The organism is Paenibacillus sp. JZ16 (assembly GCF_015326965.1).
GTDB lineage: Bacteria > Bacillota > Bacilli > Paenibacillales > Paenibacillaceae > Paenibacillus_AQ.
Genome location: NZ_CP017659.1, coordinates 230,687 through 288,357, shown reverse-complemented (window position 1 = coordinate 288,357; position 57,671 = coordinate 230,687). Strand labels below are relative to the sequence as shown.

The 57,671-nt window shown below is 49.3% G+C and carries 43 protein-coding genes and 3 pseudogenes (2 of these 46 running past the window's edge); 10 read left to right on the top strand and 36 right to left on the bottom strand.

Features of this window, described 5'->3' with window-relative positions:
• Together BJP58_RS01255 and BJP58_RS01250 are read right to left on the bottom strand one after the other, a co-directional pair.
• Positions 1–1,371, bottom strand: the 5' portion of a protein-coding gene (locus BJP58_RS01255) for a glycoside hydrolase family 43 protein (protein ID WP_194542451.1). The gene continues 216 nt to the left of window position 1, outside the view; 1,371 of the gene's 1,587 nt are visible here — the first part of the coding sequence; the start codon lies at positions 1,369–1,371; the stop codon falls past the left edge of the window.
• A 16-nt stretch (positions 1,372–1,387) separates the two neighbouring features.
• Entirely contained in the window at positions 1,388–2,500 is a 1,113-nt protein-coding gene (locus BJP58_RS01250; protein ID WP_194542450.1) for a glycoside hydrolase family 88/105 protein, read from the bottom strand.
• A 286-nt stretch (positions 2,501–2,786) separates the two neighbouring features.
• On the opposite strand from BJP58_RS01250, the gene BJP58_RS01245 reads away from it, so the two are divergent.
• The gene (locus tag BJP58_RS01245; RefSeq protein ID WP_194542449.1) at positions 2,787–3,713 is read left to right on the top strand and encodes a pectinesterase family protein; all 927 of its coding nucleotides are present in this window, start codon (positions 2,787–2,789) and stop codon (positions 3,711–3,713) included.
• Positions 3,713–5,146, top strand: a complete 1,434-nt coding sequence (locus tag BJP58_RS01240; RefSeq protein ID WP_194542448.1) for a serine hydrolase domain-containing protein — start codon at positions 3,713–3,715, stop codon at positions 5,144–5,146. Before BJP58_RS01245 ends, BJP58_RS01240 begins: the two co-directional genes overlap by 1 nt.
• Before the next feature lie 189 nt (positions 5,147–5,335).
• Here the strand turns inward: BJP58_RS01240 and BJP58_RS01235 are convergent, their stop codons facing one another.
• The 6 genes from BJP58_RS01235 to BJP58_RS01210 all read right to left on the bottom strand — a co-directional run bounded on the left by BJP58_RS01235 (position 5,336) and on the right by BJP58_RS01210 (position 14,383).
• The gene (locus BJP58_RS01235; RefSeq protein WP_194542447.1) at positions 5,336–6,829 is read right to left on the bottom strand and encodes an extracellular solute-binding protein; all 1,494 of its coding nucleotides are present in this window, start codon (positions 6,827–6,829) and stop codon (positions 5,336–5,338) included.
• Positions 6,830–6,897: 68 nt separating this feature from the next.
• A complete protein-coding gene (locus BJP58_RS01230; RefSeq protein ID WP_194542446.1) occupies positions 6,898–7,770 on the bottom strand; it encodes a carbohydrate ABC transporter permease in 873 nt (290 codons plus the stop codon).
• A gap of 46 nt (positions 7,771–7,816) precedes the next feature.
• A complete protein-coding gene (locus tag BJP58_RS01225; protein WP_194542445.1) occupies positions 7,817–8,788 on the bottom strand; it encodes an ABC transporter permease in 972 nt (323 codons plus the stop codon).
• A 576-nt stretch (positions 8,789–9,364) separates the two neighbouring features.
• A complete protein-coding gene (locus BJP58_RS01220; protein ID WP_194542444.1) occupies positions 9,365–11,683 on the bottom strand; it encodes an AraC family transcriptional regulator in 2,319 nt (772 codons plus the stop codon).
• A gap of 323 nt (positions 11,684–12,006) precedes the next feature.
• Positions 12,007–13,698, bottom strand: coding sequence for a dihydroxy-acid dehydratase (gene ilvD / locus BJP58_RS01215; RefSeq protein WP_194542443.1), 1,692 nt, complete (start codon positions 13,696–13,698; stop codon positions 12,007–12,009).
• A gap of 19 nt (positions 13,699–13,717) precedes the next feature.
• Positions 13,718–14,383, bottom strand: coding sequence for a GntR family transcriptional regulator (locus tag BJP58_RS01210; RefSeq protein WP_194542442.1), 666 nt, complete (start codon positions 14,381–14,383; stop codon positions 13,718–13,720).
• 172 nt (positions 14,384–14,555) lie between these two features.
• Here BJP58_RS01210 and BJP58_RS01205 point away from each other — a divergent pair, with 172 nt between their 5' ends.
• From BJP58_RS01205 to BJP58_RS01190, 4 genes and pseudogenes are all read left to right on the top strand, one after another.
• Positions 14,556–16,184: a spore germination protein gene (locus tag BJP58_RS01205; protein ID WP_194542441.1), complete on the top strand. Its 1,629-nt coding sequence runs from the start codon at positions 14,556–14,558 to the stop codon at positions 16,182–16,184.
• A gap of 2 nt (positions 16,185–16,186) precedes the next feature.
• Positions 16,187–17,281 (top strand): GerAB/ArcD/ProY family transporter, encoded by a 1,095-nt coding sequence (locus tag BJP58_RS01200; RefSeq protein WP_194542440.1) that lies wholly within the window; start codon positions 16,187–16,189, stop codon positions 17,279–17,281.
• Positions 17,278–17,487, top strand: a complete 210-nt coding sequence (locus tag BJP58_RS01195; RefSeq protein WP_194542439.1) for a CLC_0170 family protein — start codon at positions 17,278–17,280, stop codon at positions 17,485–17,487. The genes BJP58_RS01200 and BJP58_RS01195 overlap by 4 nt, the downstream gene beginning before the upstream one ends.
• A 6-nt stretch (positions 17,488–17,493) precedes the next feature.
• Positions 17,494–18,752: pseudogene (locus BJP58_RS01190) on the top strand (Ger(x)C family spore germination protein).
• 10 nt (positions 18,753–18,762) lie between these two features.
• On the opposite strand, the gene BJP58_RS01185 reads toward BJP58_RS01190, so the two are convergent.
• The 18 genes from BJP58_RS01185 to BJP58_RS01100 all read right to left on the bottom strand — a co-directional run bounded on the left by BJP58_RS01185 (position 18,763) and on the right by BJP58_RS01100 (position 42,105).
• Complete coding sequence (locus BJP58_RS01185; RefSeq protein ID WP_194542438.1) at positions 18,763–19,581, bottom strand: endonuclease/exonuclease/phosphatase family protein; 819 nt, start codon at positions 19,579–19,581, stop codon at positions 18,763–18,765.
• An 83-nt stretch (positions 19,582–19,664) separates the two neighbouring features.
• Positions 19,665–20,630: a phage baseplate protein gene (locus tag BJP58_RS01180; protein WP_442953944.1), complete on the bottom strand. Its 966-nt coding sequence runs from the start codon at positions 20,628–20,630 to the stop codon at positions 19,665–19,667.
• A 374-nt stretch (positions 20,631–21,004) separates the two neighbouring features.
• Entirely contained in the window at positions 21,005–21,400 is a 396-nt protein-coding gene (locus BJP58_RS01175; RefSeq protein WP_194542436.1) for a YvaD family protein, read from the bottom strand.
• 37 nt (positions 21,401–21,437) lie between these two features.
• Positions 21,438–21,998, bottom strand: coding sequence for a TetR/AcrR family transcriptional regulator (locus BJP58_RS01170; RefSeq protein WP_194542435.1), 561 nt, complete (start codon positions 21,996–21,998; stop codon positions 21,438–21,440).
• 192 nt (positions 21,999–22,190) lie between these two features.
• Entirely contained in the window at positions 22,191–24,515 is a 2,325-nt protein-coding gene (locus tag BJP58_RS01165) for a glycoside hydrolase family 3 N-terminal domain-containing protein (protein WP_194542434.1), read from the bottom strand.
• 33 nt (positions 24,516–24,548) lie between these two features.
• Positions 24,549–26,126: a response regulator gene (locus BJP58_RS01160; RefSeq protein ID WP_233354856.1), complete on the bottom strand. Its 1,578-nt coding sequence runs from the start codon at positions 26,124–26,126 to the stop codon at positions 24,549–24,551.
• Positions 26,110–27,936 carry a cache domain-containing sensor histidine kinase gene (locus tag BJP58_RS01155; RefSeq protein WP_233354855.1) on the bottom strand — a complete coding sequence of 609 codons (1,827 nt, stop codon included), beginning with the start codon at positions 27,934–27,936 and terminating at the stop codon, positions 26,110–26,112. The genes BJP58_RS01160 and BJP58_RS01155 overlap by 17 nt, the downstream gene beginning before the upstream one ends.
• A gap of 20 nt (positions 27,937–27,956) precedes the next feature.
• Positions 27,957–28,787: a carbohydrate ABC transporter permease gene (locus tag BJP58_RS01150; protein ID WP_009592052.1), complete on the bottom strand. Its 831-nt coding sequence runs from the start codon at positions 28,785–28,787 to the stop codon at positions 27,957–27,959.
• A gap of 16 nt (positions 28,788–28,803) precedes the next feature.
• On the bottom strand, positions 28,804–29,676 hold the full coding sequence (locus tag BJP58_RS01145; protein ID WP_194542433.1) for a carbohydrate ABC transporter permease: 873 nt from the start codon (positions 29,674–29,676) through the stop codon (positions 28,804–28,806).
• Positions 29,677–29,769: 93 nt separating this feature from the next.
• The gene (locus BJP58_RS01140) at positions 29,770–31,065 is read right to left on the bottom strand and encodes an extracellular solute-binding protein (RefSeq protein ID WP_194542432.1); all 1,296 of its coding nucleotides are present in this window, start codon (positions 31,063–31,065) and stop codon (positions 29,770–29,772) included.
• Positions 31,066–31,362: 297 nt separating this feature from the next.
• Positions 31,363–32,379 carry a glycoside hydrolase family 130 protein gene (locus BJP58_RS01135; RefSeq protein ID WP_194542431.1) on the bottom strand — a complete coding sequence of 339 codons (1,017 nt, stop codon included), beginning with the start codon at positions 32,377–32,379 and terminating at the stop codon, positions 31,363–31,365.
• A gap of 279 nt (positions 32,380–32,658) precedes the next feature.
• On the bottom strand, positions 32,659–34,158 hold the full coding sequence (locus tag BJP58_RS01130; RefSeq protein ID WP_194542430.1) for a malate:quinone oxidoreductase: 1,500 nt from the start codon (positions 34,156–34,158) through the stop codon (positions 32,659–32,661).
• Between the two features lie 430 nt (positions 34,159–34,588).
• Positions 34,589–35,548: an ABC transporter substrate-binding protein gene (locus tag BJP58_RS01125; protein ID WP_194542429.1), complete on the bottom strand. Its 960-nt coding sequence runs from the start codon at positions 35,546–35,548 to the stop codon at positions 34,589–34,591.
• Positions 35,549–35,617: 69 nt separating this feature from the next.
• Entirely contained in the window at positions 35,618–37,240 is a 1,623-nt protein-coding gene (locus tag BJP58_RS01120; protein ID WP_194542428.1) for a helix-turn-helix domain-containing protein, read from the bottom strand.
• Between the two features lie 162 nt (positions 37,241–37,402).
• A complete protein-coding gene (locus BJP58_RS01115) occupies positions 37,403–38,029 on the bottom strand; it encodes a spore coat protein (RefSeq protein WP_194542427.1) in 627 nt (208 codons plus the stop codon).
• A 167-nt stretch (positions 38,030–38,196) separates the two neighbouring features.
• Positions 38,197–39,291, bottom strand: a complete 1,095-nt coding sequence (locus BJP58_RS01110) for a GerAB/ArcD/ProY family transporter (RefSeq protein ID WP_194542426.1) — start codon at positions 39,289–39,291, stop codon at positions 38,197–38,199.
• The gene (locus BJP58_RS01105) at positions 39,239–40,564 is read right to left on the bottom strand and encodes a Ger(x)C family spore germination protein (protein ID WP_194542425.1); all 1,326 of its coding nucleotides are present in this window, start codon (positions 40,562–40,564) and stop codon (positions 39,239–39,241) included. Before BJP58_RS01105 ends, BJP58_RS01110 begins: the two co-directional genes overlap by 53 nt.
• A gap of 23 nt (positions 40,565–40,587) precedes the next feature.
• Positions 40,588–42,105: a spore germination protein gene (locus tag BJP58_RS01100; protein WP_233354853.1), complete on the bottom strand. Its 1,518-nt coding sequence runs from the start codon at positions 42,103–42,105 to the stop codon at positions 40,588–40,590.
• A gap of 193 nt (positions 42,106–42,298) precedes the next feature.
• Between BJP58_RS01100 and BJP58_RS01095 the strand changes: the two genes are divergently transcribed.
• Positions 42,299–43,684 carry an amino acid permease gene (locus BJP58_RS01095; RefSeq protein ID WP_194542423.1) on the top strand — a complete coding sequence of 462 codons (1,386 nt, stop codon included), beginning with the start codon at positions 42,299–42,301 and terminating at the stop codon, positions 43,682–43,684.
• A 44-nt stretch (positions 43,685–43,728) separates the two neighbouring features.
• Here the strand turns inward: BJP58_RS01095 and asnA are convergent, their stop codons facing one another.
• The 4 genes and pseudogenes from asnA to BJP58_RS33420 form a co-directional block, all read right to left on the bottom strand.
• On the bottom strand, positions 43,729–44,691 hold the full coding sequence (gene asnA, locus BJP58_RS01090) for an aspartate--ammonia ligase (RefSeq protein ID WP_199341207.1): 963 nt from the start codon (positions 44,689–44,691) through the stop codon (positions 43,729–43,731).
• Between the two features lie 174 nt (positions 44,692–44,865).
• Positions 44,866–45,501, bottom strand: a complete 636-nt coding sequence (locus BJP58_RS01085; protein WP_194542421.1) for a LysE family transporter — start codon at positions 45,499–45,501, stop codon at positions 44,866–44,868.
• A gap of 117 nt (positions 45,502–45,618) precedes the next feature.
• A pseudogene (locus BJP58_RS33425) lies at positions 45,619–46,278 on the bottom strand (DUF6138 family protein).
• A 40-nt stretch (positions 46,279–46,318) separates the two neighbouring features.
• Positions 46,319–46,828, bottom strand: coding sequence for a DUF6138 family protein (locus tag BJP58_RS33420; RefSeq protein ID WP_233354852.1), 510 nt, complete (start codon positions 46,826–46,828; stop codon positions 46,319–46,321).
• Here BJP58_RS33420 and BJP58_RS01075 point away from each other — a divergent pair.
• A complete protein-coding gene (locus BJP58_RS01075) occupies positions 46,760–47,278 on the top strand; it encodes a cytochrome P450 (RefSeq protein ID WP_233354851.1) in 519 nt (172 codons plus the stop codon). The genes BJP58_RS33420 and BJP58_RS01075 overlap by 69 nt on opposite strands.
• A gap of 213 nt (positions 47,279–47,491) precedes the next feature.
• Here BJP58_RS01075 and BJP58_RS33415 read toward each other — a convergent pair.
• Positions 47,492–47,654, bottom strand: a pseudogene (locus tag BJP58_RS33415) (glycoside hydrolase family 88 protein); the annotation flags it as partial.
• Positions 47,655–47,712: 58 nt separating this feature from the next.
• Positions 47,713–48,621: a helix-turn-helix transcriptional regulator gene (locus BJP58_RS01070; RefSeq protein WP_194542420.1), complete on the bottom strand. Its 909-nt coding sequence runs from the start codon at positions 48,619–48,621 to the stop codon at positions 47,713–47,715.
• A gap of 135 nt (positions 48,622–48,756) precedes the next feature.
• Between BJP58_RS01070 and BJP58_RS01065 the strand changes: the two genes are divergently transcribed.
• On the top strand, positions 48,757–50,742 hold the full coding sequence (locus BJP58_RS01065) for an alpha-amylase family protein (protein WP_194542419.1): 1,986 nt from the start codon (positions 48,757–48,759) through the stop codon (positions 50,740–50,742).
• Between the two features lie 334 nt (positions 50,743–51,076).
• On the opposite strand, the gene BJP58_RS01060 is transcribed toward BJP58_RS01065, so the two are convergent.
• The 4 genes from BJP58_RS01060 to BJP58_RS01045 all read right to left on the bottom strand — a co-directional run bounded on the left by BJP58_RS01060 (position 51,077) and on the right by BJP58_RS01045 (position 56,315).
• Positions 51,077–53,275 (bottom strand): heavy metal translocating P-type ATPase, encoded by a 2,199-nt coding sequence (locus BJP58_RS01060; RefSeq protein WP_194542418.1) that lies wholly within the window; start codon positions 53,273–53,275, stop codon positions 51,077–51,079.
• 237 nt (positions 53,276–53,512) lie between these two features.
• Positions 53,513–54,535: a serine hydrolase domain-containing protein gene (locus BJP58_RS01055; RefSeq protein ID WP_194542417.1), complete on the bottom strand. Its 1,023-nt coding sequence runs from the start codon at positions 54,533–54,535 to the stop codon at positions 53,513–53,515.
• A gap of 53 nt (positions 54,536–54,588) precedes the next feature.
• Complete coding sequence (locus BJP58_RS01050; RefSeq protein ID WP_194542416.1) at positions 54,589–55,413, bottom strand: MerR family transcriptional regulator; 825 nt, start codon at positions 55,411–55,413, stop codon at positions 54,589–54,591.
• A gap of 113 nt (positions 55,414–55,526) precedes the next feature.
• Positions 55,527–56,315: an alpha/beta fold hydrolase gene (locus tag BJP58_RS01045; protein WP_233354850.1), complete on the bottom strand. Its 789-nt coding sequence runs from the start codon at positions 56,313–56,315 to the stop codon at positions 55,527–55,529.
• 275 nt (positions 56,316–56,590) lie between these two features.
• Here BJP58_RS01045 and BJP58_RS01040 point away from each other — a divergent pair, with 275 nt between their 5' ends.
• Positions 56,591–57,671: the 5' portion of a serine hydrolase domain-containing protein gene (locus tag BJP58_RS01040; protein WP_194542415.1), read on the top strand. Its footprint extends 965 nt past the window's final position; the window shows 1,081 of its 2,046 coding nt (coding positions 1–1,081); it begins with the start codon at positions 56,591–56,593; its stop codon lies off the right edge, out of view.

Genomic DNA, 57,671 nt, shown 5'->3' with positions numbered 1-57,671 from the left:
TACCTTCCCTTCATCCAATCCGTCGGACCACACCACATTCTCCTCCGAGCCGTTCCCTTGGGCCTGGATGATTTCCATGCCGGAGCCGTCCGCCTTCATCTGAATGGCCGCATAAGCGAATGTTCGTCCGAATACGATCAAGCCCGCCCGTTCACCAGGCTTTAGCGCCGTTCCATCCAGTTTGGCTTCCGCATGAAATACTTCCGCCGGGAATTTCTGCATCAGCAAGTGAGGAGCATCGTAGATCGTGCGCGAAGGCTGGTTCTCCGGCACCGGGAAGGCGAATAATCGCAAATGGCTTTCCTCCTCGAATGCATACCAGGCCGGATTCGGATTAGCCTGCCACTGCCACTGAAGGCCAAGCTGAGCGTCTTCGAACTCGTCTGAATCGTCCGGTGCCTCAATCCTGTGTTCCCCGCCGACGTTTGGCTTCGGATAACGCAGAACCGGTTCGCCGATCCCGTCTCCATTCGTATCGGCACCCATTTCCGGCCAATCATCCACCCAGCATATCGGCTGCAGATGAACAATTCTTCCGTAGGCCCCTTTGTCTTGAAAATGCATAAACCAGGATTCTCCCGAATCCAGCTCTACCCAACCGCCCTGATGCGGGCCGTTAATCGGGCTATCGCCTTGATGCAGTACGATTTTGTCTTCATAAGGGCCAAAGACCGAGGTTGACCGAAGCACGGTCTGCCACCCCGTTGATACTCCCCCAGCAGGCGCAAAAATATAGTAATAACCATTTCGTTTATACATCTTCGGCCCTTCCATCGTCGGATGACGTTCGGTCCCGTCGAAGACAATCTGACCTTCATCCAAGAGGCGCTTTCCGTCCGGGGACATCCGGCACATTCTTAACAGATGCTTGATGCCGCATCTACTTTTGGCAAACGCGTGAACCAGGTAGGCCTGGCCGTCATCGTCCCAGAACGGACACGGGTCGATCAAGCCTTTCCCCTCTTGAACCAGATGCAGAGGCGTCCAGCTGCCTGCCGGGTCCGCAGCTGTGCTCATCATGATGCCGACATCCGGATCCCCGTAGAACACCCAGTACTTGCCGTCATGGAACCGAAGGGCCGGAGCCCAGACGCCGTTCCCATGTTGAGGGACGTCATAGCCCGGCAGCTCCATCCGGGGCAGCACATGATTAATAATCCTCCAGTTAATCAAATCCTTCGAGTGCAGAATCGGCAGTCCCGGCAGATGACCGAAACTGGAGGCCGTCATATAGAAATCTTCCCCGACCCGGATCACATCCGGATCCGAATAATCCGCATGAAGCACCGGGTTCACGAACGTCCCGTCTCCCTGATCCGACAACCATGATTTGTTCTGTAATGCTTGCAGCGATGACGATGAGTGCATCATTTAGTTCCTCCTCCTATCACGAATCTGCTAACCGCTCCATTTCCAGACTGGCAAGGATGAAAGGCGCTACGCCAATCTGGGCGTCGGACACCACTTGTTCACTGATGTAATATTCATACGAGCCGTTGCGGTCATCGCTGAGCCCCGCTCCATGACATATGGAATGAAGATGCACGCCGGTTTTGCCAGCCTCAACAAACCGCTGGATCAAACCTTCGTAAGCCCGCTCCGCAACAGGTCTTGAAGGCTGTTCCAGATACTGGAGCCGAACGCCCTTGGCCAAAGCGTAAATAAACATGGAGGAGCCGGAGGTTTCAAGATAATTGCCTTCCCGGAAGCCCTGATCGAGCACCTGGAACCACAGCCCGCTCTCTTTCTCCTGATAACGTGCCAGCGCTCGGCTTAGGCGTTCGAATATGCCAATCATCGTACCTCGCTTCGGATGATCTACCGGAAAAAATTCAAGACTGTCCACTAGCGCCATCGCATACCAGCCCAAGGCCCGGCTCCAAAAATGCGGGGACCGCCCGCTTTCCGGATCGGCCCATACCTGTTCCTTCGCTTCATCCCATCCGTGATAGAGCAGGCCCGTCTTGGAATCCCGGGTTCTACGCTCCACCAGCAGAAGCTGGTGAGCTACCTCGTCGAACAGTTCAGGCTGGTTATAAGTTTTGGCATACTGGGCCAGAAACGGCGATGACATATAGAGCCCATCCAGCCACATCTGAAACGGGTATACTTTTTTGTGCCAAAAACCGCCGTCCGTCGTTCTGGGCTGGCTGATCAGCTGGGCGGCTAGCGTATGGGAAGCCTTTTCATAACGGGAGTCATGAAATCTGGCACTTAGCGCAAATAAATTATTCCCCTGGTTGATCTGGTCCAGATTATATTCTTCGATTCTGTACCCCCGAATGTCCCCATCAGCCTGAACAAACAGATCCATATGCCGCTTCATGAAATCAAAATAATCGTCCTTGTTATAAAAGTCCCCTGTGCGGGCGACCGCCATGAGCATCATCCCGGGAACATACGCCCACCGGCGGGCAATTTCCGGGTGAAGTCCCTCGCTGTCCGCTTGACGGAGAATGGTTTCCGCCGTCCGGACGGACCAATTGTTCTCTTGCTTCAATACCGCCTCACCTCAATATCCTTGGAAGATTTAATCTCAAGCCTCATTATAAAGAAACATAAACGATAAAAATTCCGGATTTGATGCTGAATCAATCGCGTTTTTTGCATTTTATGCTCTGTTTCTCTGTTTACTTTCCCTCTAGAAAACAAGTCTAAGAAGCTGTTTTTTTTCAAATCCGGCAAAAAAGGCAAAGAATGACTCGATTTAAACATCGGAGATGTTTTTATTGGAATCTCCAATTCGATAACATAGATATAAAATCCATAGAGGAGCGTGTTCATCGATGAAAATCACAGTAGATCCCAGCGGACAAGGCGACTTCGTGACGGTGCAATCTGCAATCGACTCGATTCCCGAACAGTCCGATTGTCTTGTCATCATCGAAATTAAAAAAGGTGTTTACCGTGAGAAAATCAACATTCCTTCATCGAAACCAGCCATCCGTATGATCGGTGAAGGACCTGAAGAAACGATTCTTACATATTCGGATAACGCCCACACCTTAGATGAAGATGGACAACCCCTCGGGACCTTTCGCAGCGGAAGCTTCTATATCTGCGCAAATGATTTCAGCGCCGAACAATTGACCATCCGCAATGATTCCGGTCCTGGGACGGGTCAGGCAGTCGCTGCCTTTATCGATGCCGACCGGGTGTCCTTTCAGTATGTAAAACTTGAAGGTGATCAAGATACGCTCTATGTGTCCGGCGGACGTCATTTCTTTGCCGAATGTTATATCGAGGGCGATGTCGATTTTATATTTGGGCCGGCAACGGCCGTATTCGACCGGTGCACCATCCACTGCAAGCGGTCCGGTGGTTACCTGACCGCAGCCAATACGCCGGAGGAAGCGGAGTTTGGCTATGTCTTTATCGATTGCAAAATCTCGGGAGCACCCGGTGTTGAGAACGTATACCTTGGCCGGCCTTGGCGTGCTTATGCCAATGTGGTGTTCATCCGATCCGAGATGGACGGCTCCGTTCATCCACAGGGCTGGCATAACTGGAACCAACCGGACCGTGAAGAAACATCGCGTTATGCCGAATTCGGCAGCCGCGGCCCCGGAGCATCCCCCTCCTTGCGGGTTGCGTGGTCCAGGCAGCTCACTGAGACCGAGGCTAAACGGTTTACCATCGAACATGTGCTCAGTGGCCAAGACCGTTGGTATCCGCCCTACACTCCTGGTACATCCAATCAGACGAGAGGTTGATGATGATGACTGCACTGGCTCGAGTCCGTCCGGAGGACGTCGGTATTCCTCCTTCCGCCATTCTCCGCTTTATGGAGGATATGACGGAAAGGAATATGAACCTGCACAGCTTTATGCTGCTTCGGCATGGCAAAGTAGCTGCCGAAGGTTATTACTCCCCTTTTCACAAGGATTTAAGGCATCCGATCTTCTCCGTCAGCAAGAGCTTGACATCGGCAGCCGTCGGCATTGCCATCGGTGAAGGACGGATCTCCCTGGAGGACAAGGTCATTCATTTTTTTCCGGATAAGCAGCCGGAGACCGTACACCCGTACACAGCCGATATGACCATCCGGCATCTGCTGAGTATGCAAACCGTCCACCGAAAATCAACCAATAAAGAGGCCCGGGATATCGTGTTCGAGTATCTTCATACGCCACCGAGTCATCCCCCGGGGACCGTCTTTGCCTACGATACGACAGGTACGCATACGCTCTGCGCCATACTCCAACGGGTTACGGGGACAACCGTGCATGACTATCTCGATGACCGCTTGTTTCAGCCCCTCGGGATGCAGGATATCGAGTGGGAGACCTGCCCGCTCGGAATTAACCAGGGCGGCAGCGGAGCCTATTGCACCACGGAGGATCTGGCCAAATTCGGTCAGCTCTATCTGCAGGACGGGCTGTGGAACGGAATCCGGATCCTGCCGGAGGGCTGGGTAGAGTTAAGCACGTCCAAGGTCGTTGATAACTCCAGCGCCGGAATTCTGCTGGAAGGACGAAGCGGGTACGGATACCAGTTCTGGCGAGCCAGGCGTCAAGCCTACTGCGCTTTCGGCGCAGGCGGGCAATTCGTCCTTGTCATCCCAGACCATGACGCCGTTTTTGTCTCGACGGCCAACACCATGCTGAACCGGGATGAACACCAAGGAATCCTCGATTGCGTTTGGACCCATCTGGTTTCTTCCATGCAGGAGCCCTGCCCTTTCGATGATGCCGGTTATGACCGGATGCAGAAGCGTCTGAGCGCCTTGAAGCTCCATCTGCCGGATGGAAGCTTGATCTCCAGTACAGCCGTGCAGGTCTCGGGGCAGCAATATCGCCTAGCTGCTAATGAGCCGGGATGGACAGGTTGTCATTTTACGTTCAGTGAGCAAGCATGCGAGCTCACCTTCATTCATGAAACCGGTCGTCCCCGTGTTGTATGCTCCATGAATGATTGGCATATCGGTCCTGACCCTTTTTTCGGCCTTCCCTCCGCCTGTGGTGCCGTATGGGCAGACCCGTCGACCTGCTTGATCCACATTCAGCTGCTGGAACAACAGCAGATGTTTATCCTTACCTGCCGTTTTGACCGCGATGGTCTTGTGCTGCAAATCAAGCCGGCTGGCGCGCTTAGAACGAATCATCTTGATCTCGTGCTAATTGGAACGAAAATGGACAGCCCATGAACCGAGTGCTCCTAATTTGCCTCATTTATATAAGTTGAATGTGTGGCCTATAAGGCAGCCGTGTGAAATGTTCTTTCGATCATTAATACAGATATATTAGTAGTGAGAGACAAAGCAGCCAAGGACACCAAAGGCACTTCCTTTTACTTGCCAGCTTTGTCTCTCGTTTACATTGCTCCTCAATGACCGCTATTTTTGATTCGTGTTAGATTCTTTATATTCTGCAGCCATTTGATCTCCGCCGCTCTTTCTCCATTTCTCCACTTCCGCCTTCCAGCCGGCCTCGTCAATCTGCCCCATAATGAACTTGGTTTGCGCATCGGTGATGATCTGCTCCAGCTCTCCGCCGCGTTCATTGTAAGTCGTCGATTTCAGGGTAAGCGCCGGATTCGGTACAATGTAATTCTCGTTCTCATACACGATTTGTTTGTTCTTGTTGAACAGCTCCGTTCCTTTCGGTTTCTTCTCCATGTTGTACAAATCGCCCCGTTGTGGAAACGTATCGCGATAAGGCTTGACTTCTTGAGCGTCCTTATCCGCATCGATCGTTACGGTATAATCTCCTTCGACTTTGTAATGCACGCCTTCGATGCCTTTATTAATAACATTGACCATCTCGGGATCCAGCAGCTTGTCAACGAAGGTCAGCACTTTAGCCAGTTCTTCTTCAGACTTGACCGTCGATCTCGGGATTGCCAGGAAGCCGGTATTTCCGCTTTCCCCCGGAACGCGAATGCCTTCTGGACCTTGCAGCGGAGATACGTCGACAACCGCTTCCGGAACAACCTTCTCCAGCTTGGTTTGCAGCGATTGACCGTTACCGCCGGAGATCCGGATATTCGCGCGGCCCGATTCATACACCTTATTGAGCTCGGAGGAATCAACCACGGCGAAATCCTGATTAATCAGCTTCTCTTCATATAATCTTCTAAACAGCTTCATGACATCGAAGAACTGCTCGGATACAAACTCCGGATAGAAATTGCCTTGCTCGTCGATGCCCCATTTATTAGGTGCGCCTTGGGAAACGGCAAGCCGGGTCAAGGTCGATGCCGTACCCTGGTTATAGCCTTTGTCGAGCATCATTCCGTAGGTGTCCCTTTTTCCGTTGCCATCCGGATCCTCCTCCGTGCTGAATCGGATAATTTCATACCAATCATCCAGGGTGACAGGCTCCTTCAAGCCGGCAGCATCGAGCCAGTCCTTGCGGTAGCTGACGATCGCCCGGCCCATGTCCCGGAACAGGGGGATGCCGTACACTTTTCCGTTCACGCTGATGTTGTCGTAATAGGCCTGCGGCTGCGCGGCCAAATTCGGGTAATTTTTCAATTGCTCGGTGATGTCCCAGAACAGATCCGCTTCGAGCGAGCTGATCGTCGTTGGCGTATAGTTCAGCTTGATGAGCTTCGGAAGCTCATTGGAAGCGACCATGACGTTAACCTTCTCGTCGTATGCGGAGTAGGGAATCCACTGAATCCGCAGATCCGTATTTGTGTATTCGCGTATTTTTTCCTCCATCTGATTTTTCGGGTCGGGTATTTCCCCAACCTGATTAACCACCAGCGTAAGCGGATAAGGTCCGTCGCCATTGACCCCGCTCCCGCCGCTTTTGTCTCCGCAAGCCGTTACAACCATCATCCCCGCCAGCATTGCCATAACGGTTGTCATCCATCTTTTCTTCATCTTTAGCCCTCCATCATATTCATTTCTATTGAAACCCCTCTTACTGGGAAGAAGGCGCATCCAACCGGTTATCCTTTCACTGAGCCCAGCATGACGCCTTTTGCAAAATGCTTCTGCAGAAAAGGATACACGAGCAGAATGGGCACGGTGGCAAAAACGATGACCGCCATACGAATCGTTAACGGCTGCACGTCCATTTCGTCGAAGCTGGAATCCCCTACCCGGCTCTGTGCCAAAATCACGATTTCCCTAAGCAGAACCTGAATCGGCCATTTCTCGTTATCATTGATGTATAGAATGGCATTAAAAAACGTGTTCCAATGAGCAACCGCGTAAAACAAACCGAACGTGGCCATCGCTGGCAGCGACAATGGAAGCACAATTCGAATCAGAACTCCCAAGTCATTGCAGCCATCGATTTTAGCCGAATCCTCCAGCCCGTCGGGAATTTGCTGGAAGAAGTTCTTCAGCACGATCAGGTTAAACGCACTGATGGCACTTGGTATCATCAAGGACCACAGCGTATTGGTCAAATTCAACCCGTTCACGACGAAGTATGTTGGGATCATCCCCCCGCTAAACAGCATCGTGATCAATACGCCGAGCAGGATGGGATTTCTGCCCCGGAGATGAGGCTTGGACAACGGATAAGCCATCAGCGATGTAAACGCCAGGTTGATCAGTGTTCCTACTACCGTAATATAGATCGAAACGAGCAAGCTTCGCGGCAGTGTGTCGGACGAGAAAATATATTGGTACGATACGAGCGACCATTCTTTGGGCCATAGAATCAACCCACCCTTGGCGACTTCAGCCGGACTGGCAAACGAAACCGCCAGCACATACACGAATGGAAGAACACACACGATCGCAACGATGAATAAAATCGAATGGTTAATGATATCAAACAGGCGATTGCCCCAGGTTTGATCTTGACGCACGTTTATTCCCTCCTGTCATTTCAAAAAATGCATCCTCGGCATCCTCCTAGTACACCCCTTCTTCCCCGAATCGCTTGGCCATCCAGTTTGAACCGAGAACCAGAATCAATCCGACAAAGGATTTAAACAAACCGACGGCTGCGCTGTAACTGTACTGTGCCTGCGTCATCCCTTTGGTGTATACATACGTATCGAATACTTCACTCACTTCCCGGTTTGTCGGCGTGATCATCAGGAAGATTTGCTCGAAGCCCGAGTCCAGGAAGTTGCCTAAACGAAGAATAAGCAAAATGATGATCGTGCTGCGGATGGCTGGCAGCGTGATATGCCACAGCTGACGCCAGCGTCCGGCTCCGTCGATCCGTGCGGCTTCATACTGCTGCAGGTCTACGCCAGCAAGGGCGGCAAGAAAGATCACGGTGCCCCAGCCTACTTCCTTCCAGATCGACTGGGACACAATCATCGTCCGGAACCAGTCCTTCTCAAGCAGGAATGCGATTTTCTCTCCCGTTATCTGATAAATGATTTCATTCAGAATGCCGTTCTCGGTCGTAAACAAGATATAGAAAATACCGACAACGACAACCCAGGATACAAAATGCGGAATGTAGATCAAGGTTTGTACAAACCTTTTGAAGCGCTCCCGCCTTAGCTCATTCAGCATGAGCGCCAATATAATCGGCAGCGGAAAGAAAAAGATCAGATTATATAAAGCTAAAATGATGGTGTTTCGAAAAAGCATCCAAAACTGCGGTTCGCTGAAAAAGCGCTCGAAATGCTTGAACCCGACCCACGGGCTGCCGAAGAACCCGGTATGCGGCTTGTAATCCTGAAAAGCCATCGTCACCCCGTACATCGGCACGTATTTAAATACGATAAAATACAGCACGCCTGGCAGCAGCATCAGATACATCCACCTGTCCCTGACCAGATCCCTTAGTAAGAGCTTTCGTTTCTCCAGGCGCAGTTCCCTCTTTACTTGCGGGCCGACTGTTGCCGGAGCTTGATTTGTTTTCATAGCACCTCTCCTCAAAGTTTTGTAAGCGTTACTTCTTGAATGAGATTCGAACAAAACTCACTTCGGAAGCATGCCCTTAGTTTTGTGAGCGTTACTTCCTGAATCAGTTTCGAACAAAACTCGCTTCGGAAGCATGGGCATTGCCTGTCTGAACATCGTTTTTGTTGGTTGTATGCGTTTTCATGGATTAATTATCCGTCACCATCCTCGTGTCCGGCTATACTCCGTTCATGACTTCACGCACCAGCCCTCGGTCAATGCCTTTCCAGCAAGGGTTACAGGATTTCACCAATTCCCCTGCATATGCCGTATTCCACCTTCTATATGCCGCATATGACATGCAGATAAGAACAGGATCTTTGCCGTCTACATTAGCCATGGAATAAATGGTCCCGAATCTATATTTATAATGGCACCGTACGGGCGTTCTTTTTCGTGCAAAAAAGCTGCTCCACCGCAGAACATTCTACGGATGGAACAGCTCCATTAAGTTCTTGTTATGGTGGCTTACTCAAAATTGAGCCATCATGCAGCCGGGTATGTCTTCATCTTCGGATCGAGCTGCTCATTCTCAAGCTAGCCTTCTTCACTATGCTGCTCCCGGTACTGGCCGGGAGTTACCCCATATGTCCGACGGAACGTACGAATGAAGGCGCTGATATTTGTGTAGCTCACTTTCTGGCCGATTTCCGAGACCTTCATCTCGGTCGTGGCCAGCAGATTTTTGGCTATATTCATTCGGTACTCGCTTAAGTATTCACTGAAGGACACACCCATCTCTTTCTTAAATACCCGGCTGATATAAGCCGGATTAAAATTCATGACCGCCGCGCAGTATTCGAGTGAAATGTCTTTATCATACTGCTCTTGCACGATCTCCACGATTCGGCGGGTAATGCTTACGAATTGCTTATCTGCCATGTCCTCCAGAATCCCGATCACAGGTTTAAACAATTTGGAGTGGAACCAGCTCGCAATTTCGCTTCGTGTCTGCAGCCTGAACAGAAGCTTCAACTCCTCTTCGCCATTCCATAATTGCTGCATCGACAGTCCCTGCTCCTGGGCTATGCTTACGGTCCTGGACGCGAGCTGCAGCAGCAATAAATGATGCTCTTGATAAAGCCCGTCCTTGCACAGCAATTCATCCAAATAACGCTGAAACTGCTGCTCCACCTTCTCAAGCTGCCGTTCTTCAAGGGCAAGCATCATCTGTTCTTCAATCAGTCTTAATTTCGTGTATACTGTCTTCTCTGCACTTCCTTGATCCACAATATCGGCATAGCGTACGATGATGTTCGATCCGAGAATAAATCGTAATTTGAGTGCCTGGCTGCTTTCTTTATACGCGCGCTTCGCATTGGACAACCGCTTGAACGGAAGGCTGATGCCGATGCTGCATTCGAGCCCGAGGTATTCCTGAACCTTGGTTTTGATGTGCTGAGCGGTCTCATAGAACAAAGCTTGCCCGGCTTCGGCATCCTCTTCTTTACAGGTCAGCAGCGTCACCTGGGAATGATTCAGCACGATCGGACTGAAGCGGGCCTCTTCCGGCAGGGTTTCCGAGACGATATTGCTTACCGCAAACAGAAGAAGCTCCCGGTCCTGTTCCTGGAACCGCGACTGCTGAAGGTTATCCAGCTCAAGCTGCAGCACCCCGAGGCTTCCCCAGCCCGTTGGAAACCCGTAGCGTTCGGAAGCGTACTTGTCATCGGCTCCGGACATTTGCTCAGTAAACAGCTTCAGGACATAGAACTCTCGCAGATGGACCGTTTGGGATTTCATCTGTTTGTCCAGCTCGTTTCTGGAAACGGCAAGGGAGGTCAGGCTCTCCCGAATGAACTCAAACTCATCTTTGCGGTTGTCATCGGCCTGCTGCGGCTGAACGTTCGTCGCGAACTCATGGAGTCTGCGGATTGGAGAATACATCCTCCGGCTGCCAAACCAAGAAGCAATCAGCACGGTCACAATAATCCCGAAACAGGCGGCGGCGGTAATCAGCGCAATGTTTCCTGTCTGGTCCGTTACTTTATCCAGGGATACGACGGATACATAGGTCCACCCGTTATATTCCGATTTGGCATACAGCACGCTCACCTTTTTACCTTCGCCCTCGGCATGGAATGCACCTTGGAGCTGATCGGACTGCTGAATCCTTGCCGAAATCTCTCCGTTGATCGAACGGTAAGCCTCACGATCCTGAACTGGCGACAGGAATGCATCTCCCTGCTCGTTTAGGATATACTGGGCGGCCCGCAAATTGACGGGCTCCAGCATGCTCCGGATATCTTTGGCGGTGATTTGCAGAATCAGAATACCCGTCGGCGACGCGTTCTTCGACAGCAGCGGTATTTTATGCACCAGCCGAAGGGTTGTTGCCGTTTGTTCGGCGCTGTTCCAATGATCCGTCTCCACCGGATTCGCGGTTTGCGAGATTTCTCCCGAGCCCGCTGCCCAGAATATGCTATCATTGGTATCCAGATACCGCTCGAACTCGGTTTTGTTCAATCCCTCCAGAGGTTTGAGGGAATTTAAATCCACGACCCATTCATGCTTCAGATTAACGACATACACCTGATTTAATATAGTCTGCGTCTGCAGGTTAAACATTTCTTTCATCAGTTCCCGGACCTTAATAAAGTCCTGTCCACTTAACTTGCTGTCCATCACAGACTTCAGCAGCGAAGAGTTCTCAAACTGCAGGGCGGTTCTTTGCATGGAATCGAGCACTTGCTCGACCCTCATCCGGGTCTGGTTCAACAGATGCATATTTCCCTCGTTTACCTTCTCCTCCACATCTTTGGCGGCTATAAAATAAGAGAAAAATCCGATAAGAATCGTCGGGAAGGATCCCAGCAGTAAACTATAAATGAGTATTTTGGATTTGAATGTTCCCAATATCGTCTGCTCCTTCTTGGTATTGGATGTAAAGAACAGGACCAACAGGACATTATAAATCGATATGTAGTCTTCTTATGATAACGCTTGCAAAAATAATGATTTAAAAATCATACCATACCCTAGCCATAATTCTTAGTCTCCCCATGCTTTTTTTGCCAGCATTTTGATCTATTTATGTCAAAAGCACTTCCCTCTGTTTATTCAATATAGAGAATCCAAAAGTTGCGAATATGGCCCTGGTCCATTCATATGCCAACAAGCTCTTGCGAATTGGCAAGAGCTTGTTGGCAATAGCCCATCATTCAGGCTGGAACATGATCTTATTCTGCTGAGTCGGTGACCGCACCTTTAGATGCTGAGGACACTAATCGTGCATATTTGTATAATACGCCTGTGGAAACCTTGAGTGGAGGCTGCTGCCATGCTTGTGCCCGTGCAGCGAAATCTGCATCCGATACGTCGAAGTTCATTTCTTGCGTTTCACTGTCGATGGTGATCATATCTCCATTCCTCAGCAGCGCGATCGGCCCTCCTACCTGTGCTTCTGGCGATACGTGGCCAACTACGAACCCATGGGATCCTCCCGAGAACCTGCCGTCCGTAATCAACGCAACCTCCCCACCGAGACCTTTGCCTACAATGAGAGCCGTTACCGACAGCATCTCCGGCATACCCGGTCCGCCTTTTGGACCGCAATAACGAATAACTAACACATCACCCTTGCGGATTTCATCTTTCAAGATCGCTTCGGTTGCATCTTTCTCGCTGTCATACACCTTGGCCGGTCCGACAAAACGCAGCTTCTTCATACCCGACATTTTGGCAACCGCACCTTCAGGTGCGAGGTTACCTCTTAGCACAACCAATGGCCCATCTGGCTTCAACGGCTTATCGATAGGGTGAATGATTTCCTGGCTGTCCATTAACGGTGCAACCTCCGCCAGATTCTCTGCCAAGGTTTTGCCTGTAACCGTCAGGCAATCCCCATGCAGAAGCCCCTCCGCGAGCAACAATTTCATGACGCCCGGTATGCCGCCCACTTCGTTTAAGTCCTGCATGGCATGTCGTCCGCTTGGCTTGAGGTCTGCGAGGTGGGGAACGCGCAAACGGATTCGCTCGAAATCGTCTAATGTCAAATCTACGCCAACCGAATGAGCGATGGCGAGCAGATGCAGGAACGCGTTAGTTGAACCGCCTAAAGCCATGACAACCGTTATCGCATTCTCAAATGCCTTTTTGGTCATGATGTCCCTGGGATAGATTTCATGCTCCAGCAGGGATATGACCTGCCTTCCAGCGGCAGCACATTCCGCTGCCTTGTCAGGTGAAATAGCCGGTGTGGAGGATGACCCGGGCAGGCTCATCCCCATGGCTTCTGCCGCAGCGGCCATCGTGTTGGCTGTGTACATGCCCCCACAGGAGCCCGGTCCCGGGCAGACGCTGCACTCAACCTTATGGAGCTGCTCGTCCGACATTTTTCCATCATGATATTGCCCCACTGCTTCAAAAGCCGTAACGATATCCACGTTCTTGCCTTCGAGTTTCCCAGGTTGGATGGTACCGCCATAAACGTAAACCGCAGGAATATTCATCCTTCCGATCGCCATCAGGCATGCGGGCGTATTCTTGTCACAACCGCCGATCGCCACAAGACCATCGAATCGTTCGGCCCCCGTCACGATCTCAATCGAATCCGCGATGGCTTCACGGCTGGGCAGGGAGAACAGCATGCCGCCATGTCCCATCGAAATGCCATCCGAAACCGTGATCGTGTTAAAAATAAGCGGAGCGCCGCCATGGTTGCGTACCCCTTGCTTAGCCTCTATGGCTAACTTGTCTATATGCATATTGCACGGAGTCACTTCACTCCAGGTGCTGGCTACGCCAATCATCGGTTTCTTGAAATCCTCATCTGTAAAACCAACAGCCCTAAGCATCGCTCTGTTCGGTACCCGATTGACCCCCTCACTGATTACTTTACTGCGAATACGCAAGTCTTTTTTGTTTGTCATCCTTCCCTCTCCTGTCTATTTAGAGTAACCCATGAAGTTCCTGCATGGGACGTATAAAATTTTGTTTCATCATGGCCTGTGCCCGCTCGCTGTCTTTCTGCTCGAAGGCGCTGATAATTAATGCATGCTCATCGACCGAGGCTTGTGTAGCAGCGATCGGTTGTTTTAGGAACACGTATTTAAACCGCCGGATATGCATCTGAAGAGAAGCGCTGTATGTAGCGACATATGGATTATCGGAGAGTTCCACAATCAAGTTATGAAACTGCTCATCCAACTCCATAGCTTGATAGACTTGCCCGCTTTTCATGACATTCTCAAAATCCAGATTAATCGCTCGCAATTGCTGGATCTGCGCCGGAACAATAATGGTAGCGGCCACTTCGGCAGCTAATGCTTGAAGAGCAGCCATGGTCGAATACATCTTAAAGATATCTTCCCTCTCAATGGCTGTAACTTTTGTTTCTTTTCCAGGATGACTGGACACGAGTCCTTGTACTTCGAGCAGTTGAAAAGCTTCCCGGATAGGCGTTCGGCTTACGCCAAGGGACTCCGCCAATTCAGCGTCAAGCAATTTCTCGCCGGGCTGCAACGTGCCATCGATAATCCACCGTTGAATTTGGGAGAACGCTCTTTCCTTTGCAGTCATCCGTACGGGAGAGACAAAATTCTTAGGTACAGGCATAGTTTTAATCATCCTTACTAATCAAGTTTGTTATATGCAATATATCGCATACTTATATTAAATACAATACATTAGATGGCTTCCTTTGATAAAAATAACAATCAGAGGAAATACTTAACCAAACTATCTAACTGCTAAGAACCACCCTTTAACAAGAGAGGTGTAAACAACAATGCCATTTTCCACATGGACGGGTTCGAACGAATCCCATAACGAAGTCTCTTCCAATTCAAATGATGCGAGTTCAGAGGGCCGGAACATATCGGAGAGTCTAGAAGAGACCACATCCGAAATCAAAAATATTCTGGGCGATAACGACGATTTTATGATACATCCTTTCCATGTGTTCGGGCAGCATCCGGCCGTGTTGTTTTATTTCTCCGATATGACGGATCACGCCGTCATTAATAATACTTTATTGAGACCTCTTAAATATGGCCCTCTCCATCTCGATGTTTCAGACCTGCCTCGCCATGCGTTGATGGACACGTTGATGAAAGATACGCTCTATCACAGCGAAGCATACTCGGAACGAAAAATCCGCGTACTCACCGACAATCTTCTAAGGGGACAGTCAGTTGTAGCGATCGAAGGGCTGGACGAGGCTATTATCATTGATACACGAAAAATAACGCAGCGTTCGATAGAACAGCCCGCTACAGAACAGGTGATCCGCGGGGCCCGGGAAGGATTCATCGAGACACTCGGCACCAACATTTCCCTGCTCCGTTACCGGCTGCAAACGCCGGATTTCCGCGTGAAATCTATGGAGATCGGAACGAAAACGAAATCCAAGGTAGCGGTCTGTTACATGGATGGCATCACTAATCCCGGCATCGTTAATGAAGTGAATAAGCGCCTGGACGCCATTGAAATCGATGCCGTGCTGGATTCGGGGTATCTGGAACAGTTTATCGAAGACAATCATTGGTCTCCGTTTCCGCAAATCCAGTATACGGAGCGGCCCGACAAAGTCGTAGCAAATCTGCTGGAAGGCAGAGTGGCCATTCTGGTCGACGGTTCCCCGCTCGCCTTGATCGCTCCAACGGTATTCAGCCAGTTCTATCAAACGGTCGAAGATTATACCGAGCGATTTCTATTGATGAGTGCGATCCGGCTGTCCCGTCTGGTTGCTTTGATATTTTCCTTGGTTTTTCCCTCGTTGTATGTAGCGATTATCTCCTTTAATCCTGAGCTGATTCCCACGGAATTTGCGGTTGCCGTCGCGGGTGGACGTGCAGGCGTCCCGTTTCCTGCAATGGTCGAAGTGCTCGTTATTGAAATTTCGATGGAGGTTTTACGGGAAGCTACGATCCGGTTGCCGCAACAAGTGGGCGGCGCTTTATCCATTGTCGGCGTGCTCGTCATCGGACAGGCCGCGGTATCTGCCGGGTTCGCCAGTCCGATTACCATCGTCATCATCGCATTAACGACCATCGGGTCTTTCGCAACGCCGGCCTACAACGCGGCGCTTGCGCTCCGTCTTCTGCGTTTTCCGCTGATCATATTAGCCGGGATCTTCGGCTTGTACGGCGTCATGGTCGGCATCATTCTGATTGCCAATCATTTATTGTCGCTTAAATCATTCGGGGTTCCGTATCTAAGCCCATTCGTGCCAGGCAACTTTCAAGGCATGCGGGATCTTCTGACTCGCGGACCGCTGTGGAAGATGAAGAACAGGCCTTCCTTCCTCCAACCGCTGAACACATCAAGGCTCGGTGATCAAATGAAGGAGCAGGTGGATCATTCCTCAACCAATATCATGAATCCCGTCCAACCTAACGACGAGAAAGGTCGATAACCATGAATGAACAGCGCCAAATCACGGTCCTGCAGGCCTCTGCCATTACGATCAGCACCATCGTGGGAGTAGGTGTGCTTGCACTCCCTTTGTCGGCGGTCAAAGCTGCGGATGCCGGGGCTCCGTTCGTTACTTTTTTGGGAATGCTGCTGGCGTTTGTCGGACTTTTCTTCATGACCCGGCTCGGCATGCGGTTTCCGAACGACTCATATGTGGAGTACAGCGAAGTCATCATCGGCAAGTGGTTCGGTCGAATCACAAGCGTGATCTCGATTGCGTTTTTTGCGGTTTTGAGCTCTCTGGTTGCAAGAGAATTCGGTGAGGTTGTCGTTACGGCCGTCCTGAAGAATACACCGCTGGAGGTAACCGTGCTGGTCATGCTGCTCCTAGCTGCATTTTCTTCACGCCGAAATATTATGACATTTGCATATATCCACTTATTCTACAGCCCCTTTATTCTGATACCTGCGCTTTTGATCGTCGCCCTTTCATTAAAAAATGCAGACTTGGTCAATGTTCTCCCTGTATGGGGAAATGAGCCCGGAGGCATACCGGCAGGCATTATTACGCTCTCCACCGTGTTCCATGGATACTTTATTATGATGATGGTCATTCCGGCCATGTGCAAACCTGAAAGAGCGATGCGGTCCAGCCTATGGGCCATGGTAGTAACCGGCGCTTTGTATATTTTGATCGTGGCTGCCACCGTGGGCGTGTTTGGAGCCGAGGAAACCAAAAAGCTGTTGTGGCCGACACTGGAGCTTGCCAAAGCAACTTCATTGCCTGCCAATGTGCTAGAACGCTTGGATGCAGTCTTTCTAGCCGTATGGGTAACGGCTGTATTTACATCCTTGTTCTCTTGTTACTACTTTACGCTTTACTCGATAAGCAAGCTCTTCCGGTTAGCGGATCACGGGATGATATCCTTCTTCATCCTGCCCATTCTATTCGTCCTGGCCATGCTGCCCCAAAGCTTGATTCAATTGAATGAAGTGAACAGCATGATATCCAAATATGGACTGCTGATTACTATCGCGTATCCCGGAATCCTGCTGGTCATCGCCATCCTGCGCAAAAAAAGAGGTGCAGCCAAATGATCGGGGAAATTTACAGCGGTTATTTGGATGTTGCCATACTGATCTGGCTCTTCTCCGGCTTGTTCAATCTGTTCATCGACACGAATAAGTACAGACAATCGAACATGACCAAGGAAAAAAAGGTATCCCGCGTGCTGGGCTGGATCAACATCGGAATCGTAACGGTTTGGTTTCTAATTATCGTCCTTGTTAAAGTCTTCGTGTGAGTTTAAATGTCTGAGTTCAGGAGGATCTCAATGAGTAAGAGAGTAAATGCCCGCCTTAACCTAAAATTCATGATCCTTCTTCTCCTCTGCTCACTTCTGACAGGCTGCTGGGATCGGATGGAGATAGAGGAACGCGCGGTCGTTCTGGGTATATCGATCGACACGGCCGACAAGGATGCCGAGATTCGTGAAGAAGAAATTTCTCATCTTCGAGGGAAATATCCCGCACCTAAACAGGAAATGATCCAATTATGCGTTCAAATCGCTCTTCCCGGAAGAATACCACTCGGACCCGGCGAAGGCGGTGCTTCGGGAGAAGGCGCCCAAGAAACCGTGTGGGTGCTTGATGTTGTAGGGCATAACGTCGATGATGCGATGATGAATCTCCAGCAGCAAATATCAGGCAAATTGTTTTTTGGACATCTCCGCGTCATCGTCGTGTCTGAAGAGTTTGCCAGAAAGGGAATGGAGAATTTAAACGACTATCTTCACCGAAACGCGGAAGTTCGCCGTATGGCCTGGTTGATGGTATCCAAGGGGAAAGCAAAGGAACTGATGGAGGCTGCTCCGAAGCTGGAGCGCGTCCCGGCATTGTATTTGTCCTCCACGCTGGACGATGCCGTTAAGCATGGCAAGTTCCCGATCGACTATATCGGAACCTTTTGGAACAATTCTTCGAAGAAGGGGCAGGAAGGATTTCTGCCCTATATCCAAATCATGAAGGGGGAGAACGTGGAAATCAGCGGCATGGCTTTTTTCAAAGGGGCCAAATTGGTCGGCGTGACGAAACCGTTTGAAATTGCCGGATATTTAGTCATCAAGGGAATCAGTCCGGCAGGATACCGAGGAATCATTCATATCGGAGACGATTCTCAGGTTGTTACCATTCATGCAACGAACCGGGAATCAGAAATCAAGGTGGACATCAAGAACGGCCTTCCTCATTTTACGATCACGGCAGTGACGGAAGTGAATGTCGAAGAAAAAAATACGGAAACCCTCCCGCTCAATAACTCGCATATTCTTGAGGAAATTGCGAGGGAGAACGAACGATCCGCTAAAGAACTCATGCTCGGACTCATCCAAAAAACGCAAAAAAAGAATCCGATATTTTCGGATTCGGCGAATTGGTACGAGCCAGAAAACCAACCTATTGGAATAGCCATGTCAAAACCGCGGATCAATGGAGTGAAATTTATAAAAATACAACTTTTGATTTCCGTGTGACATCGAAAGTCCGAAGAGTCGGCATGAAGGCGGAATGATGGCAAGTTCCTAACGCTTGAATGATATTTCGGCTGCGATAGGCAGATGATCCGAAGCTTCCGTATGGATCACGCGCTGATTCGAATGCTGTACAGCTGGTGAGGTCAGAATGTAATCGATCGTTGCCGACGGATTGATTACAGGAAACGTATAGGCATCTTCGATTCCCTGAAAGCTGTTTACGAATAAACCGCTGTCCAGCAACAATTTAAACTCTGAACTGTTTGGTTCTGCGTTGAAGTCGCCCATCAGCAGCGCCGGTCCCTCAGAAGCTGATGCAAGCTCAATGATTTCCTCCGCCTGTGCCGTTCTGCTGGTGACGTCCAATCCAAGATGCGTGTTGTACACATCCACGTGGATCCCCCTCAGGTTGACAACAGCGTGTAGAACACCGCGCTGCTCCTTCCCGAAGCTGCTCAGCAGCACATTCTCGGAACGAAGGATCGGATACTTGCTCACGATGGCTGTTCCATACTGGCGGTTATTCGTCTGACCTTCCGCAGGCTCCAAATCTAGATTCGCACCGTAAGCATAATGATATCCGAGTAAACCTGCCAATTCCTTCGCTTGGTCTTGAAAGTCGCTTCGTTCCCCGTAAAACCGGTCCACTTCTTGAAGGCCAACAATCTCTGCGCCGGAATCACGGATAACATCGGCGATTCTTTGCAGGCTTAGCTGCTCATCCAATCCAACCCCGTGATGGATATTGTAAGACATCACCGTTGTGCTTACTTCTTTGCCTTGTCCTTTTCCAGCCGCCAGCACCCCCGTTGTAAACATCGGAACAAACAACAGGCAGGCGATAAACGAGACGAAGCCTTTTTTCATGGACAAATCTCCCTTCCATAGTCGAATGCCAACTATGCTAAATTTACTGTTGTTACAGTTATCAGAGACTAACTTGGTGGAAGTTAATTAAATATGCTATCCGGAACGTAATACACTTTTTGCGTATCTCTTTTGTTTACCGGGTCCGTAACGATCGTAAAATAAACATTGCCGTTCTTTGTCTGTACGCCCTCGATTTCATGGTTCCCCACATTCGTTATTTTCACGAGGGTTTTGAATGTCCCTGCGTTGGTCATCATGGCAATCTGCGGGATATCGCCTTCGGCACCGCCTGACGTATATATTTTCGTCTGACCCAGCATATCGGCCCCCTGGAAGGATCCGTTCGGCCTTACGATCGCACTGCCCGACTGCGTAAAGCTGCCAACGGCGGCGTTAACCGCAGCTGCGCTGTCCATTCGCACCTGTTCATTACTGTCCAGAAGCTTATTGAGTGCGACCGTGTCATAAATCGACCATGTTACGGTTCCCTCTTTGGTTTGAACCCGGAACACCGTATGCGTACTGTTGCCGCCACCATCCACACGGTAGGTCTCACCAAGCCTTGCCCCCGTTTTATTGGCGTAATTCATGTAGGTGAAGCGATGCAAATCCGTATAATCCACGGTCTTGCCAGCCGAATATTGCAGCCTAGCTACCTGCAGCGACCAGTAATAATCCGTTGAAGGATCTGCTTTGGAACTAAAGTAAAAGTAATTGATGCCATTGTACGTATACATATCCAGCGTTTGGCAGTGGCCGGTATTCGTAACGGTCATTTCATCTACATAAGTAGCGTCTTTCCCGTTAATGAGCAATCTTGAAAGATAGCAATTTCCCTTCGACCGCTGCGTGACATAGAGATATTTATCCGCGATATAAGCCTTCTGAACGGCCACATTATGATTAAGTCCCTTTAAGTTGTAGGCGAGCGTTGCTGAAGCGTTGATTGTTTTCTCAGGAGTCGCCGCGAATGCGGGCAATCCGGACAAACAAAACACGAGAGCTGCAAGTATTGCGGACGTTAGCATTTTTAAATGCCTATTCATATGCCTCAACCCTTGAACGTCAACCATCAATACACCTCCATTAATAGTAGGAAAGAAATTGGACTGCCCCCGAAAACGCACGAAAGACAAGGTTCATGCGGGCATTTTTGCCATGATATAGGATATCTTCCTCCTCTCTTTATACAGAAACATCGTTTCATTCCAATCAAGTTTCTGCTTCATTACAAAAAATGGGGGATCCACTATTGAGTTTACCATGTACCTCAGGAATTTCCCGTGTATAAAATACTTAAAGTTAGACGAATCGCATGGTCCTTTAGCCCTTTTTTTCGCCAGCGCTCAGAAGAGGTCGGCAGTAACTTTTATCGAATGTTCATCCGATCTTAGTAAAACGAAAATCAAAAAACCGTGAATTAACACGGCTCTTTGGTCTCAAGCAGTTTTGGGATGAAGAACAATGGATATAACATGAGGTACAGATTAGGCGTCCACCACATGATGTCAAAATCGGACTTTATGATCCAAAAAGCGATCGCCTGCAGTCCGGAACAAAATGTCAGGATGAGCGAGATTAAGGCAACGCTTCTCCACTTTATATTCATCTGTTTATGTAGGTAAATGCTGTACATTCCGGTGATGGAAATGAATATATCGAGCGGGAAGAACGACCAATTCCAGGCTACTAACAGCTCATTGGTATAATCCTGATATAAATATTCCTTGGGAATTAACGCTAGTGCGGTGATGACCCAATACAAAATAAATCCGATATCCGTAAATAAAAATAAACCTTTTAATGATTTACTCATGTGTTGCCCTCTCTTCTCCATAATGAATAATGATCGTTCAAACTTCCTTCTGAATAATACCGGTTAACAGGATCTCTTCCATATCCCGCAGACTCTCCTGAAGCGTAATGCTGCTTTTATTTTCAGACGAGTCCTCAATTAAGCGATAAAGGCCTCCAACATACAAATCAATAAAAATTTTAGTATTAAACGGACGTAACAATCCTTGATTGATTCCTTCTTCAAATAGTTCAGTGATGCTGTCCCACTGTTTATTCAGAAATTCATCCAGCGTCTTCCATTGATCAGGATAATAACGCTGAAGCTCGGTTATGAGGTTTAATCCGATAAACTGAAAATCAGTCGGAATGAGGATAAGACATCGCTTAAGTTTATCGAGCGTAGTCAGTTCAGGATTAGTCATGATGTCCTTTTCTTTTTCTTGAAGTTCAATAATGGCCTCACGAAGAATCGTTGCAATCAGCACATCCTTGGACGGGAACCATCCGTACAGCGTCTTCGTGCTCATACCCAGTCGCTTGGCAAGGTCCCCCATCGTAAAGCGTAATCCTCTTCTCTTGATTTCATGGCTTGCCGCCGCAACAATTCGCTCTTTCAATAGGCACACCTCCCTGTTCGGAAAATAATAAAACGATAATGTTTTCCGCGATTTCTAAAATCATATCCCAATTTCTTCTTCTAGTCAACGAAAGTGCTCATTCACGACAAAAAGAGACAGCGTTAATTGCTGCCTCCAAGTATCGATGCATCGTGCTAATGTTTAAGAACCCTTTTTTGTTTGAGCTTCGTTTTAGGACTTTAACCTTAACTGAACAATACCGGTTTCCCAATCCGAATGGGCACCCACTACGATATTGACTCGACAAGGGACTACCTCGAATTCCATGTTTCGATCCCATATAGCCAATTCCTCGAAGCCAAGCTCGAAGGTGACGGTGCTTACATCGCCGGGCTCCAGCGCTATCTTCTTAAATCCCTTTAATTCCCGCAAACGGCGGGTAATCCCTGATTGATCGCCTTGAATATAGAGCTGTACGGTTTCAAGTCCTTTCATGTCCCCGCTGTTTCTCACTTCCACGCTGACCTCGACACGGCCTCCGGATCGAAGCTCTTCCAGCGTCATTTCCTTCTGCGAAATCGTTGGAGTTCCGTATTCAAACATGCTGTAACCAAGGCCGAATCCGAACGGATATAGCGGCTTGGACGGCATATCGACATAGGGACGAGGCTGTCCAGCGTTCTTCTGATTATAATAAACCGGCAATTGACCCACGGAGCGTGGTATGGATACGGAAAGCTTGCCGCTGGGATTCACCTGTCCAAACAGGATCTCGCCAATGGCACGGCCTCCTTCGCTTCCAGGATACCAGGCACACAGCAGTGCATCGCTGAGCTCAGCAACCTCGGCGATGGCCAGCGGACGTCCCTGAATGAGTACCGTAATAACTGGTTTGCCGAGCGCGTGAATTTCCCGGACCAATTGCTCCTGTATGCCGCCTAATCGGAGATCGGCCAGATCGACGCCTTCGCCGCAATCCATTTCCGTCGGATCCCCTTCTGCTACAATGGCTGCACCATTACTATCAAACGTATCTCCGAATTGGCGGGCACTGCTGCCGCCGAGCACGAGCACGACCGCATCCGCGGAACGGGCTGCTTCAACCGCCTCGGGTAGACCATGCGTGGACATGCCTCGCACGCTGCATCCGGGAGCAAAGACGATGTCCGTGCCTGCGGGTGCAGCCATCCGAATGCCTTGAAGCGCCGTGACTCCGCTGCCCTCGCGCTGAACGCTGGTGTAGTCTCCAAGCTGGTTGTAAAGCCTGTCCGCGTTGGGTCCGATGACCGCCAGTCGTTTGATCCGGCCGCTATTCAGCGGCAGTACGTTTGAGTCGTTCTTGAGCAGCACAACCGCTTCTCTTGCGACGGATGCATTCAAGTCTTTAGCGACAGCATTATTGACGGTTGCAGCTGCCAAGCCTTCGTCTATGTACGGGTGCTCGAACAGTCCCAGTCTGAATTTAAGCCGAAGCACTCGAGCCACCGCGCGATCGATGTACTCCATATCGGCCTTCCCTTGTTTCACCGCTTGTTCAAGCGTGGTGAACGACTTGTCCCATAGGCTAAGATCAACCCCGGATGACAGGGCAAGTCCTGCAGCCGACTCATAATCTCCCGTTATGGACACCAAACGGTCGATGGCCGTTCCATCCGCCATGACAATCCCATCGAATCCCCATTCATCTCTCAGAATGCCGGTTAACAGTTTATCATTGGCGTGACATGGGATGCCGTCAAGCTCATTATAGGCCGCCATGACCCCTGCCGCTCCTGCCTTGATTCCGGCCTGCGCAGCCGGCAGATGAATTTCGCGAAGCTCCCGCTCGCCAACGGGAACCGGTCCTGCATTGCGACCGCCCTGCCCTGCTCCCTGAGCGCACAGATGCTTGAGCACGGCTGCCGCCTTGTCCGGGCGCTTCCACTCTTCTTGCTCTCTTCCCTGCATGCCGTGCACAACCGCTTCCGTCATCCGCGCAGCCAGGTACGGATCTTCCCCGTAACACTCCTCGGAGCGTCCCCACCGCGGATCCTGCAGGATGTCCAGTACCGATACCAAGCCGATGTGAGCCCCGCGGCTGCGGATTTCGGAGGCCACATGGGAATAGGCGCGTTCAATTAATTCGGGATTCCACGTCGATCCGATGGCCGTATTAACGGGCAGAAGCGTTCCGTCAAGCGCCTGATGACCATGGGGACATTCCTCCGAGAGAAGAACAGGAATGCCAAGCCGGCTGTGTTCGATCACATAGCGCTGTATGGCATTCGCTACCTTGGCATTGTCTTGCGTAGGAATCCCGTTCTCATAGGTCACTCCGGACCAAGGGTCCGCCCGGAACAGTCCGTACAACGCCCCCATGCCAGCTCCCCACTCGACATGCTCTTTGAATAATTCGGTTAGTTCAAACTCCGTTTCAGTCCCTTCGAGTTGCCCATATGCCATCCAGCCGTACAAGTGCTGGTTCAGCTGCCCGACCTTCTCGCGCAGCGTCATTCTCGACAGCAAATCCTCTACGCGCTCGTCAACGGGAAGTGCCGCATTCCGATACTTATCCATTTTCCCCTTCTCCTTCCAATCTGGTCAGTATGCTTATTCTTTGATATTCAAGACCCGATATTTCTTGGGTGTCATTCCCGTGTACAGTTTGAAGACGGATACAAAATACTTGTATTCTTTATACCCGACGCGATCTGCAATCTCAAACACCTTGTCCTGCGTTGTCAACAGCAGATTTCTCGCCTCGTTAATGCGCAGTTCGTTCATGTATTCGCTGAAGCTTTTTCCCGTGCTTTGTTTGAAAATATTGCTGAAATAGCTCGGCGTAATTTTCAAATACGCGGCCACTTCCGATGCTTTCAGGTCACTAAGATAATGTTCCGCCATATACTTCTTGGCCTTCTCAATGATCCAGAACGATCGGTCGATGCCAACCTTGTCGATGAGCTGCAGTAGGTCAAACACTTCCGTGGATATCGCCTGCCGGATCGCCTCGGGATGATTGTATACGTCCAGATCGAACGCCCTTTCCAGGCCATGCTCAAGCTGGGTCAGCCCGCTTTGTCGAAGGCGCTGCCGCAGCATAATCGATAATTCGTCACAGACCTTCACCATATCCGTCAATAGATAGCGCTGATCGCGGAAAAATTGGAACATGCCGCGCACCAGCTCTTCCAGCATATCAGCATCCTGCTTGAATAACGCCACGGACAGCTTCGAGACCATGTCCGCACTGTCAAAATCGCGCAGCACCCGGCCGTTATCCACTTTGGTCTTATATGCGCAATCCAGTAAAGGGCAGTTATCCAAAGCATGATAAGGCAGCAGGTTTCGAACTTCCGAACACATGGCGGCGGTTTGGCCCAAGGACGTGTAGGCATCCGATACCGCGCAATACATGCGATGCTCTTTCGGCCAAGAATCCAGCATATTTTGCAGGATTTCATCCCACTGCCCTTTCAATAGCGGTTGATCCGTCATCAGCAGGGTCATCAGCAAATTTTTATGCACGAATACGGATACGTGACGGACTCCGCATGATTCCAGATTATCACGTATCGTATGCAGCCACAATTGCTGAAGTATCGCAAAATCTTGTTCGGTCACGGAAGCCGCGAGGTTCGAGAACTTCTCCAGCTGCGTGGCTATGAGTTTATACTCGGCACTGGTTAGTAGATATGGAGGCACAGGCTTAGCTATTGAAGTTTCGTACGGCGCGGCCATTTCGGCAAGCCAAAGCTCGGCATCCTTCACTGAACCATCAAGACGGGTATCCTTCCGGCGAACGTCTTCCACGATTCCAGCCACGACCGCCACCAATTCTTCAATATCAACGGGTTTCAATAAGTAATCGGTTACATCAAGCTTGATGGCTTGGCGTGCATACTCGAATTCCTCATAACCGCTGATCATGATGACCCGAATCTGGGGGTGGCAGCGCTTCAGCTCCTTAGTAAGCTGAAGACCGTCCATTCCCTCCATCCGGATGTCGGTCAGAACCAAATCAATCTCTTGTTCTTGGACCACCTGCAGCGCTTCACTGCCGTCATAGGCTTCCGCAACGACTTCAACGCCATGATCCGCCCAATCAATCGTATAGCGCAGGCCTTGACAGATCACGGGTTCATCATCAACGATCAGCATTTTTACTGTCTTATCGTGTTGCATCATGCGATTCACCACCGTAGGTTTCAGAATGTGGGAGCTTGAGGCGAATCAAGGTACCTTGCGTTGAAGCCTCGATTACTTCCAGACCGTAGCGTTCTCCGAAAAATAGGTACAGACGTTCATGGATGTTGCAGAGCGCTCCTCGATTGTGACCGGTCTGTGCCCCGTTACGGAGAGTCTCCCGGACCTCCTCTAAGGTCACATCGTCCATTCCGCGCCCGTTATCCTGTACGTCGATCCACATTTCATCCTCACGCTTGTATGCTTTGACCGATATTTTCGCTACCGGCTCCCCCCGATCGATGCCATGCTTAAGGAAATTCTCAACCAATGGCTGAATGGTAGCCTTCAGAGTTAGCGTATTTGCCAGATCATATTCCATGTAAAGCGCGTATTTCAGTTTTGTACCCAGCCGCCTCTGCTGCAAATACAGATAGGAGCGCACAAATTCCATTTCCTTTGCCAGGCTGGTCTCGTACTGGCCATTGTTCAGGCTGGAACGCAAGAATCGAGACAGGATTTCGATGAGCTGACTGGATTCGCTCGCCTTCTCAAGCCTGGCGGTCCAGCGGATCATATCGAGCGTGTTATAGAGAAAATGCGGATCCATCTGCTCCTGAAGCAGACGCAGCTCCGATTCGCGCTCCCGCAGTTCCAGCTTGTATTTATGCTCGATCAATTCTTGAATCGTGGATACCATATCGTTAAACCTGCGGTTCAATTCGGAAATCTCGTCCTTGGAACGAATAGGGACCCTGGCGGAGAAATCGCCTAGTTTTACCCGGTTGGTCTCAATCTTCAAGCGCAGGATCGGTCTGATAATCGTATAGTGGAAGCCGATCAAGGCCGATAAACCCAACAGGAGAATCCCGCCGAGAATGACCTGCATCAATATGGTTACGCCGCGTAGATCCTGATCCAGCGCAGCCTTAGGCACCATGGAAACGATATTCCAGTCGGTGTTTTCCATCCGTTGATGAAAGGTCAAATATTCATCACCTTCGTGACGGTAAGTAGAAGCACCCATCGTCCCTGCGGTTACGATATCCTTAAACGCTGCCTCATCACCGACATTCAAGGGAAACCTGTCTTTGGAGGGCAGAACAGGCCGTCCATCGGAATCCACAATGAATACCATCCCTTCGTCCCGCGTTAACCCCCGTTGAAGCTGTTTGAATATACTGGCTTCATCCATACGGATCACGAGCCGGGCAAGCGGCAGCGTGATCTCGTCGTAGGAGTTCAGTACACGGAACAAGGACACGAGGCTTACTTCTCCATACCAACCGCTGGTTGAAGGATAGGCACTGCTCCACACGATCCCGCCTTTGTGCTCGTCCGCGAGCTGGTTCCATGATTCTTCGTTGCCGTGAATCGGCTCGCCCATCTCGATGGAATTGCCGTTAAAGCCGGTGATGGAAATCGATTTGATATAATTTTTGGACATTAACTGAAACGTCAGGAAACCTTCGAGATTTTGCTTCAACCGCTCCGCTCTCTCACTCTCCGGCGGTGGATCCAGCCGCAAATATTGACGCATGTCATTGCTCAGTATCAAATAATCGGCAATATCCTCAATCATGGTCGTTTGCTCTTCCAGTTGATTCGTTACAATCTCCAGACTGCGCTGGCTTGATTGGATAAATTGGCCCCGCAGCACTTCGTTCAGTTTGTCTTGAGCAAGGACGCCGACCCCAAGCGTAGGCAAAATGACAAAAAAGAGGAAAATGACCAGTGCTTTCTGTTTCAGACCATAATTCCCGATCCAGCCAAAACTGCTGCGCATGTCCATTCCCTCTTTCGATGTCCTCATGATGTAGAATTGAAACCTGTTTAACCTTTAACTGCTCCTGCCGTCATGCCGTTAACCAGTTGTTTTTGCAGCAGCAGGTAGAAAATGATGATCGGTATAAGCGCGATCGTCAGTGCCGCCATTTGCAGCGTCAGGCTGGCCGTCTCGATGCCGACAAAGTTGGCGAGTCCGAGCGGCAATGTTTTCAGCGACGATGAACTGATCAAGACGAGCGCAAACAAATACTCGTTCCAATTATAGATAAAGTTTAGAATCACGACAGTTGAAATGGCCGGACGCGTGATCGGTAAAATGATCGACCAGAAAATTTTGAAGACGCCCGCGCCGTCCATGACGCCTGATTCTTCGAGATCCTTCGGAAATCCTCTCATGAAGCCTTCCAGAATAAAGATTGTCAACGACAAATGGAAGGCCGTGTAAGGTAGAATCAACGATAAATGCGTATCCAGCAAATGCAGGTTCCGCATGATCAGAAAGATCGGAATCAAGGTCGCGTGGATCGGAACGACCATGCCCAGCAAAAATATCGCGTAAGTCGCTCCGCGCAGTTTAAAATTGAACCTTGCCAAGAAGTACGCCGCAAGCGATCCGAGAAGGACCGTCACGACCAACGATACCACGGTTACGATGATACTGTTGAGAAAGTAGGTATCCATATTCGCAACTTCCCACGCTTTTGCGTAATTGGAGAATTGCAGTTCGGTTGGTATGGAGAACGGGTTCGCCGCATATTCCTGTTCGGTTTTGAAAGAATCTACGATCATCCAAAAGAAAGGGATTATATTAATAATAGCGAATATCCCCAAAAATGTGTATGCCGATAAATGGAACCATTTCGTTTGTCTGTACATCTCCTCCCTCTCCCTTCTATTCTTTTTCTCTAGCAATTCGATTCACGATTGTAATAACGATAAGGCTAAACAGAAGAATCAATACGGATACCGCGCTGCCGTAGCCGAATCTCATATTCATAAATGAGTTGTTATACATATAGACGGTCATAACCTCTGTTGCATGGGCCGGTCCTCCGCCGGTCATGATCTGGATCAGATCAAACACACGGAACGAATTGCTGATGCTGTAGACAACGGAAACGAGCAATGTCCCGCGGATCATCGGAATGGTAATGCGCATAATCCGGTTTAATCCGGTCGCCCCGTCAAGGGCTGCCGCCTCATTGACTTCATCGGGGATGTTCTGCAAAGCTGCCAATAAAATAATCATGTACAGTCCGCAGTTTTGCCATATATAAGCGATGCTGATCGAGATCATGGACCAAAACGGATCGCCCAGCCAATTCTGCTGCCAGCTCTCGAGTCCCAAAACACCAAGCAGATTGTTCAGCATCCCGTATTCCGTGTTGTACACCATGCCCCAGATCAGGGACACCATGACCGATGAGATGACCACGGGCAGGAATCCGATCGTCCGGAAGAAACTGGAGCCCTTCAGCCCTCGATTCAGCAGCAAGGCCAGCAGGAGGCCAAGCGGGATCTGTCCCGCGATCCCTGTAAACATAATGATGACGTTGTTTTTAACGGACAGCCAAAAAATATCGTCCTTAAAAATATCAACAAAATTGTCCAGCCCGATAAAACGCATAGGCGTGATCCCATCCCAGTTCATCAAGGAATAATAAACCGATAAGCCGATAGGAAAAATGGCAATACATATATATATAATGAGTGCTGGCGCCAAGCCCAAGAAAATAGCCCATTTCGTATGCTTAAGCGTATGCATTGGCGTAACTCCTTTCTTTCTGCCTTTAATAAGAAAAACCCGCTGCCGGGTTTTTCTTTGTACCATCATGATCTTGACTTAGGAAGTGCGCCCTTACTTCATGTTGTCGAACGCTTCCTGAACCTCTTGAGCGAGCTCTTCCGGCGTTCCTCTGCCAATCGTCAGAGCCTGCAATCCGTTCTGCATGACATCGGTAACTTGGGTCGGAATCACGCTGTCGAATACCGGCGCCGTTCCCTTGTTGGTCAACTCCAGCATTTCCTTGAGATACGGGCTCGCATCTTCAGGAATTTCAACGTTGGCCGGTACGACAACGCCTTTACTGATCAGATCTTTGTACAGGTCCTCATTAACAAAAAATTTAATGAATTCCTCGGCAGCCGCTTTCTTTTCATCGCTCAATCCTTTTTTAATGGAAATGCCGTACTGAACGACGCCCGCGCTTTTCACCGGATCGCCGGAGCCGTCAGGTACGCTCGGGAAGAGCGCAATGCCGAATTTGTCCCCTTCCTCGTTGTTGATGCGGATTCTTCCGTCAACGGTGGAAGAAGAGATATGCATGGCTGCTTTGCCTTGTATGAAGTAGTCCTGGCCTTGCACGGAATCCATGTTGTTTGCATCGGTATTAAATGCTCCCAGCTTGGCGAGTTCGTCAATGACGGCAATCGCTTTCACATATTCGGGATCGGTAAATTTGGCTTCCTTGTTCAGAATTTTCTGTAAGAAGTCACTGCCTACATAACGGTCACCGATAATCGACAAGAAGGACGATTGAAGCGGCCATTTCTCTTTGTTGCCCAGAGAGATCGGCGTAATGCCGGCTTCCTTCAGCTTTTTCACCGCATCAATGAACTCGTCGTAGGTAGCCGGAAATTGGTCATAACCGACTCCAGCGAACATTTCCTTGTTGTAGTAAATAATATCCACGAAGGTTTGTTTGGTCGGCACGGCAAATTGACTGTCGTTCTGGTTGAACCCGGCCAATGCGTCCTCCGGCAAAATATCCTTCCAGTTGTCCATCAGGCCATCCAGCGGCATCAGCAGATCCCCGGCTACCAAAGGAGCCAGATCGGCGCCAGGCCATACGACATTAATATCCGACAGGTTGTTGGCGGCAGCCAGCGTGCGCAGCTTCGTTTTGTACTCGGTTGCCGCTACCCCGTCCTGCTTGATGATAATGTCGGGATGCTGTTTTTCAAACTCCGCGATCCGTTCCTTGTACACCTCGTTATCCACGTTCGGCGAGGTCCATGGATGCATGATGTTCAAGGTAACCTTTTCCGGCTCGGCAGCGTCTTTCTCTCCAGATCCGCAGGCTACGGTTGACATAAGCAGCAGCGCGGCTGTTCCGGTGAGCAGCAGCGTTCTAAGCTTCTTAGATGTTTTCATTTGATATACCCCTCTCTTTATATATTACATATCATGTTCTTATATTTAACAATATAAGATATATTAATTATACAATCGGGTTCTCGATCCCAATATCCATTAAAAAAACGATTTCATCTAATTTTTTTAAGTCATTTTAAATAGCGATAACTTATAAAAAGCATATTTTCATTTCTAACGTTAATTTTAGTAACATAAACTTCACAAATTTTCAAATGAATGGTATCGCTTACAAATTGGTTCTAGAGGAAGCGCGACAGAGAAACCAACTACTCTGCCACGCCCTCACTCCTCTCGTTATTGCGGTTCGTTCAAAATATAATCAACCAAGTCATCCAGAGGAACCGTAGCGAGCGCAATCGCCGTATCCGTCACGCCATAATAGATATAGAGGAGCCCGTCCTTGACCACATTGCCTGTCGGGAATACGACATTCGGAATCTGATAGCCGAACTTCTCATAATACGTCTCCGGCTCCATAATGAAGCGGCGGGTTCTCGCGATGATTTTTTCCGGATTTTCCAAATCCAGCAGCAAGGCCCCTACACGATACACCGTATCTTGGTCCACGCCGTGATAGAGCACCAGCCATCCTTTATCTGTCCGCACCGGAGGCGTAGAGCCGCCGATTTTTTTAAACTCCCAATCGTTGTTCTCGGCCTTTGCCAGCAGCTTGGGCTCGTCCCAATGCACCAAGTCTTCGGAGTAGCTGATCCACATGGCTGCTTTTTCGGTTCCGTATTCCTCCCCTACGTATTCTTCCGGTCTGCGAAGCAGCACATACTTGCCGTTGATTTTCTCCGGAAACAGAATGTTGTCGCGATCATTGATATCCAGCGGCGTTGTATCGCACAGGTACTCCCAGTGAATGAGATCCTTGGAAGTCAATATCCCGGAACGCGTCAGCCAGTGGCCTTCCTCTTCGCCCCAACCGTCCGGATACTCGGGAATCGAGCGTTCGGGGATGCCGGCTCCCGTCGGGTAATAATTCATGGCACATGGCCGTAAGGCATAGTTCAAATAAAAGGTATCGTCGATCTTGACGATCCGCGGGTCCTGGATGCTGCCGTAGGGGAATCCCAGCTGGTCCGGCGTTACGACAGGCTCGTCCAGCACATGAGTGAAATGCACCCCGTCCGCACTCTCCAGAAGACCCAGGTAGTTTTTGCAGGGAGTCAGCGAGCCTGCCGTCCGTTCTATCATATAGAATTTTCCGTTATCGATAATGACGGCCGGATTGAATACCGTCACCTTTCTCCACTCGTAAAGTCCAGGCACTACGATCGGATTCTCCGGATGCCGGGTAATTTTCATGGGTAAGCCTCCTATGATCGTTATGTAAGTGTTATCATTTCTTGATTTCATTATAAGAGGCTTGGCCCATTCATAATATCCTGCAAACTTTCAATAATATCCGAAATATTGATATCTGTGATACTCGGCTGTTAAATAACGTAAAAAAGCGGTTCAATGGATGAACCGCTTAGATCTTTGGCCATATGGCCGATAACGTATAGGGGATGTTCCTTATTAATTCGTTATCCAGAAAAAGCGCGATGTTTCTTTTAATTGCCGCTTTCTACCTGTCTACTATTAGCTATGCACCAGTACTTTTAAGCTTAGACCTAGCGCTTGCGCAGTGGATTCTTGAATTTCCTCAAATAAGGCCGGGTTTTTCGTAAGAGACATGCCGTATGAAGGAATCATTTCCTTAATTTTCGGCTCCCATTCTTCCATATGCTGCGGGAAGCACTTCTCTAATACCTCGAGCATAACGTGAACAGCTGTCGAAGCGCCTGGGGAAGCACCGAGCAAGGCAGCGACCGAGCCATCCGCGGCACTAACCACTTCAGTACCAAATTGAAGCGTTCCTTTACCCTTCGGTGTATCCTTAATCACCTGTACACGTTGGCCCGCCACGACGATTTCCCAATCCTCGCTTTTGGCGTTCGGAATAAACTCGCGTAATTCTTCCATGCGCTTTTCATTCGATAGCACCACTTGCTGGATTAGGTATCGGGTCAATGCCATTTCTTTTACGCCAGCCGCCAGCATGGTGAACAGATTGTTCGGTTTGACGGATGTGATCAAATCAAGATTCGACCCGGTTTTTAAGAACTTCGGCGAGAAGCCGGCAAACGGACCGAAGAGCAATGCCTTTTGGTTGTCAATATATCTTGTGTCCAAGTGGGGAACCGACATCGGCGGAGCGCCAACCTTGGCTTTTCCGTATACTTTGGCATGATGCTGCGCTACCACTTCCGGGTTCTTGCATACCATGAATAATCCGCTTACCGGGAATCCTCCAATATGTTTGGACTCGGGGATACCGGTTTTTTGCAATAAATGCAGACTTCCGCCTCCGCCGCCGATAAAGATGAACTTCGCCGTATGATATTCGGTTTTACCGTGTTCGATATTATGGACTTTCACTTTCCACGAACCATCTTGTGTACGTTTAATATCCTTGACGCTATGCTTGTAGTTTATTTCGACGTCTTTGCTCTTCAAGTGGTCAAACAGCATGCGCGTTAAAGCGCCAAAGTTAATGTCCGTCCCGGAGTCGATTTTGGTTGCCGCTAACGGCTCATTCGATGTACGCCCTTCCATAATAAGCGGAATCCATTCCTTCAGCTGATCCGGATCCTCGGAATATTCCATTCCTTGAAAGAGCGGGTTGTTTGACAGCGCTTCAAAACGTTTTTTCAAAAAAGCCACGTCTTTTTCGCCTTGCACTAAACTCATATGCGGAATAGGCATGATAAAGTCCTGCGGATTGCGAATCAGATTGCTGCTTACCAGATAAGACCAGAACTGTCTTGAAACCTGAAACTGTTCGTTAATATTGATCGCTTTGCTGATGTCTATAGATCCGTCAGGTTTTTCGGACGTATAGTTAAGCTCGCACAATGCGGAATGGCCGGTCCCCGCATTATTCCATTCATTGGAGCTTTCTTCCCCCGCGCTTGCGAGTTTCTCAAACACTTTGATCTCCCACTCAGGTACTAATTCTTTCAGTAAGGCTCCCAATGTTGCGCTCATGACGCCGGCACCGATTAAGATTACGTCTGTTTTTTTCTCCATGTTGCTCATTATAAACCTTCCTTATCCCATATATTTGAAAAAAGAATAGACATCCCCGCTAAAAATGTCATTAAAAAGCAAGGCGTCCTCTGAAAACACACCTTTTCTGTGTCAATTATCACCATATTATAGTCTATTATAAATATTGATAGATTAAAATACCTACTATTATCTAATCATTATAAACGATTTAAAGTTGTTAACAAAGTGAGAAGATCCTCCACAATTCCCAAACTCCAAGAAACCAAGTATAAACTTAGGATCATGCTAGAGATAAGTCCTTTTTTACCGCTAAAAAAAGCCGCAAGAATCGCGACTTCTCAAGCTTATCTATTCCTTATCCTCCGAGACTTTATCGACTGCATCCGGCCGGCATTTCCGAGAACCTTTCGCAAATGAATAAGTATGAATATCAAATGGACACCTTGTAACTATGCAGCTACTTCCCGTTGCCAAGCAGCAGCTTCGTCTGGATCTCCAATTGCTTCTCCAGCGAGATGAGATCGCCTGCCGAGAACTGATTGATATCCAATGTGTAGATGCGATTGTTTTTGTAAGCCGGCAGGGACTTCCAGATGGCACTCTCCATAATCTCCTTGGCACGATCCCCGCCTCCGTCCGCATCGTAGACCGTCACGAACATATAATCCGCGGCCATCTCCGGCAGCGATTCCAGGGAAATGTCCAGACCGGCTCCTCCGTTTACGATCTGCTCTTTCACGGCTTCTGGCGGCTGATAGCCGAGACCCGAATACAGATTGCGGGTACCGCGCCCAAAGCTCTCACCTACGACCCAGAAGTTTTTCGCCCAAATCTCATAGACGCCAACCGTTTCTCCTTCCTTCACGACTCCGTCCAGCTTCGCCTTGGCCTCTGCAAGCTTCTCCTCATAGTGCCGAATCGCTTCCTCCGCTTCCTTCGATTTCCCGAGGAATTCTCCGAATTCACGCAGCTCGGCATACAGATCTTTTGCTCCCCAGGGAATAACAATCGTCGGTGCGATTTTGGCGAATTGCTCATAGTTCTTATCGGAAGGTCTAATAATGAGATCGGGATCAAGGGATACGATTTTCTCAAGCGCCGCCTGATCGTCACCGATATCCTCGATGCCATCGGTCAGATCCTGCAAAAAATATTGATTCAGGCTGGCCGTACCGGCGCCGACTGGCTTAACGCCCAAGGTTAGCAGATGGCCAAGATATTGCGTCGCGACAATTCGCTTCGGATCCTTCGGAATCTCGATCTCGCCCATGACCGTTTCATATTTACGTGTTGCCCCTGTTTGCGGGTCGCCATTGGCCTTAACAATATCACCTTGCTGCTGTGTGTCTCCACAGGCGCCCAGCACAATGACCATACTTCCGATCAGAGACAACATCAATCCTTTAAGCAACCACATCTTTGAACCCTCCATCGTGTTGATAATGATTATCATTATTATCATAATAACGGCAAGGGTTGCACGAGTCTATTGCGTTCCGTAAGCGGTTCTATGGACATTTGTTAGAAGCTCGGTGAGTATGGACAATTGCTGCTCCAAAGCAAGCGGATCATTATATTTAAATAACTCCAGATCGAGAAAGAACACATTCCCGTTTTGAACCGCAGGCAAGCTTCTCCATTCTTTGCTGTTCATGACACGTTCTGCATTGCCTGCACCTCCACCACCTTCCCAGATGGTTACAAACATATAATCTGCGGCATACGCTGCCAGCATGTCCGGCGTTAACTCCAAGCCGACTCCCTCACCTAATACGTGTTCTGCAAGCGGCTCTGGTGGCCGAAACGAGAACGACTGGTATAAATTGCGCAGGCCTCTGCCATACGCCATATTAACCGCCCACAGCCGATCCGCCCAAAACTCGTACACGGCAGCCGTAGCATGTGAATCGATTAGTTTAGCTACTTGAGCAGCAGCTTGCTCCTCCTTCGCTCGAAACCCATCCATCCAGTTCATCGCTTCGCATTCACGATTGAGTGCTCTGCCTAATCGTAACAGTTCGTCGAGCGGGTCTTCCTGTCCCCAAGGAAGTGATATGGTTGGAGCAAGCTGGGATAAGAGCTCGCTGTTCGGTCCGCACGTGACGATCAGATCGGGCTGCAACGATGATATCGTCTGGAACGATCGAGCATCTCCTACGTCCGCTGCATTCCCCAGCTTTCCGACATAAGGGCGGGCACGCAGCAGATTGGTCGAAGTTCCTGCGGGCGTAAGTCCAAGCGCCAGCAGATGACCCACATATTGCAGGGCCACAATACGCTTCGGACGCTGGATATAATCGCGAGGAGAGTAACCGAAATACTGCTTGAATTTCCGGCTTAAATATAAACCGTCCTGGTAGCCGATTTCCCGCGCGATTCGATCGAGATTACGATCGTCGCCGCTAAGCAATTCCTCCCTGGCTTTCTCCAGGCGAAGCCGCGTCAGATACTCCGTGAAGCCGGATCCCGTTGCTCTTTTGAACGATACAGAGAAGTGTTCCGGCGTTAATCCTACCCTCTTCGCCATGTCGTTTCGCGTTATCGCCTCGGCGAAATGCTTCTCCATATAATCCACCGCAAGTCTCATGCGCTCCAGCCAATCCTCTTCCCGCTCCTCATCATCGGTTGACTGCAGCAGCGTACCCAACAGTTGTTTAAATACCGCATCTATGCGAAGGTTTGTTGCAAGTCTCCCGCTGCTGACTCCGTGAAATTGCTTGAATTGGTATAGTTCTTGAACCAGAACTAGAGCCTCGTGTGTAGCGGCGACGGGAAGCTTGCCGGTGCCCATCAGTGCAGAGATTCGCTTGCCGTATACGATTCGGCTTGGTGTCCGCTCCTTGAACTCCCATACATCGTATTGCAATTCATAAAGCTCGAGCGGAACCGACGAGTTTGGAGTCCGGCGTATGTCGGCAATCGTCCCCGGCGGACAATAACAGATCGCCTTCGCTTTCAATCGATGCCTAACTCCATTCATATACAAATCACCTGAACCTTTACTTACCAATAACATGGTATGTGTTTCCATGAATCCGCCGGCAGCCTCTTCGGTATGACCAAGCTTAATATAGCGAACTCCAAACAGCGAATATTGCGTCTCTTCCATGCTGACGGTCACCCTTTCAGACTGTAACATTGTTTTATCCTATTATAATCCGGATGATAATCATTCTCAATTAATATCCAGTCGCTGAGGTTATGTATTGCCTTTCCTTTTAGAAGAAATAAAAAAAAACGCCCTGTCCATACGGACAAAGCGCTTTGGTTATTAGTGAGGGGCCATATTGCCAGGCATTGGGGCTGTGCCGTAGCTATTCTGCATGTACTGCATATCTTGCTGAGGCAGCTGCGGTACTTGGTAGTATCCATGCTTATTCTGATATAGCGAAATTTCATAAGCCATTTCGATGCAGTTAGGAAGGGAATCGGCAAGCACGCGGCGTACGACCGGATTCGTGGATTCCATGGCTGCATTGGTTTTCATTGTAGCACCCGATTTCACTGCATTCAACATGCTGAGCGCGATGGTTTCATCGTTGATCTCGGCTGTGGACTGCATCGGTTTTTTCGGCTGGCCTGGTTTCATGCCGTAAATAAAGTCATTGCCCTGCTTCATTTTATAGCTTTGCGTCGGCTTTGAAGGATCTTGTCCTGATTTAAAACACTCCAAGGTGATGTTATACTCATCAGCCATAAATTGCTTCTGGCGCTGCAGGATATCCCGAAGCTCCGGATCCTGCACATGTCCGCTCAGCATGGTATACGTGTTCATGGCATTGATAGCCCCTGCCAATACTTCGTGGACATCAAACATCTCATGACCGCCGTGGTTCAATTGTGGAGGAATCATACCGGTCTCCATGTTTTGATGATTTTGTGGTTGTTCGAATTGCATTGTCGTACCTCCTAATATGGTTTGCTTACATGTCAATCAAGTAATTTCAACAAGGTGGTAGCTGGATAACCGCTTCTTTTCTGCAGTTCAGGTTTATTGTTAATTAAACAAGCCGAAAGTATTCAGGGTATTTTTAGCGAACACAAGTTTTGTTGGTGCTGAAACTTTCATTGATGTTGTTTTTCCATCTTTTGTCTGATCCATATCGTAAGGAGAAGCATCAAAGGCAGCGCCACCTGGAAGATGGGTGTTACATATGTCACGACAAACTTAATCCCAAGCCATATATGATGAGGGTAATTGGGGGACAAGAATGCCAGCATATATAAACATACCCCTAAGAAAATAGTACTTATCTTGTAGGGGATTCCTGTGAGTTTAGTGAGGCCGATTACGGCACCCATAGAAAAAGCAGTCATTTTCGCGCCCAGTCCCAGAAATAGTATAAGAACGAATAAAACGTCGATGCGCTCAAAGACATCTGCAATTTCGATCAGCTGAACCACCTGCAGCAAAGGAAGCGTACTACTGGCAGCAAGTGTCGGCCCTAAGACCAAAATATTGACTTGGTTGATCAATATTAAACAAATCGCCGTAATGATATAAGTGATTATCACGCCTCTCCGCAACCTCCCCTTCTTATGCACCAAAGGAAAAAACACCAGGAACAAGAGCGTTTGTCCAAACGGAAATGACACCAGCTCCGGTATGGCTGCAGAGAATACTGGTTTAAAACCATTCTCTAAAACCGGCAGCATCATCTCCGTTTTCATAAGTCCTGTCGTTAGCAGCAGTGAATATATGGTGAGATAACTCAATATTACGATGGGCAGCAGGCCAGCGCTGACCAAAAAGACAACACGAGGCCCATACATCACCGTACTTGTAATGACGAGAATGGCGATCAACATGATAAATGCCAGCGGTGTCCGGTTTAACAAAGTCAACACCGTAAGTTCACCTAAATCCCTTAGATTACGAGAGGCTTCATAAGTGAAATAAGCGGCAAAGGCAAAACTTACTACATAACCGATGATTTTACCAAAATATCGTTTGCATAAATCATACAAATCAAGATCAGGATCTGTGCGGTGTATCATCAGATATATACAGAGTAGGAGCAGTCCAGCGCAGGCGGCTAGGGCCATGGCTAGCCAAGCATCCCGCTTGGCTTCAGCTCCCAAGAAAAACAAGGTTGTGCTTCCAACCTCAAAAAGAGCTAGATAACATACTAACTCGGTAACTCGAATGGATTGGTTCATAAGCAGCTTTCCCTTTCTGTGCCCTTACCAATGAAAAGAGCAAAGGCCTACTAAGAGCTCCCGTCTCTCTGAAAGACGTTTGTGACATTCCGGTTTGACTGATCGTAGCATCCACCTCTAGTACAAGTTGGAGAGATTGCATCTCCTCTTCTTCCCAACGGTCCTTTAACTTCTGCCAATCCTTCGGATATTTACGATGGATCTTGTCGGCAAAATGTGGCAAATCGACTTTAAGTCTTTTGGCGGCTTCCCATCCCTGTTCGATATAGTCCTTGATTACCTTCTCAATTTCCCTCTGCGCCGCATGAAGTGTAGGCAAGCTGGTTAAGTTACCGTGACAATGAGACTCCGATATTGTACCTTTGACTTTAACAGAAACGCGCATTTGATAACCGTTTGCCGTTTTATGAGGTGTGACTTTGGTTTTTGCAGAGGCCGATTGGAATGAGAATTGTTCTCTTTCTGTATTCGATTCTGGACAAGGAATGGATAACGTACTGATGCTCACTTTATCAGTTAACCAGGATATTCCGAAGCTTTCACTCCGCGTTAACGTTCCGATTCTCCGGTCTTTATCAAATACGGATAATCCCGTAATTTTAAGCTTTCCGCGGGTAGAAGTTTTATGTAATTGATCCACGGAATCCACTTTAGCCTCCGGCCCACCGACTAATTCAATCTGGGGAACACCGGCTGCTTGTGACTCCGAATCCAAACTAATAGCCAGCTCATACATTTTCGTTGAAGGGTAATTGCCATTAAATTGATCCGTTTTGTCCAAGATATTAGCGATAGCTGCACCCGGTAATCGTTCAGTCGGTACAAGTTGCTTTAGCAGCTCACTTGCCTGCCCGTTCGTAACCAGGACATTGACGGTCTCACGCATATAGGTGTTTCTCCAATAGAAATCCATGATTTCGCTAATCCCTTTTTCCGTTGCCTGCTGACCAAGCACAAGAATATCCGTATGCGGAAAATATAGACGTCTGGCTGATTCCGTATAACTAACATCAATCGCTTCCCGAAGCGTTGGGCCCGTTGAGGAGAACACATGGATTGGAGCCTCCGAGCCGCCAGCCTTGCCAGCACCGCCAGCACCGGATGAAATCGCCGATGGGTTAATTAATTGATATGAAACGATCCACCGATCCCCTGACCGGTCTATACCGATCGCTGAGATGAGGCCGATCTCATTTAACTCGGTTTGATTCCAGCAGCCTGTCATTGAAAACATCATGACCAGCAAAAGTGTTATGTGAGCGAAAGTGCGCATATTTCACCTCTAGTTAATTAAAGTCACCTCGTCTGATCCTTTCTCGTATCCTTAGAGCGTAGATTCTCGTTCTGCCTGACTAGATTACGTTGACTGATCTCCTTAGGTCTGGTCTTGAGCAATGGCCATGGTAGACGGACGAACAGATCCTTCAATTCAGAGAAGCGAAGCGGTGTCATAGGCGACAGATATGGAACCCCAAACGAAGTCAGGGACACCAAATGAACATAAAGAGGCACGATGCCTGCCAGAATACCGAACAAACCAAGCGTACCTGCGAGCAGCATCAGGACAAAACGAATTAAGCGAATGGCTGCTGCCATGCTAAAAGCCGGGATCGCAAAATTCGCAATAGCCGTAAAGGAAACTACGATCACCATCGCACCGGACACAAGGCCCGCCTGAACGGCAGCCTGTCCCAATACGAGCGCCCCCACAATCGATATGGCGGGACCAATGACCCTTGGCATCCGAACCCCAGCTTCACGAATGATCTCGAACGTTAATTCCATCATCAAGGCTTCAACCAGCGCAGGCAGCGGAGTGCCTTCCCTTTGCGCTGCCAAACTAATGAGAAGTGGAGTCGGAATCATCTCCTGATTAAACGTCGAGAAGGCAATATATAATGAGGGAAGCAGCAGGGATACCACAAGAGAAACAAAACGAATGGCCCGCAAAAATGTGGTCAAATCATACCGTTGATAGTAGTCTTCACTAGAATGGAGGAACTTAAAAAAAGTAACAGGGGCTATCAGTACGAAAGGTGAACCATCAATCAAAATGGCAACTTGTCCTTCCAGAAGGCTTCCAGCCACTGCGTCAGGGCGTTCTGTGTTAATCATCGTTGGAAAAGATGTCACGGAAGCGTCCTGAATAAATTCTTCAATATATCCGCTTTCCAGCACGCTGTCCGTATCAATGGAATGTAACCGCGACATAATCTCTGATACAACCTGCGGATCCGCAATACCCTCAATATGAGCTATCGTCACTCTGGTATTGGTATATTTGCCGATAACCATCGTTTGAATCCGCAAATCCGGTGTTCGAAGCCTTCTTCGGATAAGGGATAGATTCGTCGAAATATCTTCAGTGAAGCCATCTTTAGGTCCTCGAATCACGGTCTGTGAACTCGGCTCAACTATCGATCGCTTCTCCAGACCTGCAACCGATGCTGAATAAGCGACATCCAAGCCATCGATTAAGATAACGGCTTTACCTTCTAATACCGCCGGGATTAAGGCATTAACGGATCGCAACTGACTTACCTGCCTTGCCGGCAGTACTTTTTTCAGCAAGGCATCCATATCAGGCGTTCCAGCAGTATCCACTGTAACAGTTAACCAAGCCTCCATGATGCCGTTAAGCTGATCCATATCAACAAGTCCCTCTATGTAGCACACCGCAATTTCCGGTATACCGTCGCGACCTGGTACTATTCTGACGATAAAATCAGAGCTATTCCCCAGTTTCTGCTCCAATATTTGAATGGAGTCTTGAAGTGACGTGGTTATCGGATGTGGTGTATCCGTTGTTTTCATTGTTCTGTTCTTTGGGATGCTTCGTTTCAGCGCTTTTATCAGTAATCGACTTAACATAACACTCACTCCCCACCAATCTATAGCTATTATGGGGACTTACATAATAATTATTCCAATAATGGTTAATCTGCTCAAACCGGATGCATACTCCGCACGGAACATGAACAACTTAACCATAGAGGAGGTATGTGCTATGGATTCACCTGGGTGTGCAGGACCGAACGATTCCGCATCGTCGGATCAAAAGAGCAGCAAAGGCAGCTTAAAGTGGTGGCAGCTCTCACTGCTTGGCATCGGTTGTACGATTGGTACGGGGTATTTTCTAGGTTCCGGCATTGGCATTAAGCTGACGGGACCTTCCATGGTTTTATCATTCCTTATCGCTGCTATAGGAACCTATATCGTCTTTCATTTTTTGGCCAAAATGACGACGGCGGATCCTCAAGAGGGATCCTTTTGTTATTATGCGGGAAAAGCGTTTGGGCGGTGGGCACGTTTCGGAAGCGCATGGAATTACTGGAGCACGAAAATTCTAATCATGGGCAGTCAGCTGACGGCTCTGTCCATCCTGACCAAGTTTTGGTTCCCTGATGTTCCGCTATGGATATTTGCTGCCATCTATGCCGTATTATCGATTGCCGTCGTTCTGCTGGGTACGAAAGGCTTCGATAAGGTGGAAAATGTATTGGCCGTCATAAAAACAGCGGCGATTCTCATGTTTATTCTTCTCTCAACTGCCGCGCTTATGGGCTGGATTCGCGGGGGCAGCGATGGTAGACCCGGATTTCCCGATTCGGTTGGACAAGTGTTCCCTGGCGGATTTCCCGCATTCTGGTCCTCGCTCTTATATGCTTTCTATGCCTATGGGGGTGTCGAAACCATTGGTTTGATGTCCATGCAGCTCAAAAACAAAAAGGATGCTCCCAAGTCAGGAAAAGTCATGCTCATCGGACTGACCGTGATTTACATGATATCCATCGGGCTTGCTGTCTTCATGGTTTCCTACAACCTCTTGAGTGAGAAAGAAAGCCCGTTCGTTACAGCGCTATCCAGCTATCCGCTAACTTTCTTTCCCCATGTATTCAATGGAGCGATCATTATGGCCGGATTCTCGACGATGAGCGCTTCATTGTTTGCCGTAGTGAACTTGCTTGTGACGATGGCTAAAGACGGCGATGCACCGAGTATTTTTACGAAGAAGCTGGAAAATTTCCGGAAGCTGCCGCTCCCTTCCTTGGTGCTTGCCGCGATCGGTTTATCGGCTTCAATCGTTACGGCACTCCTATTGCCCGGAAAAATATACGAATACATTACAACTGCTGCCGGGATATTGCAGATGTATAATTGGTCGTTCATTATCATTTCGGCTTACAAAATTCTAAAGGTCAGAATGTGGGATGTGATTCTGGGTGGATTCGGCATCATCCTCCTGCTCGGTGCCGTAACCGGAACCATCATGGAGAAGAGCATTCGGCCCGGTTTTTTTGTCAGTTTGATCTTGGCTGCACTTGTGGCCATCGTGACGCTAATTATGGTCAAGATATGGAACAGGATGCAGACCAACACCATCAACAATTAAAAAAAGAAAGGGCATCTTTTAGTAGATGCCCTTTCTTTTGCTTCTTACAGAATCGGGATGTTTCCCTCTTCGCATTCTTTCATTGTTTTCTCGTTCCATACGGAGACCTGTACTTCACCGATATGAGCTTTTCTCAGAAGGAACATGCATAGCCTGGATTGTCCGATGCCTCCACCGATGGACGACGGCAGCTGCCCTGCGAGGACGGCTTGGTGAAAGTTAAGACCTAAACGATCCAGCTGGTTGCTGGCCAGAAGCTGTTGACGAAGTGATGGAGCATCCACCCGGATCCCCATGGATGAGATCTCCACCGCACAATTCAATACCGGATACCACAAAACAATATCCCCGTTTAACGTCCAGTCATCATAATCCGGCGAGCGGCCGTCGTGAACCTGCCCGGACTTCAACGCTCCGCCGATCTGCATAATGAATACGGCACCATGCATTCTGGCGATTTCATGTTCCCTTTCCTTCGGAGAGAGGCCAGGAAAGCGGTCTTCCAGCTCCTGCGTCGTAACGAAAAATATGCGCTCCGGAAGGATCGGCTCCAAGCATGGATGAAGTTCATGGACAAACGCTTCCGTGGACTTTATCGCTTCATATATTCGTGCAGCTTCGTATTTTAAGGTGGCGAGGTTGCGATTGTCTTCGCCTATCACTTTTTCCCAATCCCACTGATCGACGTAGATCGAATGCAGATTATCCATGCTTTCATCACGCCTGACGGCTTTCATATCGGTGTATAAACCTTCCCCATTCTTAAAGCCGTATTGGGCAAGGGCCGACCGTTTCCACTTTGCAAGGGATTGCACAATTTCGACACGGCCTTCCTTCATATCCATCACATCAAAAGATACGGTCCGTTCCGTACCGTTCAAATTGTCGTTAATGCCTGTGCCCTCTTTTACCATAACGGGTGAGGAGACTTCGGTTAAGCGGAGTGCCTTCTCAAGCCCGGTCTTAAAATACGATTTGGTTTTTTGTATGGCGATAGCCGTTTCCATCCTGTCTAGCCTGGATTGGTAACGCTCAGGAATCACGATAGATCTTAGCAAGTCGTTTTTCGCCCCTGAAATGTAAACTTCTGCCTAATTGTCTGAGAACAGTTTATGTTTACCCTCCAATACTGTCGCTTTGTCCCATGTATATTGAACGGAATTGGGCAGATGACCACTTGGTTATCCTGTTAACGCAAGAATGCCCTGAATCCCGAAGTACACACCGAAACCCACGAGGGAAATTCCCGAGATCACAGAAATCGCAGTCAGCATTTTGTCGTTCAGGAATCGGCGAAGTCCGCTGGTTAATCCCGCAACGCACAGGTCCCAGAGGGTTAGGCCCAAAAAGATCATGCTGCTGTAAAGCAGTAAATGGCTAGTCCCAAACGAGCTAGCGGTCTTAGCCAAGATGGACCCGTAAATCCCCAGCCAAAACAAAATCGACAACGGGCTGGTAATCGACATAAAAAACCCCAGCAAAAAACAGCTAAACAAGGAATCCTTTTTTCTCGCTGCAGAGCTGATTTTCAATTTATTCACCTTCATAATACTCTCAACACCGCTATAAATTAAAACGAATCCGCCAAAAAGCCATAAAAAAATCTGAACGATCGGAATGTTGAGAAATTGAACAAGTCCTAAATAAATGACCAGCATAAAGGCTGCGTCTGCCAACATGGATCCTGCTCCCACAACCCAGGCATGCCAAAAGCCATTTCGGATCCCTTTATCAAGCCTGGCCGAGTTCACGGGCCCGATCGGAGCAGCCAATGTTAATCCCAGAATAATGTAGCTAATTAATAAATTCACGTTCAATCGCATTCACTCCCGCCTACGAATACCAAGCTTGTACATTTTATGTGAAAAATGCGGTTGGATATGACTTCTAATCCTAAAACCAAGAAAAAAACCAGCTAATGTTTGTCAAGCATTTCAGCTTGGATGAGTTCTTTTCGTGATATACTTTTTCCGACCAACCCGAATAACCTCCACATCTATGGAGGTTTCCCCTTCGGCTTTGGCGGCTATCTTCTTGAGCTTGTCCATTCCGCCCCAGACCAAATATACGATATGCTCCACCTGGTAATACGGAAGGCCGCGAACTTGGTCGAGCAGCAGTTTGACGTTTACGTCGGTTTCCATGTCCGATTGAATCTTCAGTTTCATCCAATCGGTGCAGTGCAGCATGCACTTTACCAAGGTTGGAATCGTTTCCGCACAGACACCATGCCGCTCAGTAAAAGCTAAAGTAAAATGGTTTTGAACGGATTGGTGTTCGTCATCGACTTTACCCATATATTCTTCCACCAACGGGAAATACGTTTTATCCTTCAATCCGAGGCTAAATACGGCATAGCTTCCCGGCATGCAGTTTTTCTCCCCTTCCGTATCCGTGTACCATTCAAACGGCTCCATTGCAGTTTTGGCATACTCCTCCATTAGAGGTTACAGATCGGGATATTCCACAGCATTGGCAAAGAATCGATGCGTTCCCGACTTAGCCAAGCCTTTAATCGGGAGACACTGCTTCCCTGAGGACTTCAGTTTGATTTGGCAGCTTTTCGGGAATCCCAAGCCGAAGAGGTGAGTCAGAAACCGGAGCGCGCGAGCGTAACTCTCCCCTGTTTCCTGCTTAATCCATAGACGCCAATGATCCAGTCGAGTAGGGATCCGCGTCTGGAAACAGCCCCTCGTCCAGGATGTGTCTGGACAGGAAAAACGTCTCCAACGGTTTGGTCGGATAGGTTCCTTTTTCTAGCTTATTGGCTATATAGATTGAGATTCGTTCTTGTAATTGCTTCTTCTTTGTCCCATCTGTAAGAATACAAAGATTCAGGTCGCCTTCCCGCACTCGAAACTTGCCGTTAAACGGAAACTGATAATCGATGATAGAGCTCGGCATTTCATCCAATTTACGCTGCATATAAGAGGATAGCTCAGGAACGATGTGCTCTCGCACAAGTTCTTCGGTCAACGGCTCACCAGGTGTCCATCTGTCTTCCGGCATCGATCTGTCTAGATCATCATCTGTCATGCTCACCCTGCCCTTGTCATATTCAAGCAGCGCATAGTCATGTATCCCGATCTGCAGCGAAGTACGCTTCACGATGTTCTCTGCGTTTTTATCGCTGATAAAGGCCATCCATTGGTCGATCTGTTCCTTCCCCTGCCCAAAAACCATTCGGAAGATGTTCAAGAACTGAAACGTCGTGCTGCCAAGGAATATTACAACTATCTCTATCCTCATATCGTCCAAAAAAGAGCCAATCTCGCGGACGATATCATCTCCGACCTCATCCAAGCCGAGGACGGGGATCGGTTATCGGACGATGAGATCGTCAGAACGACGATGTTTATCGTGGGTGCAGGCATTGAAACGACGACTCATCTGCTAGCCAATACGTTTTATTCCTTCTTATATGACAACAACCAAATTTACGGGGAAATCCAGGCTAACCGCGAGCTCCTTCCCAATGCCATCGAGGAAATGCTCCGCTATCGGTTTAACATACTTTTGCCTGGGTGCTCCGCTGGCACGGCTGGAAGCAAATATAGCGATAAGCAGGTTCATGGATTTCTTCCCGCGCATTGAGCCGGTTCCTGAAACTGGAAGATAACCTGAGTCCTTCCGCTACAGGACAAATGTTGACTCAGCTTCCTATCCGTGTTCATCGGTAAGGCTAACCTCTCTCAGTTCACTAGGTACAATCAAAAAAAAGCCCTGTACAGCAAGTGCTCATGGTATCGGGAGGCCCTGTCAGTCTTAAATCACAGGGCCTCTCGCTTTTTAGGAAACCATGGAAAATCATTCTATTGTTTTTGACCTCACGGGTTCATACCAGTAACCGGGCCGCCCGTTGTTTAAACGCATGAGCTTCAAGGAAGAAATAATCGCCCCAAATGACAAAATCGTCCGGTGCAATTCCTCCCCTAACAAAATACGAGCCATGTTGCAAAAGACCTTTCGAAAGGTTACCCTGCACGGGATACGCACTCACCGTATCTGCGGGATCGCCTTATTACTTATCAGGGTTGTCCAGGTGACGCGTTCCCTCCACCTTCGTTCTGCTGCCGAAGCATCTGCCGATAAGCACCGGGCGTCATGCCAAGCTTGGCGGTAAACAGGCGCGTCATGTAGTTGGAATCACGGATTCCCACGCGTTCCGCGATCTCGGAAATGCCAAGCACCGTGCCGCCAAGCAGTTTCTTGGCCTCCTCCAGGCGCAGGTGCAGCACATACTGCAGGGGCGTTTTGCCGATATGCCTCTTCATGCATCTGGCGATATAACTCGCTTGGAAATGGAGCTTTTCCTCCAGCGAGGCCCGTTCAAACGGCTCCCTCCAATGTTCGTTTAAATAGGCTGCGGCGGCTTGGGCCAGCCGTACGGAAGGCTCCGGCTCGGACGTCCGGGCGCAGCCTGCCTGCAGGGCGGCAAACAGCTCGGTCAGCAAAAGATGGAGCTGGAGCGCATTCTCCCCGTTCAGTCTGTTGTGGGTATCGTTCAATCCGCGCAGCATCGGCTCCACGGTTTGCACCTCGACGGATGCAAACTTCGGCAAGTACATGCGCTGCTGCGATGAGGGCTCAACGTCTTCGACCGTGCCCTTGGACAGCAGGTTCGACCAGGGAATATCTTCTCGCCGGATGTGAACGGCCGGATGCCCATGGATGAAATGCACCCAATAAATCTCCGTATGCTCCGAGCAGGCTTGGTGCCCTACATGCGGCAGTCCTGCTTCCAGTACCAGCAGCTTTCCCGCGCCTACCTCATACTCCGTCTGTTCCTCCCTCATATAGAGCGTTCCCTTTGTGACCAGCAGCAGGTCAAAAACGCCGAAGGTACGAGCGAAATGCTTGTCTCCCGGCTTCCATACGGCATGTCCGGCCGTTACGAATTGCGGCAGCGGCGGTATGGCGAATTCTAAGCACAGCAAGGCCATCCCCTCCTTTTCGCAAGTTCATTTTGTGCTAATTAAAGTCTATATTATCACTGGTTGCCCGCATGAAAAAGAGGTACATTTGATCACAAGTAACCGCTACCATATAGCGACTAAGGAGGCTGTTTGCGCATGCGTTATCGTCAGGTTCATCTCGACTTCCATACATCCGAGGCCATCGCCGACATCGGAAGCCGTTTTTCAAAATCCCAGTTCCAGAACATGCTGCGTGCCGGGCACGTCGATTCCATCACGGTGTTTTCAAAATGCCATCACGGGTGGGCATACCATCCGAGCGAAGCCAATGAAATGCACCCGCATCTCTCATTCGATCTGCTGGGCGAGATGATTGCTGCCGCCCACGAAATCGACGTCAAAACGCCGGTGTACTTATCCGCGGGGCTGGACGAAAAGCTGGCGCGGCGCCATCCCGAATGGCTGATCCGCGACGCGGAAGATCGTACGCGCTGGGTGAAAGATTTCATGACCCCCGGTTACCACGAGTTTTGCTTTAATACGCCTTACCTGGACATCTTGATTGAGCAAATTCGTGAGGTAGTCTCCAGATATGATGCGGATGGCATTTTCCTTGACATCGTCGGGATCCGCAAATGCCGGTGCCAGCATTGCGTAGCCGCCCTGCGATCAGCCGGTCAAGACCCTCGCGATGAAGCAGCCGTTGCCGCCCTGGGCGAGGCGACCTACCTGAACTATGCCCGCCGCGTTCGGGAAACGGTGGACGAGATCAAGCCCGGTCTTCCGGTTTTCCATAACAGCGGCCATCAGCGTCGCGGACGCCGCGACCTTGCCCAAGTCAACAGTCATCTGGAACTGGAATCGCTGCCGACCGGAGGCTGGGGTTACGACCACTTCCCGCTTTCCGCACGCTATGCACAGACGCTTGGCATGGACTATCTCGGCATGACGGGCAAATTCCATACCTCCTGGGGCGAATTCGGCGGTTACAAGCATCCGAACGCGCTTCGCTTCGAAACGGCGCTCAGTTTCGCCCACGGCGCCAAGTGCTCAATCGGCGATCAGCTTCACCCTTCCGGCATGATGGATGAAGCGACTTACGCCTTGATCGGCACCGCCTATGCGGAGGTGGAAGCGAAGGAGCCATGGTGCAGCGAAACATCTTCAGTAGCGGATATCGCCGTCTTGTCGCTGGAGGCTGCTTGGGAGGCTTGTCCCGAAGCACGAAAATCGGAAGACCGTAACAATCTGGCGGATGCCGGAGCCGTACGCATCCTGACCGAAGGACATTACCTGTACGACATCGTGGATGCCAGTGCTGATTTCAGCCTCTACAAAGTGCTGATTTTGCCGGATGATGTGCCGGTATGGCCGGCATTGGGAGAAGCTATCCGCGCTTTTACCGCGAGCGGCGGCAAGCTTCTGGCCACGGGTCGCTCAGGTTTGGAGCCGGACGGCAGCGCATTTGCGCTTGATCTTGGACTGAACTGGAGAGGCGCCAGCCCTTACCGTCCGTCATATTTCCGTCCGGACTTTACTCCAGGGCCCCTCCTCCCTGCTTCATTTGTCATATACAGCGAGGGACAGCAGGTTGAACTGAACGGCGGCCGTGCAATTGGCAGCCGGGAGAATCCGTACTTTAACCGGGACGTGTTCACGTTCTGTTCTCATCAGCACACGCCAAGCGCGGGGGAGGACAGCGGACCCGGCATGATCGAAAGCACAAGCGGTATCTATATCGCATGGAATGTGTTCGGCGACTACGCGGACAACGGACATCTCATTCTGAAAGAGATGGTATTGCATGCTCTTGCACGGCTCCTGCCGCAGCCTTCCTTGAGCTGCGATTTGCCGGCACGAGGCATTGCGACGCTTCAGTATCAGCAGGGCGAGAAACGCTACATAAATCACCTGTTGTATGCCACCCCTGTGTTGAAGGGGCGTGTTGAAGTCATTGAAGACATCGTTCCGCTGCGGGATGTTTCCGTCGGCTTGCGTCTCCCGTCCCAGGCCTCGGTTAAACGGGTCTATTTAGCTCCTTCGATGGAGGAACTTCCTTATACTGTCAACAATCAAGACGAGATTAACTACACGGTTCCTTATTTGGATAATCACCAAATGGTTGTGTTGGAGCTGGCGTAGTGATCGTTCCTGCCATAGATGAGTGATGGCACACAACTCTGCCTTGAGGAATAGCCGCAGTCTCCGGACTGCGGCTATTTCATTTTATCTTTTAGATCACAATTCCCTAATACATCGCAAGAAAGGACGGCTTACACCTGATCGAGAGGTTACTCAGGATCAGTTAGCGGTTGAGTCAACATGGTTCCCTGCAAATTAGCTGTTATGTCGTCCCACCTCGTACATCCCTGCACTTTATCCAGCCAAAGGAATGATCATAATCCAGGTGCGGGTGAAATCCCAGGCTCGCGGACCCGTACCGGTGGCTGCATATCAACGGGTTGGGACTCCGTCTTCAAATTATTATGCTTCTCTTACCCAGTCTCTGCACCTTCAGCTGCAATCTAAGCGCATTCGCAACAACAATCACGGAGCTTCCCGCCATGCCGATGCAAGCGATGCGCGGATCCAAATAACCGCATGCGGCCAATGGTACGGTAACGGCGTTATACAATAGAGCAAACAGCAAATTCTGATGAACGTTCCGCATCGTTTGGCGGCTCCACCTATACGCATCGATGATGTTGAATAGCTTGTTTCCGATCAGTACGATGTCGCCGGCCTGTTTAGCGGCGTCCGCTCCCCCGCCCATCGCCATGCCGACATCTGCCACGGCTAGCGCAGCCGCATCGTTTATTCCATCGCCAATCATCACAACGGAACGCCCTTGATGTTGAAGCTCGCGGATGAATGCCAGCTTGTCTTCAGGAAGCATGCCTGCACGCATCTGATCGATCCCAGCCGCGGCAGCCACCGCCACGGCGGCCTGCTCCTCATCGCCGGTCACCATCCACACATCGGCTCGGCGCTTTAACTCCTGTACAATCTTCCGGGCGTCTTTTCTAAGCTTGTCAATCAATACAAGCGACCCGATGCACTTCCCGTTCACGGCGACATAAATCCTTGTATAGCCGGGGTGATCTGGAGGACTCTCCAGCTGTATGCCCTGCTCCAGCAGCCATCTTCGATTTCCCACGCATACGTGCTCACCTGTGACATAGCCTTCCATCCCTTTCCCAACCCGCTCTTGAAATTTCTGGGCTTCCAAAATGGGGGAATGTTTGTCTTGGGCAGCTCGTACAATGGCTTGTGCTAACGGGTGGGCGGACCGGGAAGCCACCGCAGCCGACATGGATAGCGCGTAGGCAGCTTTGGTGCCGTCCGCAGTGTGAATCGCCGTAAGTTGAGGCGTTCCTTCCGTCAACGTGCCGGTCTTATCCAACAATACGACATCGGTTCGGCGCAAACTCTCCAGAGAACGGCCGTCTTTGAATAGAACGCCTCTTTGGGCGGACGAGCCGGTTGCGATCAGGATGGATACCGGCGTAGCTAACCCAAGCGCACAGGGACAGGCGATCAGTAATACAGACAGCGCGTGGCGCATGGCCGTTTCGGATGCATCGGGAGATTGGGAAAACCAGAGCCACCCCGCATATGTAAGCGCAGCACAACCGATCATCAAGGGAACAAAAATCGCCGCTATACGATCTACGGTTCGCTGAATGGCCGGTTTCCCCTGCTGCGCGGACTCGATTAGCCCAATCATTTGAGACAGGCGGGTTTCGTCATGATACTTATCAACCACGATGTCCAAACTTCCGATCAGACAACGCGTGCCGGCGTAGACTCGATCTTTCATGCCCTTGGCCACTGCTGTACTTTCACCTGTCAGCATAGATTCATCGGCATCCGCCGATCCCGACTGAACAAAGCCGTCAATGGAGATCCATTCCCCCTGATTCACCCGGATGCGGTCTCCGATCTGCACTTGATCCGCAGAAATCCATTCTTCCCCATGACTGCGTATGACTCGAACCCGTTTAACCTGAAGCTCATATAAGGCACTAAGCTGCTTCAACGCTCTGCCTTTGGCCATGGTCTCAAGCCACTTACCCAGCAGAACCGCAGCCATCACCATCGCGATCGTATCAAAATAAAGCGTTGGATGCGCGAAGCTGTCCCGGGATTCAAACATGACATAGTGACTGTAGAAGTAAGCCACCGAGGTACTTAACGCAACGAGAGTATCCATGTTGGCCGTACGATGGATCAATGCCTGGTAAGCTCCGTAATAGAAAGGATACCCTACGCCAAACTGAAGCAAGGTAGCGAGCACCCATTGAAATACAGGTTCCATCAACAAATTCGGTATCCATTGTGCAGGCCAATCGGCAACATGCGCCATCATCGCCCATATGAGCGGCATGGATAAACAAGCGGCAATGATAAACCGGATGCGATAAGCTCCCGTCTCCGCATCGATCCCGGCATGCGGATGCGACAGCCTGTCGGTCGCTCCATAGCCAAGTTTTTCGATTCTCTCCATGATCTTCTCTATACCAATCTGCGTCGGTTCATAATGAATCGTGGCCTGAGATAAGGCGAGGCTAACACGGACAGATTGAATGCCTTGCACCTTACGAAGAACTTTCTCGATCCGGGCTGCACAAGCCGTGCAAGTCATGCCCGTCACTTGGATTTGATGCAGCTTCACAACGATTCCTCCCCACCCTCTGCTTATTTCTGTTTTCGCTTGTCCATACAATGTATGAAAATACGCGTAACATCAGAATGGCTAAGAAGGGCCACCGATTGCGATTTTTGCCTGAAAGAGTGTGCAGCAACCATAAAAGCCGCCAATTTGGCGGCTTCAGATGCGCAGATATATTTGTTTTTTTGACATCAACCACATATTGAAACTGATACCGAGACAAAGATTGCGATGATCTATTTAGTCGATAACCGCCGGGATAATGCGTTCTTTAATCAGTGTCCATCGATCCCGCGGATTGACGGTAAATGCTGATGCAATGGCTACGACCAAGTCTTGCTTCGGAATGCAGCAAATGATATTGCCTCCATCGCCTACTGCCGAGTATGCAGATACTCCGTCCTCATCGCGCAACCACCATAGATATCCATAATGGTTGGGATTCATCGCTGTTGATTGGTCAATCCATGCCCCCGATATAATGGGCTGATTGTCCCATGTGCCGCGGTTCAGATAAAGAAAACCGAAACGAGCCATATCTCGAGGAGTTAGCGTAAGCCCCCATCCTCCAGTAGAATTACCGGCTGGATCTTTGACCCATCCCCTGACGTCTTTTCCGAATAAATCATCAAATCCGAATGAATTCATGTCATAATCCGGAATTTCGTTCATGCCGATCGGTTTAAACAAGTATTCGTTAGCAAACGCGCGGGCACTTTTTCCTGTGCTGCGAGTTATTACTGCTGAGAGGAGATGCACCCCTGCAGTAGAATACTTAAATGCTCCCAGACTTCCACCGATGCCCAGCATATCCAGCGTATAATGAACCCAATCTGATTGCATGCACAGTTTGTCCAGCGGTTCGTGCCAATCCTCAAATGGATAAGGAGCCGTCATCGTGAGCAGATGGCGTATCGTTACTTCCCGTTGTTGTTGAGCGTGAGCCTTAGGTTCATATTCGGGGAAAAAATCCAGCACCTTCTGATCTGCATGTTGTATATAGCCTGCATCTATAGCAATGCCAATGAGTGCGGATATGATACTCTTTGTAACCGATGCAACATGGTGCCGATCCTCCGGGCCATAACCATGATCATATTTTTCATAAACGATAGCTCCGTGTCGAGCCACGATTATGCCATGAATATCGGGATATTCGGTTTTGATCCATGAATCCAGCCCTGAAAGCTTGTCAGCGTCCATTCCCACCGTCGCCGGGGCTAGGGTTTGCCATAATGTCGTTGGCCAGCAGCTTCTTTTCATAATAGATACCTCGCAGAATTCGTTATACAAGCTATATGGTATATGTAAATCTCTTATTTTTTGGTCACGGGGAAATACACCTCGGTCACCAATTCCTCGGCAGTCAAGGCCTGATAGGGGTCGGTTACATAAACTTCATAGGGCGATTGAGTCAAAGCATATCCTTCATCTTCTATCCATTCCCTCAGTTTGGCATATACCGATGTCAAATTGGAATAAGCCCCCTTTAAAACAGACCTCGCGCAAAGGCCACCGGACAACACTCTCGTTCCCTTTACAGCCTCCCTGACCGGAAGGGCAAACTCGGTGTCATTGCCTGCAGGATGGAATTCCGGACTGTGATATATGGTCATAGGTGTTCCGACCAAGGTAAGCTGCTCCCTGGCAATCTTTTCGTACAATCTGCTGTAATACCCGCCATATCCTAAAGCATAGTCATCACTGCTCATCATTTGACGCATGTTAAGGATATTCATTGGTCCTGTTTCAACAAGCCGTACTTCGATATCATCCAGATATGACATCAAATGTATGCCCTGCTCCAGATTCAAGATATCCTGGTTCATTTGTTTTAGGATATATTCATACGTGTCTAACTTCTCCTGAATATCCCTACGTTTGCGATGAAGGGCGAAGCGAAGCTTCTCTTCGGATGGATCCGCTTCCTCGTCCAGAATCTCCTTGATTTCTTCCAGCGAAAAATGATAAGACTTCAAACGGTTAATATAGAGCATTTTCTTTAATTGACTAATGGAATAATATCGGTAACCGTTTTCCGGATTGATCTGGTTCGGATGAATTAATCCGATCTCATCGTAATATCGAAGTGTCTTTGTAGATACTTCGCATATTTTGGAGAATTCTCCAATCGACAGCAAAGGTTCACCTCTTTTCTGGTTTATCGCTCTTGGTTCAAGATCACTATACACCTTGCCCTAAGGGCAAAGTCTACAGCCATTTTATGAGGAGGATTATGATCTGCCCGTCCCCGCTATAAATGAGGAGTACCCTCCGGAATTGTACCGGTGTTAAGCCAATGGTTCACTACCCGATTAAACAGCGCCGGATCAGCAAGCGGTATGCCGTGCCCAACACCGGGAAAGATGATCCCGTCAGCGTTTTCGCTCAGCTGCACGAGATCTTCAGCCGACTTTTTAACAATGCCTCTCTCCTTCTCCCCAACCGTAACCAATAGCTTCGTTGTGGATTCTTGAATCCGCGGAGAGATTGAATAGGACATATTCTCCTTCAGCACTGAAACCAGCATCTCCCGTTTCATATTCAGAGTTTCCGCGTAATACTGTTCAAAGTCAACCTCATTCACATACAGCGTGCTTGCCTGCCATCTGGAAAACCATCTGTATCTTGTTAATGGGAAGCTTATTCGAACGGAAGGTTCAATCAGCTTAAGCGCTGTCGGCATCGGCCTCAGCAATGCGCTGTTTACGATGGCGTAATCAATAAGGCCGGGTCGCTGACATATCATCTCCACGAGAATTTGCGCACCTAGTGAAAAGCCGAAGACAACAATCTCCCGTCCATCAGCTTTGGTCGAAATGACCTCGTTAAGCTGCTCCGCGGTGCGGCATATGGAAAAAGGCGGATTGCCGGGGCTGCGCCCATGTCCGGGCAAGTCAGGTATCAGGCAGAAGCTGTTTTCAAAAAAGGGAATCTGCTTGCTCCACATCCATCCGCTTACACCGCCGCCATGCAAAAAAACGATCATCCTTGCTGCCTGCTTATTTCCGCTCTCCTTGATGTATAGATTCAGTTTCCTCATCCCCCAGACATCTCTATGTTTATACTATTATAAAATAATAAGTATAAATTTTGATAGTGTATTACCTAAATAACGCAATCAAATTGTACTAATTAAAAACAATCGATATAAAACGATTAATTTCGCCTCGGTTATTCTATCTCCCCTGGACCAAAGTCGAGGCCTGGTTCCCTCCGAAGAGCCAGTTAAAACTCATTCTGCGGACCGTTCTTCCATCTCCCTCCATCGTCTACCATGAAGTGGAAATCAAATACGATTGACAAGGAGAGGAACCCATGAAGCCAAATAAACAAAGCAAATCCAGAACCATTCGTGTCCTGGCAGCCTCCGTACTGTCCGCTAGCCTGCTGGCTTTCCCTGCCGATATCTTTGCCGATACGGCTAAACCCGCCTCAAGTACAGCTTTAACACAGCAAACGGGAGCACCGGTACTGAGTGCCAAAGAAGTCAAGGCGTTCACCGACGCCTATTTTGCCAAACCCCAGGTTTCGGACATGCTGGCTGGTGCGCTTGTTGTGGTCGTAAAAGACGACAAGGTGCTGCTGAATACGGGCTACGGCTATGCCGACCTTGAATCCAAGAAAAAGATTGACCCCGATCGAACCTTGTTCCGCATGGCCTCGATATCCAAATCGATAACCGCGACGGCGGTCATGCAACTGGTAGAGGAAGGAAAAATCGACCTGAAGCAAGACATAACCGATTATATGCCGGATGTTAAAATCACCAACAACACCGGGACACCCGTCACCGTTGAGCATTTATTGACCCATACAACAGGCTTCGACTTTACGGACGACTACTCGCTTCCGCAGCATATCATTCAGAAGGGCGAGATGCCGCTTGCCGACTTTATCCGGTTAAATGCACCGGCTGTGGTTCGCACGCCAGGAGAGGTTTACCGCTATGATAATCTTGCCTCCTCCATGCAGGGCTACATTGTCGAGCGGGTATCAGGAGAACCGTTTGAAGATTATGTAAAAAAGCATATTTTCACCCCGCTACAAATGGAGCACGCTGCATTTCGGATGGATGAGGATATCATCGCAAACCTTGCGACTGGCTACAATGCCGAACGTCATCCGTTTAAGCCGTACCAAAACATACCTACCATCGCGCCGGAAGGCGGCATGTTCGCCACCGGTACCGATATGGCCAATTTCATCACTGCCCATCTAAATAAGGGCCAGTTCGGATCTTCCCGCATTATGAAGGAAGAGACCAAGCGTTTGATGCATCAGACGCATTATGATGCAGCTGGTCTTCCGTTGATGTCATACGGTTTTGAATCGTTCATGCACAGCAGCCATAACGGCCAAACCCTGATTGGCAAAGGTGGCGATTTGGATGGCTATC

Bases quoted from the DNA above. Each gene is read 5' to 3' on its own strand.
- asnA (WP_199341207.1), bottom strand. From the start codon at position 44,691: ATGGAAACGGCTATCGCCATACAAAAAACCAAATCGTATTTTAAGACC.
- BJP58_RS01185 (WP_194542438.1), bottom strand. From the start codon at position 19,581: ATGAAAAAAGGCTTCGTCTCGTTTATCGCCTGCCTGTTGTTTGTTCCG.
- ilvD (WP_194542443.1), bottom strand. From the start codon at position 13,698: ATGACAAACAAAAAAGACTTGCGTATTCGCAGTAAAGTAATCAGTGAG.
- BJP58_RS01130 (WP_194542430.1), bottom strand. From the start codon at position 34,158: ATGAGCAACATGGAGAAAAAAACAGACGTAATCTTAATCGGTGCCGGC.
- BJP58_RS01205 (WP_194542441.1), top strand. From the start codon at position 14,556: ATGCCATTTTCCACATGGACGGGTTCGAACGAATCCCATAACGAAGTC.
- BJP58_RS01120 (WP_194542428.1), bottom strand. From the start codon at position 37,240: ATGGAAGAGACGCAATATTCGCTGTTTGGAGTTCGCTATATTAAGCTT.
- BJP58_RS01225 (WP_194542445.1), bottom strand. From the start codon at position 8,788: ATGAAAACAAATCAAGCTCCGGCAACAGTCGGCCCGCAAGTAAAGAGG.
- BJP58_RS01105 (WP_194542425.1), bottom strand. From the start codon at position 40,564: ATGCGCACTTTCGCTCACATAACACTTTTGCTGGTCATGATGTTTTCA.
- BJP58_RS01135 (WP_194542431.1), bottom strand. From the start codon at position 32,379: ATGAAAATTACCCGGCATCCGGAGAATCCGATCGTAGTGCCTGGACTT.
- BJP58_RS01110 (WP_194542426.1), bottom strand. From the start codon at position 39,291: ATGAACCAATCCATTCGAGTTACCGAGTTAGTATGTTATCTAGCTCTT.
- BJP58_RS01195 (WP_194542439.1), top strand. From the start codon at position 17,278: ATGATCGGGGAAATTTACAGCGGTTATTTGGATGTTGCCATACTGATC.
- BJP58_RS01165 (WP_194542434.1), bottom strand. From the start codon at position 24,515: ATGGATAAGTATCGGAATGCGGCACTTCCCGTTGACGAGCGCGTAGAG.
- BJP58_RS01150 (WP_009592052.1), bottom strand. From the start codon at position 28,787: ATGTACAGACAAACGAAATGGTTCCATTTATCGGCATACACATTTTTG.
- BJP58_RS01235 (WP_194542447.1), bottom strand. From the start codon at position 6,829: ATGAAGAAAAGATGGATGACAACCGTTATGGCAATGCTGGCGGGGATG.
- BJP58_RS01065 (WP_194542419.1), top strand. From the start codon at position 48,757: ATGCGTTATCGTCAGGTTCATCTCGACTTCCATACATCCGAGGCCATC.
- BJP58_RS01100 (WP_233354853.1), bottom strand. From the start codon at position 42,105: ATGAAAACAACGGATACACCACATCCGATAACCACGTCACTTCAAGAC.
- BJP58_RS01045 (WP_233354850.1), bottom strand. From the start codon at position 56,315: ATGAGGAAACTGAATCTATACATCAAGGAGAGCGGAAATAAGCAGGCA.
- BJP58_RS01180 (WP_442953944.1), bottom strand. From the start codon at position 20,630: ATGAATAGGCATTTAAAAATGCTAACGTCCGCAATACTTGCAGCTCTC.
- BJP58_RS01210 (WP_194542442.1), bottom strand. From the start codon at position 14,383: ATGCCTGTACCTAAGAATTTTGTCTCTCCCGTACGGATGACTGCAAAG.
- BJP58_RS01125 (WP_194542429.1), bottom strand. From the start codon at position 35,548: ATGTGGTTGCTTAAAGGATTGATGTTGTCTCTGATCGGAAGTATGGTC.
- BJP58_RS01200 (WP_194542440.1), top strand. From the start codon at position 16,187: ATGAATGAACAGCGCCAAATCACGGTCCTGCAGGCCTCTGCCATTACG.
- BJP58_RS01145 (WP_194542433.1), bottom strand. From the start codon at position 29,676: ATGCATACGCTTAAGCATACGAAATGGGCTATTTTCTTGGGCTTGGCG.
- BJP58_RS33420 (WP_233354852.1), bottom strand. From the start codon at position 46,828: ATGGCCTTTATCAGCGATAAAAACGCAGAGAACATCGTGAAGCGTACT.
- BJP58_RS01115 (WP_194542427.1), bottom strand. From the start codon at position 38,029: ATGCAATTCGAACAACCACAAAATCATCAAAACATGGAGACCGGTATG.
- BJP58_RS01155 (WP_233354855.1), bottom strand. From the start codon at position 27,936: ATGAGGACATCGAAAGAGGGAATGGACATGCGCAGCAGTTTTGGCTGG.
- BJP58_RS01160 (WP_233354856.1), bottom strand. From the start codon at position 26,126: ATGATGCAACACGATAAGACAGTAAAAATGCTGATCGTTGATGATGAA.
- BJP58_RS01055 (WP_194542417.1), bottom strand. From the start codon at position 54,535: ATGAAAAGAAGCTGCTGGCCAACGACATTATGGCAAACCCTAGCCCCG.
- BJP58_RS01245 (WP_194542449.1), top strand. From the start codon at position 2,787: ATGAAAATCACAGTAGATCCCAGCGGACAAGGCGACTTCGTGACGGTG.
- BJP58_RS01095 (WP_194542423.1), top strand. From the start codon at position 42,299: ATGGATTCACCTGGGTGTGCAGGACCGAACGATTCCGCATCGTCGGAT.
- BJP58_RS01175 (WP_194542436.1), bottom strand. From the start codon at position 21,400: ATGAGTAAATCATTAAAAGGTTTATTTTTATTTACGGATATCGGATTT.
- BJP58_RS01075 (WP_233354851.1), top strand. From the start codon at position 46,760: ATGTATCCCGATCTGCAGCGAAGTACGCTTCACGATGTTCTCTGCGTT.
- BJP58_RS01240 (WP_194542448.1), top strand. From the start codon at position 3,713: ATGATGATGACTGCACTGGCTCGAGTCCGTCCGGAGGACGTCGGTATT.
- BJP58_RS01140 (WP_194542432.1), bottom strand. From the start codon at position 31,065: ATGAAAACATCTAAGAAGCTTAGAACGCTGCTGCTCACCGGAACAGCC.